The sequence below is a fragment of the Bradyrhizobium sp. HKCCYLS20291 genome (assembly GCF_051167715.1).
Lineage (GTDB): Bacteria > Pseudomonadota > Alphaproteobacteria > Rhizobiales > Xanthobacteraceae > Bradyrhizobium.
Map to the genome: position 1 here is coordinate 1 of NZ_JBNPTO010000026.1, position 57,125 is coordinate 57,125.

General features: G+C 65.5%; 51 protein-coding genes (1 of these 51 running past the window's edge). 24 read left to right on the forward strand and 27 right to left on the reverse strand.

The window, feature by feature from the left end:
* Window positions 1-158: 158 nt before the first annotated feature.
* Window positions 159-1,127, reverse strand: a complete 969-nt coding sequence (locus ACQR07_RS34670; protein ID WP_434906534.1) for an SMP-30/gluconolactonase/LRE family protein — start codon at window positions 1,125-1,127, stop codon at window positions 159-161.
* Between the two features lie 89 nt (window positions 1,128-1,216).
* Here ACQR07_RS34670 and ACQR07_RS34675 point away from each other — a divergent pair, with 89 nt between their 5' ends.
* The 5 genes from ACQR07_RS34675 (at window position 1,217) to ACQR07_RS34695 (ending at window position 7,001) form a co-directional block, all read left to right on the forward strand.
* Window positions 1,217-2,035 (forward strand): NAD-dependent epimerase/dehydratase family protein, encoded by an 819-nt coding sequence (locus tag ACQR07_RS34675; protein ID WP_434906535.1) that lies wholly within the window; start codon window positions 1,217-1,219, stop codon window positions 2,033-2,035.
* Between the two features lie 141 nt (window positions 2,036-2,176).
* Window positions 2,177-3,883 (forward strand): IlvD/Edd family dehydratase, encoded by a 1,707-nt coding sequence (locus tag ACQR07_RS34680; protein ID WP_434906536.1) that lies wholly within the window; start codon window positions 2,177-2,179, stop codon window positions 3,881-3,883.
* A gap of 123 nt (window positions 3,884-4,006) precedes the next feature.
* Window positions 4,007-5,002, forward strand: a complete 996-nt coding sequence (locus ACQR07_RS34685; protein WP_434906537.1) for a TRAP transporter substrate-binding protein — start codon at window positions 4,007-4,009, stop codon at window positions 5,000-5,002.
* Between the two features lie 77 nt (window positions 5,003-5,079).
* Window positions 5,080-5,664: a TRAP transporter small permease gene (locus ACQR07_RS34690; protein WP_434906538.1), complete on the forward strand. Its 585-nt coding sequence runs from the start codon at window positions 5,080-5,082 to the stop codon at window positions 5,662-5,664.
* Window positions 5,661-7,001, forward strand: coding sequence for a TRAP transporter large permease (locus tag ACQR07_RS34695; protein ID WP_434868211.1), 1,341 nt, complete (start codon window positions 5,661-5,663; stop codon window positions 6,999-7,001). Before ACQR07_RS34690 ends, ACQR07_RS34695 begins: the two co-directional genes overlap by 4 nt.
* Before the next feature lie 20 nt (window positions 7,002-7,021).
* Here the strand turns inward: ACQR07_RS34695 and ACQR07_RS34700 are convergent, their stop codons facing one another.
* Window positions 7,022-7,807 carry an enoyl-CoA hydratase/isomerase family protein gene (locus tag ACQR07_RS34700; protein WP_434906539.1) on the reverse strand — a complete coding sequence of 262 codons (786 nt, stop codon included), beginning with the start codon at window positions 7,805-7,807 and terminating at the stop codon, window positions 7,022-7,024.
* A 150-nt stretch (window positions 7,808-7,957) separates the two neighbouring features.
* Between ACQR07_RS34700 and ACQR07_RS34705 the strand changes: the two genes are divergently transcribed.
* Complete coding sequence (locus tag ACQR07_RS34705; protein ID WP_434906540.1) at window positions 7,958-9,193, forward strand: NAD(P)/FAD-dependent oxidoreductase; 1,236 nt, start codon at window positions 7,958-7,960, stop codon at window positions 9,191-9,193.
* Here ACQR07_RS34705 and ACQR07_RS34710 read toward each other — a convergent pair.
* Both ACQR07_RS34710 and ACQR07_RS34715 read right to left on the reverse strand, forming a co-directional pair.
* A complete protein-coding gene (locus tag ACQR07_RS34710; protein ID WP_434906541.1) occupies window positions 9,190-10,098 on the reverse strand; it encodes a ribokinase in 909 nt (302 codons plus the stop codon). The two genes, ACQR07_RS34705 and ACQR07_RS34710, sit on opposite strands and share 4 nt — an antisense overlap.
* 23 nt (window positions 10,099-10,121) lie before the next feature.
* The gene (locus ACQR07_RS34715; protein WP_434906598.1) at window positions 10,122-11,015 is read right to left on the reverse strand and encodes a sugar kinase; all 894 of its coding nucleotides are present in this window, start codon (window positions 11,013-11,015) and stop codon (window positions 10,122-10,124) included.
* Window positions 11,016-11,220: 205 nt separating this feature from the next.
* On the opposite strand from ACQR07_RS34715, the gene ACQR07_RS34720 reads away from it, so the two are divergent.
* The 3 genes from ACQR07_RS34720 (at window position 11,221) to ACQR07_RS34730 (ending at window position 14,579) form a co-directional block, all read left to right on the forward strand.
* Window positions 11,221-12,477 (forward strand): Glu/Leu/Phe/Val family dehydrogenase, encoded by a 1,257-nt coding sequence (locus ACQR07_RS34720; RefSeq protein WP_434906542.1) that lies wholly within the window; start codon window positions 11,221-11,223, stop codon window positions 12,475-12,477.
* On the forward strand, window positions 12,474-13,322 hold the full coding sequence (locus tag ACQR07_RS34725; protein ID WP_434906543.1) for a VOC family protein: 849 nt from the start codon (window positions 12,474-12,476) through the stop codon (window positions 13,320-13,322). Before ACQR07_RS34720 ends, ACQR07_RS34725 begins: the two co-directional genes overlap by 4 nt.
* Window positions 13,323-13,637: 315 nt before the next feature.
* Complete coding sequence (locus tag ACQR07_RS34730; RefSeq protein ID WP_434906599.1) at window positions 13,638-14,579, forward strand: NAD(P)H-binding protein; 942 nt, start codon at window positions 13,638-13,640, stop codon at window positions 14,577-14,579.
* Window positions 14,580-15,443: 864 nt separating this feature from the next.
* Here the strand turns inward: ACQR07_RS34730 and ACQR07_RS34735 are convergent.
* Entirely contained in the window at window positions 15,444-16,682 is a 1,239-nt protein-coding gene (locus ACQR07_RS34735) for a cytochrome P450 (RefSeq protein ID WP_434906544.1), read from the reverse strand.
* 270 nt (window positions 16,683-16,952) lie between these two features.
* Between ACQR07_RS34735 and ACQR07_RS34740 the strand changes: the two genes are divergently transcribed.
* From ACQR07_RS34740 to ACQR07_RS34750, 3 genes are all read left to right on the forward strand, one after another.
* Window positions 16,953-17,639: a TetR/AcrR family transcriptional regulator gene (locus tag ACQR07_RS34740; protein WP_434906545.1), complete on the forward strand. Its 687-nt coding sequence runs from the start codon at window positions 16,953-16,955 to the stop codon at window positions 17,637-17,639.
* Between the two features lies 1 nt (window position 17,640).
* Window positions 17,641-18,831, forward strand: a complete 1,191-nt coding sequence (locus ACQR07_RS34745; RefSeq protein ID WP_434906546.1) for an efflux RND transporter periplasmic adaptor subunit — start codon at window positions 17,641-17,643, stop codon at window positions 18,829-18,831.
* A gap of 80 nt (window positions 18,832-18,911) precedes the next feature.
* Window positions 18,912-22,010, forward strand: coding sequence for a MexW/MexI family multidrug efflux RND transporter permease subunit (locus ACQR07_RS34750; RefSeq protein WP_434906547.1), 3,099 nt, complete (start codon window positions 18,912-18,914; stop codon window positions 22,008-22,010).
* 248 nt (window positions 22,011-22,258) lie between these two features.
* Here ACQR07_RS34750 and ACQR07_RS34755 read toward each other — a convergent pair whose 3' ends face one another.
* From ACQR07_RS34755 to ACQR07_RS34805, 11 genes are all read right to left on the reverse strand, one after another.
* Entirely contained in the window at window positions 22,259-22,558 is a 300-nt protein-coding gene (locus ACQR07_RS34755) for a hypothetical protein (protein ID WP_434906548.1), read from the reverse strand.
* Between the two features lie 26 nt (window positions 22,559-22,584).
* On the reverse strand, window positions 22,585-23,478 hold the full coding sequence (locus tag ACQR07_RS34760; RefSeq protein WP_434906549.1) for an ABC transporter permease: 894 nt from the start codon (window positions 23,476-23,478) through the stop codon (window positions 22,585-22,587).
* 1 nt (window position 23,479) lies between these two features.
* A complete protein-coding gene (locus ACQR07_RS34765; RefSeq protein ID WP_434906550.1) occupies window positions 23,480-24,421 on the reverse strand; it encodes an ABC transporter permease in 942 nt (313 codons plus the stop codon).
* A 181-nt stretch (window positions 24,422-24,602) separates the two neighbouring features.
* Window positions 24,603-26,075, reverse strand: coding sequence for an ABC transporter substrate-binding protein (locus tag ACQR07_RS34770; protein WP_434906600.1), 1,473 nt, complete (start codon window positions 26,073-26,075; stop codon window positions 24,603-24,605).
* 124 nt (window positions 26,076-26,199) lie between these two features.
* Window positions 26,200-26,910, reverse strand: a complete 711-nt coding sequence (locus tag ACQR07_RS34775; RefSeq protein ID WP_434906551.1) for a DUF1028 domain-containing protein — start codon at window positions 26,908-26,910, stop codon at window positions 26,200-26,202.
* Window positions 26,911-26,922: 12 nt separating this feature from the next.
* Window positions 26,923-28,725: a gamma-glutamyltransferase family protein gene (locus tag ACQR07_RS34780; protein WP_434906552.1), complete on the reverse strand. Its 1,803-nt coding sequence runs from the start codon at window positions 28,723-28,725 to the stop codon at window positions 26,923-26,925.
* A gap of 45 nt (window positions 28,726-28,770) precedes the next feature.
* Entirely contained in the window at window positions 28,771-29,766 is a 996-nt protein-coding gene (locus ACQR07_RS34785; protein ID WP_434906553.1) for an ABC transporter ATP-binding protein, read from the reverse strand.
* On the reverse strand, window positions 29,763-30,746 hold the full coding sequence (locus ACQR07_RS34790) for an ABC transporter ATP-binding protein (RefSeq protein WP_434906554.1): 984 nt from the start codon (window positions 30,744-30,746) through the stop codon (window positions 29,763-29,765). The genes ACQR07_RS34785 and ACQR07_RS34790 overlap by 4 nt, the downstream gene beginning before the upstream one ends.
* 31 nt (window positions 30,747-30,777) lie before the next feature.
* A complete protein-coding gene (locus ACQR07_RS34795; protein ID WP_434906555.1) occupies window positions 30,778-31,746 on the reverse strand; it encodes an ABC transporter permease in 969 nt (322 codons plus the stop codon).
* Between the two features lie 2 nt (window positions 31,747-31,748).
* A complete protein-coding gene (locus ACQR07_RS34800; RefSeq protein WP_434868230.1) occupies window positions 31,749-32,729 on the reverse strand; it encodes an ABC transporter permease in 981 nt (326 codons plus the stop codon).
* A 104-nt stretch (window positions 32,730-32,833) separates the two neighbouring features.
* Window positions 32,834-34,432: an ABC transporter substrate-binding protein gene (locus tag ACQR07_RS34805; RefSeq protein ID WP_434906556.1), complete on the reverse strand. Its 1,599-nt coding sequence runs from the start codon at window positions 34,430-34,432 to the stop codon at window positions 32,834-32,836.
* Window positions 34,433-34,958: 526 nt separating this feature from the next.
* Here ACQR07_RS34805 and ACQR07_RS34810 point away from each other — a divergent pair.
* Window positions 34,959-35,219, forward strand: coding sequence for a DUF6489 family protein (locus ACQR07_RS34810; RefSeq protein WP_015668166.1), 261 nt, complete (start codon window positions 34,959-34,961; stop codon window positions 35,217-35,219).
* 200 nt (window positions 35,220-35,419) lie between these two features.
* Here the strand turns inward: ACQR07_RS34810 and ACQR07_RS34815 are convergent, their stop codons facing one another.
* The gene (locus tag ACQR07_RS34815; protein ID WP_434906557.1) at window positions 35,420-36,340 is read right to left on the reverse strand and encodes an alpha/beta fold hydrolase; all 921 of its coding nucleotides are present in this window, start codon (window positions 36,338-36,340) and stop codon (window positions 35,420-35,422) included.
* Between the two features lie 146 nt (window positions 36,341-36,486).
* Between ACQR07_RS34815 and ACQR07_RS34820 the strand changes: the two genes are divergently transcribed.
* From ACQR07_RS34820 to paaE, 8 genes are all read left to right on the forward strand, one after another.
* Window positions 36,487-37,224, forward strand: a complete 738-nt coding sequence (locus tag ACQR07_RS34820; RefSeq protein ID WP_434906558.1) for a hypothetical protein — start codon at window positions 36,487-36,489, stop codon at window positions 37,222-37,224.
* 146 nt (window positions 37,225-37,370) lie between these two features.
* Window positions 37,371-37,847 carry a phasin gene (locus ACQR07_RS34825; RefSeq protein WP_434906559.1) on the forward strand — a complete coding sequence of 159 codons (477 nt, stop codon included), beginning with the start codon at window positions 37,371-37,373 and terminating at the stop codon, window positions 37,845-37,847.
* 93 nt (window positions 37,848-37,940) lie between these two features.
* Window positions 37,941-38,810 (forward strand): phenylacetic acid degradation operon negative regulatory protein PaaX, encoded by an 870-nt coding sequence (gene paaX, locus ACQR07_RS34830; RefSeq protein ID WP_434906560.1) that lies wholly within the window; start codon window positions 37,941-37,943, stop codon window positions 38,808-38,810.
* An 88-nt stretch (window positions 38,811-38,898) separates the two neighbouring features.
* Window positions 38,899-39,888, forward strand: a complete 990-nt coding sequence (gene paaA / locus ACQR07_RS34835) for a 1,2-phenylacetyl-CoA epoxidase subunit PaaA (protein ID WP_434906561.1) — start codon at window positions 38,899-38,901, stop codon at window positions 39,886-39,888.
* Between the two features lie 15 nt (window positions 39,889-39,903).
* On the forward strand, window positions 39,904-40,191 hold the full coding sequence (paaB, locus tag ACQR07_RS34840; RefSeq protein ID WP_012043014.1) for a 1,2-phenylacetyl-CoA epoxidase subunit PaaB: 288 nt from the start codon (window positions 39,904-39,906) through the stop codon (window positions 40,189-40,191).
* A gap of 133 nt (window positions 40,192-40,324) precedes the next feature.
* Window positions 40,325-41,101 carry a 1,2-phenylacetyl-CoA epoxidase subunit PaaC gene (gene paaC, locus ACQR07_RS34845; RefSeq protein ID WP_434906562.1) on the forward strand — a complete coding sequence of 259 codons (777 nt, stop codon included), beginning with the start codon at window positions 40,325-40,327 and terminating at the stop codon, window positions 41,099-41,101.
* Between the two features lie 41 nt (window positions 41,102-41,142).
* Window positions 41,143-41,598, forward strand: a complete 456-nt coding sequence (gene paaD, locus ACQR07_RS34850; RefSeq protein ID WP_434906601.1) for a 1,2-phenylacetyl-CoA epoxidase subunit PaaD — start codon at window positions 41,143-41,145, stop codon at window positions 41,596-41,598.
* A 104-nt stretch (window positions 41,599-41,702) separates the two neighbouring features.
* Window positions 41,703-42,779 (forward strand): 1,2-phenylacetyl-CoA epoxidase subunit PaaE, encoded by a 1,077-nt coding sequence (gene paaE, locus ACQR07_RS34855; protein WP_434906563.1) that lies wholly within the window; start codon window positions 41,703-41,705, stop codon window positions 42,777-42,779.
* 544 nt (window positions 42,780-43,323) lie between these two features.
* On the opposite strand, the gene paaK is transcribed toward paaE, so the two are convergent.
* Together paaK and paaI are read right to left on the reverse strand one after the other, a co-directional pair.
* Window positions 43,324-44,652: a phenylacetate--CoA ligase PaaK gene (gene paaK, locus ACQR07_RS34860; protein WP_434906564.1), complete on the reverse strand. Its 1,329-nt coding sequence runs from the start codon at window positions 44,650-44,652 to the stop codon at window positions 43,324-43,326.
* A 36-nt stretch (window positions 44,653-44,688) separates the two neighbouring features.
* Window positions 44,689-45,141 carry a hydroxyphenylacetyl-CoA thioesterase PaaI gene (paaI, locus tag ACQR07_RS34865; protein WP_434906565.1) on the reverse strand — a complete coding sequence of 151 codons (453 nt, stop codon included), beginning with the start codon at window positions 45,139-45,141 and terminating at the stop codon, window positions 44,689-44,691.
* 244 nt (window positions 45,142-45,385) lie between these two features.
* On the opposite strand from paaI, the gene ACQR07_RS34870 reads away from it, so the two are divergent.
* Window positions 45,386-46,432 carry a YeeE/YedE family protein gene (locus tag ACQR07_RS34870; RefSeq protein WP_434906602.1) on the forward strand — a complete coding sequence of 349 codons (1,047 nt, stop codon included), beginning with the start codon at window positions 45,386-45,388 and terminating at the stop codon, window positions 46,430-46,432.
* Here the strand turns inward: ACQR07_RS34870 and ACQR07_RS34875 are convergent, their stop codons facing one another.
* The 5 genes from ACQR07_RS34875 to ACQR07_RS34895 form a co-directional block, all read right to left on the reverse strand.
* Window positions 46,433-47,650 (reverse strand): bifunctional alpha/beta hydrolase/OsmC family protein, encoded by a 1,218-nt coding sequence (locus ACQR07_RS34875; protein WP_434906566.1) that lies wholly within the window; start codon window positions 47,648-47,650, stop codon window positions 46,433-46,435.
* A gap of 18 nt (window positions 47,651-47,668) precedes the next feature.
* Window positions 47,669-48,034: a hypothetical protein gene (locus ACQR07_RS34880; protein ID WP_434906567.1), complete on the reverse strand. Its 366-nt coding sequence runs from the start codon at window positions 48,032-48,034 to the stop codon at window positions 47,669-47,671.
* Between the two features lie 171 nt (window positions 48,035-48,205).
* Window positions 48,206-48,868, reverse strand: coding sequence for a sulfite oxidase-like oxidoreductase (locus ACQR07_RS34885; RefSeq protein ID WP_434906568.1), 663 nt, complete (start codon window positions 48,866-48,868; stop codon window positions 48,206-48,208).
* Between the two features lie 214 nt (window positions 48,869-49,082).
* A complete protein-coding gene (locus ACQR07_RS34890; protein WP_434906569.1) occupies window positions 49,083-50,507 on the reverse strand; it encodes an amidase in 1,425 nt (474 codons plus the stop codon).
* Between the two features lie 79 nt (window positions 50,508-50,586).
* Window positions 50,587-51,363: an SDR family oxidoreductase gene (locus tag ACQR07_RS34895; protein ID WP_434906570.1), complete on the reverse strand. Its 777-nt coding sequence runs from the start codon at window positions 51,361-51,363 to the stop codon at window positions 50,587-50,589.
* A gap of 170 nt (window positions 51,364-51,533) precedes the next feature.
* On the opposite strand from ACQR07_RS34895, the gene ACQR07_RS34900 reads away from it, so the two are divergent.
* Window positions 51,534-52,607, forward strand: coding sequence for a tartrate dehydrogenase (locus ACQR07_RS34900; RefSeq protein ID WP_434906571.1), 1,074 nt, complete (start codon window positions 51,534-51,536; stop codon window positions 52,605-52,607).
* 421 nt (window positions 52,608-53,028) lie between these two features.
* Here the strand turns inward: ACQR07_RS34900 and ACQR07_RS34905 are convergent, their stop codons facing one another.
* From ACQR07_RS34905 to ACQR07_RS34915, 3 genes are all read right to left on the reverse strand, one after another.
* The gene (locus ACQR07_RS34905; protein ID WP_434906572.1) at window positions 53,029-53,940 is read right to left on the reverse strand and encodes an NAD(P)-dependent oxidoreductase; all 912 of its coding nucleotides are present in this window, start codon (window positions 53,938-53,940) and stop codon (window positions 53,029-53,031) included.
* Between the two features lie 376 nt (window positions 53,941-54,316).
* Window positions 54,317-55,567: a Zn-dependent hydrolase gene (locus ACQR07_RS34910; RefSeq protein WP_434906573.1), complete on the reverse strand. Its 1,251-nt coding sequence runs from the start codon at window positions 55,565-55,567 to the stop codon at window positions 54,317-54,319.
* Window positions 55,564-56,526 carry a LysR family transcriptional regulator gene (locus ACQR07_RS34915; protein ID WP_434906574.1) on the reverse strand — a complete coding sequence of 321 codons (963 nt, stop codon included), beginning with the start codon at window positions 56,524-56,526 and terminating at the stop codon, window positions 55,564-55,566. Before ACQR07_RS34915 ends, ACQR07_RS34910 begins: the two co-directional genes overlap by 4 nt.
* 114 nt (window positions 56,527-56,640) lie before the next feature.
* Here ACQR07_RS34915 and ACQR07_RS34920 point away from each other — a divergent pair, with 114 nt between their 5' ends.
* Window positions 56,641-57,125 carry the 5' portion of a putative hydro-lyase gene (locus ACQR07_RS34920; protein WP_434906575.1) on the forward strand. Its footprint extends 331 nt past the window's final position, so the window shows 485 of its 816 coding nt (coding positions 1-485); its start codon is at window positions 56,641-56,643; the stop codon falls past the right edge of the window.

The window sequence follows — 57,125 nt, forward strand, 5'->3', positions numbered from 1 at the left end:
ATCGCTCCGCTCAGAGAATCATATTCGCACCACGGCTGGCATCAAAAGATTCACAGCCTCGTAGGGTGGGCAAAGCGCAGCGTGCCCACCACTCACGCCAACAACGAAGCTGGTGGGCATGGCGCTCCGCGCCTTTGCCCACCCTACGCCATCGGGTGTCAGCCCCCCAGCGCGCCCTGCGTGTTCACGTAGAGCGCGTAGATCGACTGGCTGGCGGCCATGAACAGGCGGTTGCGCTTGAGGCCGCCAAAGCAGAGATTGGCGCAGCGCTCGGGCAGAGCGATGCGGCCAATCGGCGCGCCGTCCGGCGCAAACACCATCACGCCGTCGAGCTCGGGCTTGCCCATGCCCCAGCCGCACCAGAGATTGCCGTCGACGTCGCAGCGCATGCCGTCCGGCGTCCCCGGCCCGGCATCGATGTGGACGCGCTTGTTGGCCAGCTTGGTGCCGTCGGCGGACACGTCATAGGCGAGGATCTTGCGGTTCGGAACGCCGCGGGATTCGACGATATAGAGGATGGATTCATCGGGCGAGAAGCACAGCCCGTTCGGTCCCAGCACGCCCTCGGCGACGACCGTCGCCCGGCCGGTGGCACCGTCGATCCGGTACACGTTGGCATCGATCTCGGGCTCGGCCTTGTAGCCCTCGTAATTGCCGAGCAGGCCAAAGGTCGGATCCGTGAACCAGATCGAGCCGTCGGATTTGACGACGACGTCGTTCGGCGAGTTCAGCCGCTTGCCGTCGAAGGAGTCCATCAGCACGGTGATGGACCCGTCATATTCGGTGCGGGTGACGCGGCGGCCGCCATGCTCGCAGGTGACGAGCCGGCCCTGGCGGTCACGGGTGTTGCCGTTGGCGAAGTTGGAGGGCTTGCGAAACACCGAGACCGCGCCGGTTTCCTCCTCCCATTTGAGGATGCGCTGGTTGGGAATGTCGCTGCACAGCAGATAGCGCCCATCGCCGAACCACACCGGGCCCTCGGCCCAGCGCAATCCGGTGGCCAGCCGTTCGACGGCCGACAGCTTGAGCCAGTACTTTTCGAAGCGTGGATCCAGCGCCTGGATCGCCGGATCGGGATAGAAGCTGGCAGGGCGCCAGCCCTGGCTGTGAGCGTTTCCGTCGGACATTTGGCCGGTCCCGTTATTGCACCGTTGCGATCTCTGCTATCATTGGTCGCTAACGACCGCAAACCTGCGGGTCGAACTCGAGGGATGAAATGCCACGTATCTTGATGACCGGTGCGAGCGGTGGAATCGGCTCTTCCTTGCGGAAGCTGCTGCCGCCGATCTATCCGGACCTTTTGCTCAGCGACCTCCGACCTCCGGCCGACCTCTCCAGCCAGGAGACCTTCAAGGCGGCCGATCTTGCCGACCTGTCCCAGGTCGAGGCGCTGTGCGACGGCGTCGATGGCATCATCCACTTCGGCGGCTATTCGGTCGAAGGCCCGTGGAACGACATCCTGCAGGCCAACATCATCGGGGCGTACAACCTGTTCGAGGCGGCCCGTCGCAGGGGCGTCAAGCGCGTCGTATTCGCGTCGTCGAACCACGCAGTCGGTTTCTATCCGCGCCATCGCAAGATCGACAACGACGTGCAGCCGCGCCCCGATGGCCGCTATGGCGTCAGCAAGGTGTTCGGCGAGGCGCTCGGCTCGCTCTATGCCGACAAGCACGGTCTGAAGGTCACGTGTCTGCGCATCGGGAATTTCGGCGACAAGCCGCTCGACAAGCGTCGGCTGTCGATCTGGCTGAAGCCGGAGGATCTCGTTCAGCTCTGCCGCATCGGCCTCGAGCATCCGGACATCCACTTCGAGGTGCTGTACGGCGCCTCGCTCAACGAACGCGCCTGGTGGGACAATCAGCGCGCCTATGATCTCGGCTATCGTCCGACCGGCCGCGCCGAGGATTTCCGCGAGCACGCCATGGCCGAGCAGGCCAAATTGAAGGCCGATCCGATCGGGGACTATTTCCAGGGCGGTGCGTTCTGCACCACGGAGTTCGATGGCGACACCAGCCGGATCATCGATTGGGGTTGACCAGAGGTCGTCATTCCGGGGCGCGTCCTCAGGACGCGAACCCGGAATCTCGACATGAGAGTTGAAACCACTTCTGGATTCCGGGTTCGCGCTTCGCACGCCCCGGAATGACGAGAAAGACCAACGAAAGAAAAAAAGACCATGACCGAAGGCCTGCGCAAGGGACTGACCGCTTACGGCGATGCCGGCTTCTCGCTGTTCCTGCGCAAGGCCTTCATCAAGGCGGCCGGCTATTCCGACGACGCGCTCGATCGCCCGATCGTCGGCATCACCAACACATATAGCGACTACAATCCGTGCCACGGCAACGTGCCGCAGATCCTGGACGCGGTGAAGCGCGGTGTCATGCTGTCCGGCGCGATGCCGTTCGTGTTCCCGACCATCTCGATCGCGGAAAGCTTTGCGCATCCGACCTCGATGTATCTGCGCAACCTGATGGCGATGGAAACCGAGGAGATGATCCGGGCGCAGCCGATGGACGCGGTGGTGGTCATCGGTGGCTGTGACAAGACGCTGCCGGCGCAGATCATGGCGGCGGTGTCGGCCGATCTGCCGACGGTGGTGATTCCGGTCGGGCCGATGGTGGTCGGGCATCACAAGGGCGAGGTGCTCGGCGCCTGCACGGACTGCCGCAGGCTGTGGGCCAAGTATCGCGCCGGTGAGATGGACGACAGTGAGATCGAGGCGGTCAACGGCCGGCTCGCGCCGTCGGTTGGCACCTGTATGGTGATGGGCACGGCCTCGACCATGGCCTGCATCACCGAGGCGCTCGGACTGTCCCTGCCGATGAGCGCGACCATCCCCGCGCCGCATGCCGAGCGTTTCCGTTCGGCCGAGACTAGCGGCCGGGTCGCAGCGGACATGGCCAAGGCAAAGGGGCCGAAGCCAAGCGAACTGCTGACGCCGGCCGCATTTCGCAATGCGCAGGTGGTGCTGCAAGCGATCGGCGGCTCGACCAACGGGCTCGTCCATCTCACGGCCATTGCCGGCCGCACACCGCACGGCATCGACCTCGATGCATTCGACCGCATCGGCCGCGAGGTGCCGGTGCTGGTCGATCTCAAGCCGTCCGGCGATCACTACATGGAGCATTTCCACCATGCCGGTGGCGTGCCGAAGCTGATGAAGCAGCTCGGAGGTCTCATCGATCTCGACTGCCGCTCGATCACCGGCCAGTCGCTGCGCGACATCGTCGCTGCCGCTGAGGACGTGCCGGGGCAGGACGTGATCCGCTCGCGCGAGGACGCGATCAAGCCGGAGGGGGGGCTTGCCGTGCTGCGTGGCAATCTCGCGCCGCGCGGCGCGGTCATCAAGCATTCGGCCGCAAGCCCGAAGCTGCTTCAACATACGGGGCGCGCGGTCGTGTTCGAGTCGATCGAGGATATGACCTTGCGGGTCGATGATCCCGCTCTCGACGTCTCTGCCGATGACGTTCTGGTGCTGCGCAACGCCGGGCCCAAAGGCGCGCCCGGGATGCCGGAGGCCGGTTATCTGCCGATCCCGAAAAAGCTCGCGCGCGGCGGCACCAAGGACATGGTGCGCATCTCCGACGCGCGAATGAGCGGCACCGCGTTCGGCACCATCGTGTTGCACATCACCCCCGAGTCGGCCGTGGGCGGCCCGCTGGCGCTGGTGCGGACCGGTGACATGATCCGGCTCGACGTCGCCAAGCGCAGCATCGACCTGCTGGTCGACGACGCTGAGCTGGCGAAACGCCGCGCCGCGCTGCAACAAACAATGACGCCCGAATGGGCCGAGCGCGGCTACGCCCATCTGTTTCACGAGACCATTCTCCAGGCCGATGACGGCTGTGATTTCGATTTCATGCGCCGCAAAGGAAAGGGCTGAGCTACTTATTCCATCATTCGTGGCAGTTGCGGCGCCGAGAGTGGAGGGGCGGGGCGTGCTCAATTGACAATCCGACGCAGCCGGTGGGATGATCCCTGAAAATGATAACTCGGGGAGGGGCTCGTGAGAGGTTGGAGCATTGGTGCATGGGCGTTTGCAGCAGCAATCGCTTGTGCCGCAGCTGCGAATGCGCAGGACGTCAAGCACTACCGTTTCGCCTATGATCAGCCTCGGAACACCGGCTACTCCATCGCCGGGGACCTGTTTGCCGACAAGCTCAAGGAACTGAGCAAGGGCACGATGCTGATCGACCAGTATCCGGGCGCGCAGCTCGGACAGGAGCCGCAGATCCTGCAGCTGGTCAAGGCGGGCGATGTCGATTTCGCCATCGTCTCTTCGGCCAACACGGCGACGATTTCGCCCCAGGCGGGCGTGATGTCGCTGCACTTCCTGTTTCGCAATGAAGCCCATGTGATCAAGGGATTGGCCGACCCGCAGGTGTTCGAAGCGATCAAGACCATGATCGACGAGACCTCGCAGGGCCTGCACGTCATCGGGACGGGCTCGCAGGGCGTACGGCACATCTACAGCAAGAAGGAGATCCACAAGGTCGACGACATCAAGGGGATGAAGATCCGCGTCCAGGCGACCGCGACCGAAGATACCATGTTCCCGGCCTATGGCGCACAGACGGTGCATATGCCGTTCGGCAGCGTCTATACCTCGCTGCAGACCGGCGTGGTCGAGGCTGCGGAAAACAGCATCAACGTCTATCTCGTCAACAAGCACTACGAGGTCGCGCCGGTGCTGTCGATCACCGAGCATGAGGCCAACAACGCCCTGGTCTTCATCAGCGACAAGCTCTGGCAGAGCCTGTCGGCCGAGCAGCGCAAATGGGTGCTGGCGGCGGCAGCCGAAATCAGTTCGAAAGAGCCGGCGAAGGCGTTCGAACTGGAACGAACGGCGGCGGCCAAGCTCAAATCGTTCGGCGTCAAGATCGTCGACGATGTCGACAAGAAGAGCTTCACCACGATCGCCGATCCCTATCTCGACAAGCTGGCGAAGGAGCTTGGTCCGCACGCCGAAAAGATCAAGAACCTGATCCGTGCGATCAACTGAGCCGGCAGAACAGCCTGCGTTGTCGTAGTTCGGGCGCGCTTGCTGAGACGACGGGATCTGAAGCGACGAGGAAGCGGATGTCCATCGCCGACAAGCTCGTGCTGAAAAGGCAGCGTCATCTGAAGTGGCGCCAGCTCGATTCGATCGAGTTGGTGCTGATGATGCTGTGCGGCGCGCTGTGCTTTGGCTTCTCGCTGTCGGTCACCGCCGACATCATCACACGCACCATCGGTCATCCCTGGCTGTGGCTGCAGGAAGTCACATCCACCCTGTTCATCTACGCGATCTTCATCGGCGCTGCGGTGGCGACGCGCCGCAATGATCATCTGTATCTGACCGCGATCGCCGAATCGATGCATGGCGTGCCGCGTCTCATCGTCGAGATCGTGCTGCGCCTCGTCGTGATCGGGGTCGCGTTGTGCCTGGTCTGGTATGGTTACCTCAACTTTCTGCGTGGCTTCGGCAGTTTCCGGCTGCCTTCGGGCACGCCGATCGCCTCGCTCTATGTGATCATTCCGCTCTCAGGGGTGCTGATCGCGCTATTTGCGGTCGAGCAGCTGGTGAATGGTATCGCCAACGGCTTCGATCATCCGGAGCCACCGGATCCGGAGAACGCAACTCCACCGCTCCACAACGAACCTGTGTGGAGCGATCGGACGTGAGCCCTCCCGTCATCCTCGCGTTGATGTCCATCTGCTTCCTGTCGTTCGGCTATCTCGGCGTCCCCGTGCCGTTCTCGCTGCTGGCAGGCGTGTTCGTCGGCGCCTTCCTCGCCGACGTCTCGCTCGCCGCGATCGTGCAGAAGATCTTCGACGGGGTTGATTCCGAGGCGCTGCTTGCCATTCCGTTCTTTCTCCTGGTCGGCGAGCTGATGAGCTCGGCGAATGTCGTGGTCCGGATCGCCAACCTGTCGGTATCGCTGGTCGGGCATATCCGGGGCGGGCTGTCGCAAGTGGTGGTCGTCTTCAGCATGTTCTTCTCGGAGATGTCGGGATCGACCACCGCCGATGTCGCGGTGATGAGCCGCGCGCTCGGAGGACCGATGCGGCGGGAGGGGTATGAGCCCGCTTTCATCGCGGCGATCATCGCGGCGGCCTCGACCATCGCGGCGCTGGTGCCGCCGAGCATCACGGCGGTGGTTTATGGTGCGGTCGGCAACGTCTCGATCGCTGGCCTGTTCATGGCGGGCGTCGTGCCCGGATTCATGATCGGTTTCGGGCTGATGATCTATTGCTACTTCTTCGGTCCCTCCGGACTGCGCAAGCCGCGCGCGCCGCTCCGCCAGGTGATGTTCGCGGGCGTCGATGCGGCGCTGCCGCTGATGATCCCGGTCATTCTGCTCGGCGGCATCCTGACCGGCTGGTTCACGCCGACCGAGGCCGGCGTGGTCGCGGTGGCCTGGATCATCCTGGTCGTGATTCCCGCGCTCAATCGCGGACACTTCAAGAAGATCCCGTATGACTTCTGTCTGGCAGGGCTGATCTTCTCGTTGCCGCTGATCACGATTGGCGCCGCCAATGCGTTCGGCTGGATGCTGGCCTATCTGCGTGGCGCCATCTTCATCACCGACTGGATCACCTCGATCGCCGGAAACGATCCGCATTTGATCATGCTGCTGATGGTGCTGCTGTTCACCATCATCGGTGATTTCATCGAGCCGGTGCCGACCATCATCATCTTCATGCCGCTCGTCAACGCACTCACGCAGGCCGGCGACATCAACGCCGTACATATGGGCGTAGTGCTGATCGCCACGCTCGCCTTCGGCCTGATCACGCCACCCTATGGGCTTGTGCTGCTGATGGGATCGAAATTCGTCGGTGTCAGTTTCGGCAAGGCGTTGCGTGCGGCGCTGCCGATCTATGTCGTGTTCCTGTTCACCATCGCCTTCACGATCTATTTCCCGAGCGTCGTGCTGTGGCTGCCCAAGCACGTCATTCCGGAGTCGGTCGGCTGCTTCAAGTCGCCGGCCGGCACCGGCTACATCTGCCCGAACTGAGTGATGCGCCGACTGAAAAATCATTTGTCCTTGCTGGTGAACTTCCGCGTCGCGGCCCGGAACGCGTCGGTATGCATGCAGCCGATGATCGCATCGCGTTCGGCGGCGAGCTGATCCTCGACCGAGCTGGTCGGGGCGCGATGGATCAACGCCTTGGTGGCCGCCAGTCCTGCCGGCATGTTCTGCGCTAGCCGCTGCGCCAACGCCGCGGTCGCCGCAGCGAGTTCGGACGCAGGGACGACCTTGGCGACGAGGCCCCATTCATGGGCTTGCGCGGCCGTGAAACTGTCTTCGGCCAAAAAGATCTGCAGCGCGCGCCGGACGCCTGCGGCCGCGACGACGCCCACGGTGCCGCCGCCGTCGGGCGAGACGCCCAGCTTGGCGTAGGCCGGCGTGAAGCGCGCTTCCTCGGCGGCGATGCAGAGGTCGGCCGCGAAGGCGAGCGACATGCCGGCGCCGGCCGCAGAGCCGTGCACGCTGGCCAGCACGATCTTCGGCATGCGCCGGAGGCTGGCGATGAAGGCGTGATAGTGATGCAGCAACTCGCTCACCACGGGGGTGATGGTGTCGGCTTCGGCCGCGGCGCCGATCGTCTGCAGGTCGCCGCCGGCACAGAAGGCGCGGCCTTCGCCCTTCAGGACCAGCACCCGAACGCTCGGATCGGCCTCGACCTGCGCCGCGAGCTGCTCCAGCCGCTTGGCGATCGCCAAGTTGATGGCGTTGAACGCCGCGGGGCGGTCGAGCGTGAGGGTCGCGATCGCACCGTCGATGCTGAGGCGGGCAGGTTCCGCGGCTGCGTCCGACATTCATTCCTCCCTGGTTTGGTTGTTGCCGCATTTTGAGTGCAGAGGCGGCCGGTGACAATGGCGGGGAAGTCTGCGACAACCCGGTTCCGCTGGCATGACGGGAGGTAAACCCGCAGCAGGCAAGGCTTGCAAACACGGGAAGTGGACAGAATGGGGCAGGGTGCTGTGACCAAGGGACCGGTGGTGATCGTGGGCGCGGGGCATGCGGGCTTTCAGCTCGCGACCTCGCTGCGTCAGGCAGGCTTTGCCGATCCCATTCACCTGATCAACGACGAGGGCCATCTGCCGTACCAGCGTCCGCCGCTGTCCAAGGCCTATCTGAAAGGCACCGGTGGCCCCGAGACGCTGATGTTCCGGCCGCAGAAGTTCTACGCCGACCAGACCATCGACCTCGTCTACGACCGTGTCGTCGCGGTTCAGCGTGACCAGCGCAAGGTGCTGCTCGCCTCCGGCAAGGCGCACGACTACGGCCACCTGGTGTTTGCGACCGGTGCGCGCAACCGGCTGCTCGACATTCCCAACGCGAATCTCCCGGCCGTGCGCTACCTGCGCATCCTTGACGACAGCGAAGCGCTGCGCAGTCTGCTCGGCGATGCCAAGCGAGCCGTCGTCATCGGCGCCGGCTTCATCGGCCTCGAATTCGCAGCGACTGCGCGCATCAAAGGCCTCGAAGTCGACGTGCTCGAACTTGGGGCGCGGGTCATGGCGCGGGCGGTGACGGCCGAAATCTCCGACTACTTCCAGAAGCAGCATGCTGATGCCGGCGTGCGCATTCATCTCGGGGTGCAGTCCACCAGCATCGAAGCCGATGGCAACAAGGTCACCGGCGTCAGCCTCAGCGACGGCCGGCACATCCCCGCGGATCTCGTCGTGGTCGGCGTCGGCGTGCTGCCGAACGTCGAGCTCGCGGCGGAAGCGGGTCTGCAGGTTGCCTCGGGCATCGCGGTCGACGAATATCTCCTGACCAGCGATCCGCACATCTCGGCGATCGGCGATTGCGCGCTGTTTGCCAGCCCGCGCTTCGGCGGCACGTTGCGGCTGGAGTCGGTGCAGAACGCCACCGATCATGCCCGCTGCGTCGCCGCGCGGCTGACGGGTGACGCCAAGCCATATGACGGGCAGCCGTGGTTCTGGAGCGATCAGGCCAATGACAAGCTGCAGATCGCGGGGCTCACCACGGGCTATGATCAGGTCGTGCTGCGCGGGGATCCGGCGCAAAAGGCATTCTCCGCATTCTGCTACAAGGAGGGCCGGCTGGTCGGCATCGAATCCGTCAACCGCGCCGGTGATCACATGTTCGGCCGCAAGCTGCTGGCCGCGGGCGGCACGCTCGACGCCGCCAAGGCTGCTGATTTGAGCTTCGACCTGAAGAGCGCTCTCGCCTAGAGCAGCGCACGCACCTCCTCGGCCGTCGGCATCGACGGTCCGGCCCCCATCCGTTGCACGGAGATCGAGGCCGCCACGTTTGCGTAGCCGATCGCATCTGCGATCGCAGCGCCTTGCGAGAGCCGCGCGGCCAGCGCGCCGACGAAGCAGTCGCCGGCGCCGGTGGTGTCGACCGCCTTCACCGCGCGCCCGGCGACCAGGCTTGCTTCCCCAGCAGTCACCGCGACTGCGCCGCGCTTGCCGAGCGTGACGCAGACCGTCTGATCCGGACGCGGCTCGAGCGTTCGAACAGCATCGACCACCTGCTGCGGCGTGGGGGCGTCACCGAGCTCGACACCGGCCAGGAAGCCCAGCTCCGTCTCATTGAGCACGAGGATGTCGATGAGCGGGTAGAGCCCGCTCGCGAACGCGCTGGCCGGAGCGGGGTTGAGGATCGTGGTGGCGCCAGCGGCTTTGGCCCGCTGGAAGAACGCAACGATGGTCGCTTGCGGGATTTCGAACTGGCTCACCGCGACGTCATCAGCGGTCAACGCGATCTGCCCCACATCATCGCTGCTCACCTCGGCATTGCTGCCGGGGATGACGACGATCGTGTTGTCGGCGTTCGCCAGCGTGATGATCGCCGTGCCCGTTGATGCGCTCGCGCTGTCCTTGACCGCGGCGAGATCGATGCCCTGGCTGGCGAGAAATGCCCGCAGCTGCTCGCCGAAGGCGTCGCGGCCGAGCCGCCCGATCAGCGCTGTGGGCGTACCGAGCTTGGCAGAAGACACCGCCTGGTTGGCGCCCTTGCCGCCGGGGAAATACATCACCGACTGTCCCGCGACGGTCTCGCCGACGCGGGGATGACGTACGGCCGTCGCCACCACATCCATGTTGATGCTGCCGGCAACGATGACGCGCCCCATTGGCCTTCTCCCCCTGCGCGCCGCTAGACGCGGGCCTCGAATTCCTGCCGCACCAGGCCGATGTCGGCGAGCGTGGGCAGGCCGGCCTCGTTGCCGAGCTTCTGAATCTTGAACGTCGAGGCAGCGCGGGCGAACTCGAAATGCTGCTTCCAGCTTTTCGCCGGATCGGCCAGATACGAGTACACATAGGCGCCGTGGAACACGTCACCTGCGCCGTTGGTGTCGATCACCCGCTCACGCGGAATCGGGTAGGCCGGCAGGGTATGCACGGCGCCGACCTCATCGTACCACAGCAGGCCCTTCTCGCCCTGGGTCACGCCGCCGATGCGACAGCCGCGGCTCTTGAGGTAGTCGAGCATCTTCTCCGGCGTGAGATCCATCTGCTCGCAGAGGCGCTCGGCGACGATCGCCACGTCGATGTATTCGAGCAGCTCATGGGTGTTGGTGCGCAGGCCGCCGCCGTCGAGCGAGGTCAGGATGCCGGCCTCGCGGCACAGCTTGGCATAATGCAGGGCGGCGTCGGGCTGGTGGCCGTCGACGTGGAGCGCCCGGCAATTGCCGAGATTGAGCAGTGGGAACGGATGGATGTGCGCATCGTCGCGGCAGCGGACGATGGCGCGCTTGCCGTCCTTCGGCATGATGAAGGACAGCGAGGACGCGTTGACCTTCCGGGGATGGACGGAGATGCCGTATTTCGCGGTCATGTCCTGAAACATCCGTCCGAGCCAGTCATTCGCGATGGTGGCGATCAGGTCCGGCACGATGCCCAGCTTGGCGCAGCAAAATGCCGCAGTCACGGCATTGCCGCCGAACGAAACGGCATAGTCGGATGCAACGTGCTTCTCGTCTCCCGTCGGCATGTGGTCGGTGATGAAGGTGACGTCGATGTAGGTCTGTCCGATGAAGAGGGCCTGCATTGCCATTTCTGTCTCACTATGGGGTGATCGCGGCCCCGGCGCCGCAGATTAGCAAGCGGTTAAGGCGGATCAACGCTGAAATTATTCGTCAAATCGTCACCATCGCGGTTGAGATCGGCCCCTTGCACCCGCCGGCCCCCTGCCGCCGGCGCGTGGACCGCGCTAAGGTCGCCGGCCGGCAGGCGCGCAGATTCGGGAGCGGCAGATGACTGTCTATGCAGGTCCAGTCTTCGAAATGGCGACCAATCAGTTCAACGTGATCGCCGACCACCTTGGCATCCCAGGCGACGAGCGCGACCGGCTGCTGCTGCCGAAACGGGCGATCACCGTCTCGTGTCCGATCCACAAGGACGACGGCACCATTGCCGTCTACGAGGGATACCGCGTCCAGCATCTGCTGACCATGGGGCCGACCAAGGGCGGCACGCGCTTTGCGCCCACGGTGGATATCGGCGAGGTGGCGGCGCTGGCGATCTGGATGAGCTGGAAATGCGCCCTGGTTGGTCTGCCCTATGGCGGCGCCAAGGGCGGCGTCAACGTTGACCTCTCCAAGCTGTCCCGGCGCGAGCTCGAATCGCTGTCGCGCCGCTACATGCAGGAGATGATCCCCTTCGTTGGGCCGCATACCGACGTCATGGCGCCGGACATGGGCACCAACGAGCAGGTGATGGCGTGGTTCATGGACACCTATTCGATGTATCAGGGCCAGACAGTGACCGAGATCGTCACCGGCAAGCCGGTGTTCTCCGGCGGCACGCTGGGACGCCGCGAGGCGACCGGACGCGGCGTGGCGCACGTCTCGCGCCGGGTGATGGATGAGCTCGGCATCGATCCCACCAAGTCCACAGCCGTCGTGCAGGGTTTTGGCAATGTCGGCTCCTATGCCGCGCTCGGCTTCCATCAGATGGGCATGAAGGTGATTGCCGTGAGCGATCATACCGGCGCGCTCCATGATCCCAGAGGGCTCGATATCCCCGCTTTGATGGCGCACGCCGGCAAGCACGGCAGCATTGCCGGCTTCTCCACCGAGCTTGCCTTCGATCCGGCCGACATTCTCACGCTCGCCTGCGACATCCTCGTTCCGGCGGCGATCGAGCGCGTGATCGACGCCAAGGTGGCGGCAAACCTCAAATGCCGGGTCATTGCCGAGGCCGCCAACGGCCCGACCACCCCTGATGCCGACCTCGTGCTCGACCAGCGCAAGGAGATCTTTCTCATTCCCGACATTCTGTGCAATTCCGGCGGCGTCATCGTCAGCTATTTCGAATGGGTGCAGGACCTGCAGCAGCTGTTCTGGGAGGAGGAGGAGGTGATGCGCCGGGAGTACCAGATCCTCGACCGCGCCTTCGAGCGGATGCTGGCGCGCGCCAAGGCCGACAACGTCGCGCATCGGACCGCAGCGATGGCGATCGGCGTCGAGAAGGTGCGCAACGCCAAGAACACACGAGGACTGTTTCCGTGATCAACGGCCTCGACCACGTCGTCGTCCTGCTCGAGGACATCAAGGCGGGCTGCGCCGCGTTCGAGACGCTGCTGGCGCGCAAGCCGTCGTGGCAGAACTCGGGCGACGGCGCCGACCGCGTGCTGTTCACGCTCGACAATATGAGCCTGGAGCTGATGGCGCCGGCGGGACAGACCCCCGCCGCCGACCGCATCCGCAACGTGATCAAGATCTGGGGCGAGGGGCTCGCCAGCATCTGCTTCGCCACCAACGACATCGGCAAGATGCAGCGCCGGCTGGAGCGCGTGGCGCTGAAGCCCGACCCGATCGCCGAGGTCGAGAGCACCGACCGCGTATCCGGCCAGACGCTGCACTGGAAGCGCACCCGCGCGATGACCGATCTCACCCGCGGGGTGCGGATGTTCTTCCTCGAGCTCGCCGGGCAGCGACCGGCGTCGGAGAAGACTGCCGATTCCGCGGTGCTCGGCCTCGACCACATCGTGGTCTCGACCGAGGACCCCGAACGCGCCGCCGCGCTCTACGGCGCGCGGCTTGGCCTCGACATGGCGCTCGACCGCAGCCACCAGGAATGGGGTCAGCTGATGTTCTTCCGCTGCGGCGACCTGATCGTCGAGGTGGTGAAGCGCCCGGTCGCGGGCAACGACAAGGCCAACGACAAGCTGTGGGGCCTGAGCTGGCGCGTCGCCGACATCGAAGCCACGCGCGCCCGCCTGCTCGCGGCCGGCCTGCAGGTCTCCGAGCCTCGCGCCGGGCGGAAACCCGGCACGCGGGTGATGAGCCTCTACAGCGGCACCTGCGGCATCCACACGCTGATCCTGGAGAAGACACCGCGGGCGGCGGAGTGAGCCCTCGCGGATCGCGAAGCGACGTTCTGGCCACGGCACGGCAAGTTGAGAGCGACACCGGCACCTGGGTTTCGGCTTGTGCCCAGCTCTTTCAACCCCGTCATGCCCGGGCTTGTCCCGGGCATCCACGTCGTCCGGCGCGCGCGGTGCGACGTGGATGGCCGGGACGAGCCCGGCCATGACGAGAACTCCATTGGCAATCTCAACGCCGCGCAAGTACGAGCCGTGATATAGATCGAGGCGGTCTTCAAAGTCCCGCTCAAGTCGATGATGTCTCCAGTCGTATCTCCCACGTCCAGTCCTCGCCGCATCTTCATGCTCGGCGCGACCGGGACGATCGGCCGTGCCACCGTACGCGCGCTGGTCGCGCGTGGTCACGAGGTGGTCTGCTTCGTGCGTCCCCGCAACGACGCCATGACGATCCCGGGCGCTACCATCAGAACGGGCGACGTCGGCGATCCCGCGTCGCTGGCGCGCGACGGCTTTCGCGGCGAGCGCTTCGATGCCGTGGTGTCCTGCATGGCGTCGCGGATCGGCGTGCCCCGGGATGCCCAGGCGATCGACTATCAGGCGCATGTGAACGTGCTGGACGCCGCGCGAAACGCCGGCATCACGCATTTCGTGCTCTTGTCCGCCATCTGCGTGCAGAAGCCGCTGCTGGCGTTCCAGAGCGCGAAGCTGGCATTCGAAGCGCATCTGATGGCGCAAGGGTTGACCTATTCGATCGTCCGTCCCACCGCGTTCTTCAAATCGCTGTCGGGGCAGGTGGAGCGGGTGAGGCAGGGCCGGCCCTATCTCGTGTTCGGCGATGGCCGTCTGACCGCGTGCAAGCCGATCAGCGACGCCGATCTTGGCGACTATCTCGCGGGCTGTCTCGACGATGAGACCCGCTGGAACCGGGTGCTGCCGATCGGCGGCCCCGGACCTGCCATCACGCCACTGGAGCAGGCCGAGCACCTGTTCGCGCTGCTCGGCCGCAAGCCGAACATCCGCCGCGTCCCGGTGGCGCTGCTCGATGTCATCATCGGCGGGCTCGATCTCGCCAAGCGGATCGTGCCGTCGCTCGCCGACAAGGCGGAGCTGGCCCGCATCGGCCGCTACTACGCGACCGAGTCGATGCTGGTGCTCGACCCCGCCACCGGCTGCTACGACGCGGACGCGACGCCCTCCACGGGCACCGAGACGCTGTTCGACTACTACGCCAAGCTGGTCCGCGGCGAGGCCACGGCCGAGCGCGGCGATCACGCGGTGTTCTGAAATTCCCGGAGCGGCGTTCAGCATCCACTCTAACCGTCGTCATGGCCGGGCTTGACCCGGCCATCCATCACGTTTCGCGACAAGGAGATGGATGCCCGGGTCAAGCCCGGCATGACGAGTAATTGCGGCGTTGTTATCCCCGCCGTCATTGCGAGAAGCGAAGCGACGACGTGTCCGCCGAAGCCGTCGGGCGAAGGCGGAAGCAATCCAGAGTCGCGGGCGCGACCCTGGATTGCTTCGCTTCGCTCGCAATGACGATGGTGAGACCTTGGCGGTGTGACATGAGCGTCCTATCTCGCGGCGCGTTTTGCGTCCGAGCTTTGCGCTTCGTCCTGCCCTCTCCAAGAAGAGGGCACGGGGAATGCCGGGCGCTGGCCGCACCCATGGCCCGCCTGCGAAAAAAATGCAGGCGGCAGGAACCACAGGTTCAGCCGAGAACACCCGGCATTCCCCGCGCGATGGTTGAACGGCTGCTTCGCGCTCTCCCCGGTGCGCCGGGCTTTCTGGCCACCGTTGCCAGCGCGGCGCGTGAGCGCCGGCGCAGGCGTGACACCAGCGTCGGGGTGTCAGGACCACGCGACTTGACCGTGCGCATCGCTGCCGTTCGTCCGCGCGAGATCACTCACGCGCAGCAGCAACACGCCCACCGCATCCCACCTCGACGTTCGTGACGACCGCGACGCGCCCCTCTTGTGAGGCGGGACGGGGGAGAGTAAATCATGATTTCGGTAAAAAAGAAAGAACTTTTTTGCCGGCACCTCGACGGACTTCTCAGCGCCCCCAACCCTCTCCCCGTGAAGAACGGGGAGAGGGAGCGCACCGACATCGCCGCGCCGACGTTCGTCTCTCTGTCGGGTTCGGGGTTCAATTATTATGGCCGGGTCTGTCGTCGACCACACACGGCACGCTCGCAAATCCGCGAAACCTTACCCGCCCGCCGCGCACCGGCGCGCCGTCCAGCTGATAGTTCGGAAACCGGGCCAAAAACCGCGAGATCGCCACCGCGCCCTCCAGCCGGGCCAGCGCCATGCCGGCGCATTGATGGGCGCCGGTGCCGAAGGCGAGGTGGCGGTTGGCGAGGCGGGTGATGTCGAAGCGTTCGGGGTCGTCGAACTGGGCGGGGTCGCGGTTGGCGGCGCCGATGCACAGGGTGACGGAGGTGCCGGCGTCGAGCATCACGCCGCCGAGTTCGAACGGCTCTGTTGTCATGCGGTTGCCGAGCTGGTTGGAGCTCTCGTAGCGCAGGATCTCCTCGACCGCGGTGCGGATCAGTCCCGGCGCTTCGATCAGCCGGCGGCGTTCGCCCGGATGCCGGCACAGCAGCACGAGGCCGTTGCCGATCAGGTTGGTGGTGGTCTCGTGTCCGGCATTGAGCAGGAAGATGCAGTTGTGCAGCAGCTCCTTCTCGCTGAGCCGCTCGCCGTCGGCTTCGCCCTGGATCAGCCGCGTCAGCACGTCGCGCTCGGGATTGCCGGGGGCGGCGCGGCGACGCGCGACGAGTGTTTCGAGATAGGTCAGCATGTCGCCGACGGCCTGGTTGCCGCGGGAAAACTGCTCCGGCGTCAGCACCGGCTCCAGCGCGCCGAGGATGGCGAGCGACCAGTCGCGCAGCGGCCCGCGCTCGTCATGCGGTACGCCGAGCAGATTGCCGATCACCTCGATGGGAATGGCGGAAGCGAAATCCTCGATCAGCTCGAACCTCTCCTTGGCTGCGATGCGGTCCAGGAGGCCGTCGACCAGCGCGATCAGCGCGGGCTCCATCTCGGCGATCGCGCGCGGCGACAGCGCGCCCATGATCAGGCGCCTGACGCGGGTATGCGCCGGAGGATCGTTGAAGACCAGGCTGGTGGTGTGATGCTCGTAGAGCAGCGACGCGCCGTATTTGGGCGCGAACTCGCGCTTCTTGTCGGACGAGAACGTCCTGGTCGCCTTGTAGGCGGTGACGAGATCGTCGTAGCGGGTGAGGAAATAGGAGCCGTTGCGCATCCGCTTGACCGGGGCCTGCTGCCGCAGCGCGCGATAGGTCGGGTAGGGGTCGGCGTAGAATTCCGGCGTCAGGCTCTCGAGGTCGAACTGGTCGGCGAGCGCGGCGTCGTCGGTCATGGCTGGTCCTCCCGGCGGATTCTCGTTCGTTGCGCCGACCGTCGCACGGCCAGCGACGGAATAAAATCGGCGGGCGATGTCCCCTTGGCCTCTTCACCACCAGGGCGTGCCGCAGATCCGCCGCGTTTTGAAGGTATGGAATTGCCGCCGGCGCATCTGGCTTCTTACCTGTGATTCCAGGGACTTGGCTCCCAAGCCCTGCTGCGCCGCGGCATATTTCTTGACATCAAGCAAGTGAGTATTTACTCACGAGCGATGTCCACTCTGCGAATGACAAGCGATCTCCGGCGGCAGCTGATCCTCGGCGCAGCGAAGCGTTGCTTCGCGCGTCACGGCTATGCCGGCACGACGACCAAGAGCGTCGCGGCCGCCGCCGCCATCTCGGAGGCGCTGCTGTTCAAGCACTTCCCGTCGAAGGCGGCGCTCTATGCGGAGATCCTGACCGAGGAATGCGAGGCCGATCCTGAATTCGAGCTCTTGCTCGGGCAGGAACCTTCGACCGCCACGCTGGTCAAGCTGATGACCGGAATGGTGCAGCACTTTCTCAGCATCGCCGACGTGCCCAATAACGAGGAAGAGCAGCGGCTGCGGCTGATGGCGTCGAGCCATCTCGACGATGGCGAGTTTGCCCGGCTGCTCTACACCAAGATCGATGATCTGATCGGCGCCAAGTTCGTTTCTTCCCTGGAGAGCGCTGTTGCTGCCGGCGAGGCGGTGCGGTCGGCTGCAGCAGCTCGGGACCTGTTCTGGTTTGCGCATCACACCGTGTTGATGGCGGCCTTGACGAGGCTTCCATCCACGCCCTGCGTGTCCTACGGAACCACGGCGAGCCTGGAGCGCCAGCTGAGTGAATTCATCCTGCGCGGCATCGGACTGACCGAGGCTGCGATTGCGTGCTATCTCGACCACGAATTGTCGCAACCTCCGGCCCGGCCGGCGACGGCAGAAAGTGCATGACATGAACATTGCGACCGAACCCAAGCTTTCCGGAAAGCCGATCGACGACAAGCCGCGCAAGCGCACCCGCCCGGTGCTGTGGTTCATCGTCGTGGGCCTGCTGCTCGCGGGACTGGTCGGCGGCCTCGTGTGGTTCAACATGTTCCGCGACAAGATGATCGCGGGGTTCTTCGCCAACATGAAGCCGCCGCCGCTGAACGTCAGCGTCGCGACGGCGACCACGGAGACCGTGCCGAACCTCCTGACCGCCGTCGGCGACCTCGCCGCCGTGCACCAGGTCAACGTCACCTCCGACGCCTCGGGCCGTATCACCGAGATCATGTTCATGCCGGGCACGACGGTGAAGCAGGGCACGCCGTTGGTGCAGCTCTATGATGCGCCGGAGCAGGGCGATCTCGCCAACTTCAAGGCCCAGGTGACCGTGGCGCAGCTGTCGCTCGACCGTGCCAAGCAGCTCGCATCGCGCCAGTTCGGCCCGCAGGCGACCGTCGACCAGGCGCAGGCCGCGTTCGACCAGGCCCAGGCCGGCGTCGCCAAGACCGAGGCGCTGATTGCGCAGAAGCTGGTGCGCGCGCCGTTCGACGGCGACCTCGGCGTCCGCAAGGTCGAGGTCGGCCAGTATCTGTCCGCCGGCACGCAGATCGTGTCGCTGACGGATCTGTCGGAGCTGTGGGTCAACTTCACCGTGACCGAGAAGGACAGTGGCCAGCTCAAGGTCGGCCAGGTCGTGCGCGTCGGCGTCGACGCGTATCCGGGCAAGACGTTCGAGGGCAAGATCACCACCATCGAGCCGCAGATCGCCACCGACACCCGAAACATCCGGGTGCAGGCGACGATCGCCAATCCGGAGCACATCCTCAAGCCCGGCATGTTCGCGACCACGACCGTGGTGCTGCCGGACAAGCCGCCGGTGCTGACGGTGCCGGAGACGGCGGTCGACTACACGCTGTACGGCGACTCGGTGTTCGTCATCAACGAGAAGAAGGCCGATGACGGCAAGACCTCGCTGGTGGCCGACCGGACCTATGTGCAGACCGGCGATCGCATCAACGGCCGTGCCGTGATCATCAAGGGCGTCAAGGAAGGCGACCGTGTCGTCGCCGTCGGCCAGCTCAAGATCCAGTCCGGCGCAGCGGTTGCGATCTCGACCGATCCGCCGCCGCCGGTGCCGGCCAAGCCGCCGCGCTACTGAGCGCCTCCTGAGCTAACACGGGCCGCCGCCGAGGCGGCCCGTTAGGACCTCATCTGCCTCCTGCTGACGGGATTGCCGCGATGCGTTTCACCGATATCTTCATCAAGCGTCCGGTGCTGTCGGTCGTGGTCAGCCTGCTCATCCTGCTGCTCGGCCTGCGCGCAGCGTTCGTGCTGCCGATCCGGCAATATCCAAAGCTGTCGAACACGGTCGTCAACGTCACGACGGTCTATCCCGGCGCCTCCGCCGACCTGATCCAGGGCTTCATCACCACGCCGCTGGAGCAGGCGGTCGCCTCGGCCGAGGGCGTCGACTACATCACCTCGTCCTCGGTGCAGGGCACCAGCACGATCCAGGTGTTCATCAAGCTCAATTTCGATCCGAGCCAGGCGCTCACCGAGGTGCTCGCCAAGGTCAACTCGGTCCGCTACCTGATCCCGAAGGAATCCAACGATCCGATCGTCACCAAGACCACGGGACAGACGACGTCGGTGATGTATCTCGGCTTCTCCAGCGAGGAGCTGTCGGGCTCGGCGATCTCGGACTATCTCACGCGCGTCGTGCAACCGGTGCTGTCGACGGTCGACGGCGTCGCCGCCGCCAACATCCTCGGCGGCCAGACCTTTGCGATGCGGATCTGGCTCAATCCGGAGAAGATGGCCGGCCGCAACGTCTCGCCGACCGACGTCGCCACGGCCATTGCCGCCAACAACTTCCAGTCCGCCGCCGGCCAGGCCAAGGGCTATTTCATCGTCTCCAACGTCACGACCAATACCGGCCTGACCGACGTCAACCAGTTCAAGCGGATGATCGTCAAGGCCAAGGACGGCGGCTTCGTGCGGATGGAGGACATCGCCACCGTCGAGCTGGCCGCGCAGAGCACCGATGCCAGCGTCGCCTTCAACGGCGAACGCGCCATCTTCATCGGCGTCGACGCGACGCCGCAGGGCAACCCGCTCAACATCGTCAGGGGCGTGCGCGCGCTGTTCCCGGACCTCGAGCGCAACCTGCCGCCGTCGATGAAGATGAAGGTGGCCTACGATTCAACCAAGTTCATCCAGTCGTCGATCGACGAGGTCGAGCACACGCTTGGCGAGGCCGTGCTGATCGTCATCGTCGTGATCTTCCTGTTCCTGGCGTCGCTGCGCTCGGTCATCATCCCCGTGGTGACGATCCCGCTGTCGCTGATCGGCGTCTGCACCATGATGCTGGCGTTCGGCTTTTCGATTAATCTGCTGACCCTGCTCGCGATGGTGCTGGCGATCGGCCTCGTCGTCGACGACGCCATCGTGGTGGTGGAGAACATCCATCGCCATCTGGAGGAGGGCAAGGCGCCGGTCCAGGCCGCGCTGCAGGGCGCGCGCGAGATCGTGGGTCCGGTCGTCTCGATGACGATCACGCTGGCTGCGGTGTACGCGCCGATCGGCTTCCTCGGCGGCCTCACCGGCTCGCTGTTCCGGGAGTTTGCTTTCACGCTCGCAGGGTCCGTCATCGTCTCCGGCGTCATCGCGCTGACGCTGTCGCCAATGATGTGCTCGGTGCTGTTGCGCAGCGCCGAGGAGGGGCGGTTCGCGCGGGTGGTCAACCGCGTGTTCGGCGCGATGACGCGCTGGTACGGCCGCAAGCTCGACCGCTCGCTCGACTACCGGCCGGTCACGGCGCTGTTCGCGGTGACGATCCTCGGCCTGGTCGGCTTCCTCTACATGCACACCTCGAAAGAGCTGGCGCCGGAGGAGGATCAGGGCATCGTGTTCTCGGTCACCAAGGCGCCGAAATACGCCAACATCGACTACATCAATTTCTACACCGACAAGCTCGACAAGGCGTTCCAGAAGTTCCCCGAGACCGACCTGCGCTTCGTGCTGAACGGCATCGCCGGCCCGCAGGGCGGCTTCGCCGGCATGCTGCTGAAGCCGTGGGATGAGCGCACGCGCTCCTCGATCAAGCTGAAGCCGTTGGTGCAGGCGGAGCTGTCCAAGATCGAGGGCATCAACGCCTTCGCCTTCAACCTGCCGGCGCTGCCGGGCGGGCCCGGCGGCCTGCCGGTGCAGATGGTGATCAGCTCGACCAACGGCTTCCAGGCGGTCTATGACCAGATGACCAAGCTGAAGGACGCCGCGCGCAAGAGCGGCATGTTCATCGTCTCCGACAGCGACCTCGAGTTCAACCAGCCGGTAGTCAAGGTCTGGATCAACCGCAGCAAGGCGTCCGATCTCGGCATCAACATGCAGTCGATCGGCAACACGCTGGCCGTGCTGCTCGGCGGCAACTACATCAACCGCTTCAACCTCGAGGGCCGCTCCTACCAGGTCATCCCGCAGGTGCCGCGTGACAAGCGGTTGTCGCCGGATTCGCTGTCGGGCTACTACGTCGCGACGGCCGCCGGCCAACAGGTGCCGCTGTCGACCGTGGTGAGCATCGAGACTGCGACCGATCCGAACTCGCTGACGCATTACAACCAGCTCAATTCGGCGACGTTCTCAGCCGTGCCGATGCCGGGCGTCACGGTCGGGCAGGCGGTCGACTTCCTGGAGAAGCAGGCCAAGAACCTGCCGTCGGGCTTCAGCCACGATTATCTCGCCGACGCCCGCCAATACGTCCAGGAAGGCAATCAGCTCGCCATCACCTTCGGCTTCGCGCTGATCATCATCTTCCTGGTGCTGGCGGCGCAGTTCGAGAGCTTGCGGGATCCGCTGGTGATCATGATCAGCGTTCCCATGGCGATCGTCGGTGCGCTGATCCCGCTGTTCTTCGGGCTGGCCACGATGAACATCTACACCCAGGTGGGTCTCCTCACCCTGGTCGGGCTGATCACCAAGCACGGCATCCTGATGGTGGAGTTCGCCAACGAGCTGCAGCTGAAGGAAGGCGTCGACCGCCGTACGGCAATCGAGACCTCGGCCCGCATCCGTCTGCGGCCGATCCTGATGACCACGGCTGCGATGGTCACCGGCCTGATCCCACTGCTGACGGCCTCCGGCGCCGGCGCCGCCAGCCGCTTCTCGATCGGCCTCGTCGTCGTCGCCGGCATGTCGATCGGCACGCTGTTCACGCTGTTCGTGCTGCCGGCCGTCTACACCGTCATCGCTACCGACCACCAGGCCGCCGCCAAGTCGAAGCGCGCTCGCGAGATCGCGCAGTTCGACGCCGAGACAGGGCACGCGGTCAAGGCGGCGTGACGAGCGCGCTCCTGGTTTGATGACATCAACGGCGGCTGCCCCGGCAGCCGCCGTTTTTGTTTTCGATAGTCCCTCAGCGTCCCTCGCTGTCGTCCCGGCGAACGCCGGGACCCATAACCACAGGGAGCGGTTTGAGGCAGGCTCGGAGTGACCTTCTCGCGCAACAACGACCGGCGGTGGTTATGGGTCCCGGCGTTCGCCGGGACGACAGCCGAGTATGTTGCGCCTGCGGCGGTCTGCGGCGCCGCTCAGCACGACGGTTTCGTGAAGAACAGATGGTCAAGCAGGATCAGGACGACCGCGATGCCGACGATGATCGTGAAGGCCGCCGCATATTGCAGTGATCGATAGAAGTGCGTGCGATAGGACGCCGAGTACTCGCTTGCGATCGGGCGTCGGAGCGAGAACAGGCCCCGCCATTCCGGTGCGTGGCCCGCCATCAGGATGCGCTCGCGGAACGCCATTGCCAAGACGATCGCCGCTGCTCCCATGTCGATGATCGTCAAGACTCGCAACAGATCCTCGGCGATCCGAGCCAGCAGCATCACGGCGATAGCTCCTCTGTAAGACGGCCTCACTCCTCCTGCTGCGGATCGAGCGCGTCGCGCAGGCCGTCGCCGAACAGGTTGAGGGACAGTACGACGAGGAAGATCGCAAGGCCCGGCCAGATCGCCATCCATGGCGCATTGGTGAGGAAGCGCTGGGCGGCGTTGAGCATGCTGCCCCAGGACGGCGCCGGCGGCTGCTGGCCTAATCCCAGGAACGACAGCGCGGCCTCGGCGATGATGGCGGCGGCGACGGACAGCGTCGCCTGCACCAACAGCGCCGGCATGATGTTCGGCAGGATGTGCCTGACAGCGATCTGCAGGTCGGTATCGCCGAGGCTGCGCGCGGCGTCGACATAGTCCTCGACCTTGACGCTCAGCACCTCGCCGCGGGTCAGCCGGACAAAAATGGGCGTCGCCGTGATGCCGATCGCGATCATCGCGTTGCCGAGGCTCGGGCCCAGGAACGCCGCCAGCGCGATGGCCAGGATCAGGAACGGGCAGGCCAGCATCGCATCGGTGATGCGGCTGATCAGGGCATCGATGAAGCCGCCGCGATAGCCCGCGAGCATGCCGATGGGCACGCCGACCGACAGCGCGATGAGAACGGAAATGGCGCCGGCGAGCAGCGAGGCGCGCGCGCCATAGATCACGCGGGACAGCACGTCGCGGCCGAGATCGTCGGTGCCGAACCAGTGCGCCGCCGATGGCGCCTTGCGCACCAGCGACCAGCTCGTCTTGATCGGATCGTAGGGGGCGACCAGCGGCGCAAAGAGGGCGAGCAGGATGAAGGCCGCGATCAGCCCGAGCCCGACCATCGCCCCCCGGCGCTTGACGAGGCGGCGCAAGGTGCGCTGGATCGGTCGCTCGAGCGGAGCGAGGGCGCGTGCATCCGACGCAGCTGACAGCACCGTATCGGCCATCTCAGCTCCTCAAGCGCGGATTGACGAGGACATAGGCGAGGTCGGCGATCAGGTTGAGCATGATGTAGACGGTGGCGGTGACCAGCACGACGCCCTGCACGACGGCGTAGTCGCGATTGAACACGGCATCGACGATCAGCTTGCCGAAGCCGGGGATCGAGAAGATCTGCTCGGTGAGCACGGCGCCGGACAGCAGCGTGCCGAGTTCGAGTGCGCCGAGCGTGATGACCGGGGTCAAGGCGTTGCGCAGCGCGTGGCCGAGGATGACCTGGCGCTCGGAGATGCCCTTGGCGCGCGCGGTGCGGATGTAGTCGCTGCTCAGCACCTGCAGCATGGCGCTGCGCGTGTGGCGCATCAGGATCGCGGCGATGGCGTTTCCGAGCACGAAGGCCGGCATGATGGTGGCGGCGAGGCTGGCGCGCCAGTCCTCGGCCAGCGAGACATAGCCCGAGGCCGGCAGCCAGCCGAGCTTAATCGAGAACACGAATATCAGCATGATGCCGAGCCAGAAGTTCGGCGTCGAGATGCCCCACAGCGCGAACAGATTGGCGGCGTAGTCCCAGGCCGTGCCGCGCTTCACGGCGGAAATGATGCCCGCGGGAATGCCGATCAGGAACGCGATCACGATCGCCATCGACGCCAGCTGCAACGTCACCGGCAGCTTCTGCAGGATGAGGTCGCGTACCGGCATCTTGATGCGCAAGGACTCGCCGAAATCGCCCGACAGCACGCCCTTGATCCAGTAGCCGTATTGCACGGGCAGCGGCTGATCGAGGCGATACTGTTTGCGGATCTGCTCGATCACGGCGGGATCGCGCTCCTCGCCAGCCATCACCAGCGCCGGATCGCCGGGCAGCAGCTGCTGCAGCGAGAAGATCAGGATCGAGACGAACACCAGCGTCGGGATGATCTGGGCGAGGCGGCGCGCGAGGAAGGTCAGCATGGTCGGTGCCTCGCCCCACGCCTCGATGTCAAATAAGCCTGCGAGTTCGTTACTCCGTCATGGCCGGGCCTGACCCGGCCATCCACGTCTTTGCAGCCTGCGGAAAGGAAGGCGTGGATGCCCGGGTCAAGCCCGGGCATGACGGAAGACTGTGCAGCAGCTTGTTTCGCCAACCCGGCGCTCACTTCAGCTTCAGGCCGACCACGCGCACCAGGCCGTCCGGCATCTGCTTGTAGCCCTCCAGCTTCTTGGTGTGCGCGATCAGGATACGGCGGTGGTAGATGTAGAGGATCGGCTCTTCCTCGATTTCGAGTTTGGTGAGCTTCTCGTACAGCGCTTTGCGCTGCCCCATGTCGGTGACAAGGCGCGCGTCGTCGAGCGCCTTATCGGCTTCCGGATTCTCCCAGACGCTGTAGTTTTGCGGCGCGTTCTTTTTCATGAAGACGAAGCTGTTGCCGTCGGGGTCGATGCGCCCGCTCCAGGCCAGCATGTAGGCCTGGTAGTCGCCGGCTTCGGCCTGCTTCAGCGATGTCGCGAACTCGGTCACCCGGATCTTCAGGTCGAAGCCGGCCTCGGCGGCCATCGACTGCACCACCTGGGCGACCGCTTCGGTCTCGGCGCCCTTCGGCACCATGAAGTCGACCGCGACCGGCGGCGTCACGCCGGCTTCCTTCAGCAGCGCCTTGGCCTTCTCGACATCGCGGGCGCGGATCGGGAATGCTTTCTGATAGTACGGATGCGAGGGATTGACCCACTGGTTGCCCGGCATGAACTCGCCGTTGAAGACCACCTGGTTGAGCGCCTCGCGATCGATCGACAGATCGAGCGCCTGGCGCACCTTGGCCGACTGGCTGAGCGGACCCTTGGCCTTGTCCTTGCCGATGTTCAGCGTGATGCCTTGATAGCCGAGCTCGATGGCGGTCGACAGCGCGAGTTTGGAATCGGAGCGCACGTCCTTGATGTCGGTGGCGAGCACGCGCTCGATCAGGTCGAGCCCGCCGGACTTCAGGTTGGCGAGCCGCACCGTGGCATCGACGATCGGCTGGTAGACGATCTTGTCGATGAAGACGTTGTCCTTGTTCCAGTAGTCGGCGAATTTGTCGAACACGATGCGGTCCTGCTGGACGCGCTCGACGAACTTGTACGGGCCGGCGCAGACCGGCCGCAGGCCGAACTTGTCGCCGGCTTCCTTGGCGGCCTTCGGCGACAACATCATGCCGGCCCGATCGGTGAGCTGGGCGATCAGCGGCGAGAATGGTGCTTTCAGCACCAGCTTGATGGTGAGGGGATCGACGACGTCGACGTGATCGACCGAGGCAAGCTCGGGCTTGCGGAACGAGCCGGGGAAGGTGAGGTGGCGGTCGAGCGAGAACTTCGCGGCTTCGGCGTCGAACGGCTCGCCGTCGTGAAACTTCACGCCGGGCCGCAGCTTGATCGTGACCTCCTTGCCGTCAGCGGAGGTCTCGTGCGACAGCGCTAGTTGCGGCACGATGTTGAGCTTCTCGTCGATGTCGAACAGCTTGTCGCAGGTTGCGGCAAAGACGATGCGGCCGACATAGGTGCGGGCCATCGTCGGATCGAGGACGTCGGGATCCTCGGCAAGGCCGATGCGCAACGTGGTCTGCGCCTGGGCGGCCATCCCGCAGGAGGCCATGACGACGGCCGCGACCGCGGCCAAGCACCAGTTCTTCCTCAGCATCCGAAGTCCCCTACGTAAATGCAGCCTGCGTTATTGCACTATTGGTACCAACCCCGCTGAACGGCGGTCCTTCCGGGGCTCATGTCTGGTTCGCAAGCGCCGCGGCCATGCCGGCATCGATGGTGGCGCGGTCGGTCACTCCGGCGGGATTGTCGCGCGTCGGCATGAACTGCCGGAACACGGCCCAATGCCTGCGGCTCACGCCCTCCAGGCGTTCGAGTTCGACGAGCGGATCGGGGTGATCGTCGACGCGGAGATCGAGCTCGGACCACTCCTCCTTGCCGTGAATGAGCATGGCGGCGGACTGCCTGCCGCGCTTGTCGCCACCGGCGGCCTCGCCGGCCTTCATCGCCGCGATCAGGCGCTGGGCGAGGGGCAGGGACTGATGCGCGAGATACGCGTTCGCCGTTTCGTTCAGCACATCAGGGCCGGCCAGCATATTACCGGCGATCGAAAAACCCTGGCCTTCGAGATGGCCGCACCAGTCGATGCAGTCGCGGCCGGTATGCGCGGCGATCTGGCCGTTGCGGTCGAGGATATGGACCTGCCGGCTCTCGCGGCCGGGATCGGCTGCTATCAGGAGCTGCACGATCTCGTGCGGGGGCCGGCCGTCGCGCAGCAGCGTCGCGCCGTCGATGCCGTAATAGGGATTGACCAGCGCCTGGGTCGCGATGCCGCCTTGCCCGGCCACGATGTGCGGCACGCGGGCGCCGACGGCGAAGAAGCGCGTGGCGACGGCGATGCCGATCTGGCCGGTGAGATCGTCCTTCGCAATGATCGACCAGGTCATCGCCTAACTCTCCTATCGTCCCGCCGCGTAGCCCTGCATGCCCCGCGGATTGGCGGCGGCGCGGCGGCGGCGGCCGATGCGCGAGGCCGCGGTGAGGCGGCCCTCCGACCAGTCCGGGCCGACCTCGACGACATGGCCGCGGCGGCGCAGCTCCTCTATCGTGGCCTTGGGCACGCGGCCCTCCACCACGAGCACGCCGGGGCGCGCGGTGCGCGGCCAGAACGAGATCGGGAAGTGCTCGGAGTGCCAGGCCGGCGCGTCGATCGATTCCTGCAGATTCATGCCGGCATGGACGTGGCGCAGGAAGAACTGCGTATTCCACTGGTCCTGCTGGTCGCCGCCGGGCGAGCCCCAGGCGACGTAGGGCTCGCCGTCGCGCAGCGCCATGGTCGGCGACAGCGTGGTGCGCGGCCGCTTGCCGGGCACCAGCGCCGCCGGATGATCCTCCTCCAGCCAGAACATCTGCGCGCGCGTGCCGAGGCAGAAACCGAGCTCGGGGATCACGGGCGAGGATTGCAGCCAGCCGCCCGAGGGCGTGGCCGAGATCATGTTGCCGTCGCGGTCGATGATGTCGAAATGCACGGTGTCGCCGCGCACCTCGCCGAACCGTCCCACGGTGGGCTCGCCCGAGCCCATGGCGCCGACCGCCTCGCGGTGGCCCGTCGCCTCGCGCAACTTCACCTTGGCGCCGTAGCCGTCGAGCTGGCCGGGACGCAGCTCGAGCGAGGCCTTGTCCGTGATCAGCTTGCGGCGCGCGTCGTTGTAGGCGTCGGACAGCAGCGTCTCGATCGGGATGTCGGCAAACTTCGGATCGCCGTAGAACGCCTCGCGATCGGCAAACGCCAGCTTGGCGGCCTCGATCTGCCAATGGATGAAATCCGGCCCCGTGGGATCGAGGCCGTCGAGCGCAAAGCCCTTCAGCAGAGCGAGCTGCTGCAGCAGCACCGGGCCCTGGCTCCAGACGCCGGCCTTGCAGACGGTGTAGCGGCCGTACTGATAGGTCAGCGGCGCCTCGATGGTCGGCTGCCAGCGCGCCATGTCGTCGGCTGAGAGCACGCCCTTGTGGCGCGAACCCGAGACGTCCATCACCTCCTGCGTCCGGCAGAACCGGTCGATCGCCTCGGCGACGAAACCCTGCGACCACGCCTTGCGGGCGCGCTCGATCTGCGCGTCACGATCACCGCCGGCACTCTCGGCTTCGCCGAGGATGCGCGCGTAGGTCTCGGCGAGCTTGGGATTGGTGAACAGCGTGCCGGGGCGCGGCACCTCGCCATTCGGCAGATACAGCGCGGCCGAGGTCGGCCAATGCGTCTCGAACAGCTGCTCGACGGTCTGGATCGTCGCCGAGACGCGCTCCACCAGCGGATAGCCGTCGCGGGCGTAGGCGATCGCCGGCTCCAGCACGTCGCGCAGCCGCATCGTGCCGTAGTCGCGCAGCAGCAGCATCCAGGATTCGAAGGTCCCGGGAACACAGGCGGCGAGCAGTCCGGTGCCGGGCACCATCTCCAGGCCTTCGCGCTTGTAGTGCGCAATGGTTGCGCCCGCCGGCGCGGGGCCCTGGCCGCAGATCACCTCGGTGCGTCCGCGCTTGACGTCGTGCACGATGATCGGCACGTCCCCGCCGGGGCCGTTCAGGTGCGGCTCGACCACCTGCAAGGTGAAGGCGGCCGCGACGCCAGCGTCGAAGGCGTTGCCGCCGCGCTCCAGCATTGCCATGCCGACGGCGGTGGCGATCCAGTGCGTCGAGGTGACAACGCCAAACGTGCCTTCGATCTCGGGGCGGGTCGTGAAGGGATCGGGATTGACGAAGCTCATGCTGCTTTCACTTTGCTGATCAGTCCGTCCGCATCATTTCTTTTTTCACGCAGGAACGGCCAGCGCGGCCGGCTGGTTCACTGCGTGACACGCAACCCCGCCGATCAGCTCCGGCGCCTTCTGCCGGCACAGATCGAAGGCGAGGGGACAACGCGGATTGAAGGTGCAGCCCGCGGGCGGATTGATCGGGTTCGGGATCTCGCCCTTCACCGGAATGCGCTGGCGGCCGGACATCGACAGATCCGGCACCGCGCCGAGCAGCATCTTGGTGTAGGGCATGCGCGGATCGCTGAAGAGCGTGCGTCCATCAGCAATCTCGACGATGCGGCCGAGATACATCACGCCGATCCGGCTCGCCATGTGGCGGACGACTGCGAGATTGTGGCTGATGAACAGATAGGTCAGGCCGAACTTGTCCTGCAGGTCGCGCATCAGGTTGAGGATCTGCGCCTGCACGGAGACGTCGAGCGCCGAGGTCGGCTCGTCGCAGACGATGAACTCGGCCTCGGAAGCGAGCGCGCGCGCGATCGCGATGCGCTGGCGCTGGCCGCCGGAGAATTCGTGCGGAAACTTCTGACCGTCGTCCGGATGCAGGCCGACCAGCGTCAGCAACTCGCCGACTCGGTCCCTGATCTGGCGCTCGCCCTCGATGATGTTGAAGGCGCGGATCGGCTCGGCGATGATGGAGTCGACGCGGAAGCGCGGGTTGAGGCTGGCATAGGGATCCTGGAACACCATCTGGATGCGCCGGCGCAGCTTGCGCCGCACCTGTGCCTGGCGCGCTTCGCTCATCGACACGCCATCGATGATGACCTCGCCGGAGGTCGGCGCCAGCAGCCCGACCACCATGCGCGCGACCGTCGTCTTGCCGGAGCCGGACTCGCCGACCAGGGCAAAGGTCTCGCCCTTCCTGATGCCGAAGCTGACGCCGTCGACGGCTTTCAAAAACTCCTGCGGCTGACGTTCGATCACGCGATTGAGCCAGGGTTTCGAGACGTCGAACACCCGGCGCAGATTCCTGACCTCGACGAAATCGCTCATGCCGCGGTCTCCGTCGCGCGATCATACAGATGACAGGCGACCGCCTGCGTGCCCTGCCGCAGCGGCTCCGGCCGGTCGATGCGGCAGCGCTCGAAGGCGGCGCCGCAGCGCGGATTGAACGAGCAGCCGGCGGGGATCGCGGATAGCCGCGGCATCGCGCCGGGGATCTGCACCAGGCGGCTTTCTTCGCTGGCCAAGGTCGGGATCGCGCCCATCAGGCCCTTGGCGTAGGGATGCAGCGGGTTCTTGATGACCTCCTGCACCGGGCCGATCTCGGCCACGCGGCCGGCATACATCACGGCGACGCGGTCGCAGGTCTCGGCGATCACGCCCATGTCGTGGGTCACCAGCATCACGGCAGTGCCATGATCGCGGCCGAGCCGCTTGATCAGCGAGATGATCTGCGCCTGCACGGAGACGTCGAGCGCCGTGGTCGGCTCGTCGGCGATGATCAGCTCCGGCTCGGCGCACAAAGCGAGCGCGATCACCACGCGCTGGCGCATGCCGCCGGAGAATTCGTGCGGATAGCCGTCGATGCGCTTCTCGGGGGCGGGAATGCCGACCTCGGCCAGCAGGTCGATGGCGCGCTTGCGCGCCTGCTGGTCGGTGAGATTGGTGTGGGTCTTGATGGTCTCGATGATCTGGTCGCCGACGCGATACAGCGGATTGAGCGAGGTCAGCGGATCCTGGAAGATCATGCCGATGCGCTTGCCGCGCACCTTGCGCATCTCCTCCGGCGGCAGATTGTCGATGCGCCGGCCGGACAGCAGGATCTCGCCGCCGGAGATGCGGCCGGGCGGATCGATCAGGCCGATCACGGCCAGGCCGGTGACGGACTTGCCGGCGCCGGATTCGCCGACGACGCCGAGCACCTCGCCCTTGGCGATGTCCCAGGACACGCCGTCGATCGCGCGCAGGGTGCCGCGCCTGGTCTCGAACTCGACATGCAGATTGCGCACGGACAGAACGGGGGCGGTCATGAGGTCAGGCCTTCGCAACTCTGAACGAGGATCATCGCAGTTTCGGGTTGAGCGCGTCGCGCAGCCAGTCGCCAAGCAGGTTGATGGCCAGGATCAGTCCGGCCAGCGCGATGCCGGGGAAGGCCACGATCCACCATTCGCCGGCGAACAGATAGTTGTTGCCGATCCGGATCAGAGTGCCGAGCGAGGGCATCGTCTCCGGCATGCCGGAACCGAGGAACGACAAGGTCGCCTCCGTAAGCACCGCGAGCGCCAGATTGATGGTGGCGATCACCAGCACCGGTCCGGTGGTGTTGGGCAGCACGTGGCGTAGCATGATGACCGGCGCGGGCAGGCCGATCAGCTGCGCGGCGGCGACATAGTCCTTGTTCTTCTCGACCATGACCGAGCTGCGCACGGTCCGCGCATATTGCACCCAGAAGGACAGGCCGATGGCGAGCACCAGGACGCCGAGCATGCTCAGCCATTCCAGATGATTGCCGGACACCGACTTGGCGATGCCGTTCACGAGCAGGGCGATCAGGATCGGCGGGAACGTCAGCTGCACGTCGGCGATGCGCATGATCACGGTATCGACGCGGCCGCCGAAATAGCCGGCGATCAGGCCCAGCGCGATGCCGAGCGCGCCGGAGAAGACGACGCCGAGTATGCCGACCAGCAGCGAGATCCGCAGGCCATAGAGGATGGCGGAGAGCACGTCGCGGCCCTGCTCGTCGGTGCCGAGCAGGAACGGGCTCTGCCCGTCCGCCGTCCACAGCGGCGCAATGCGGGAATTGAGGAGCTGCAGCTGCGCGGGATCGAACGGGTTCTGTGGCGACAGCAGCGGCGCGAAGATCGCGAGCAGGAAGAACAGCAGCGTGACGACGGCTGCCACGACCGTCAGCCTGGAGCGGCGGAACGAGTAGAACAGGTCGCTCGCGAGCGCGCGCTTGAGCCAGCCGTGGGCGGCCGCGCGCGGCGCTGGGGCGGGAGTGGGATGGGGAAGGGCTGCGTCACTCATGCTCAGGCCGGACGGCTGATGGTCGTGCGCAGGCGCGGATCGACCACGGTGTAGAGGATATCAACCACGAGATTGATGGTGACGAAGATCAGCGACACCATCATCAGGTAGGCCGCCATGATCGGGATGTCGACGTTCTGCACCGCCTGCACGAACAACAGGCCCATGCCCGGCCATTGGAACACCTGCTCCGTGATGATCGAGAACGCGATGACGGAGCCGAACTGCAGGCCGACGACGGTAATGACCGGAACCAGCGTGTTGCGGAGCGCGTGGCCGAAATGAATGGCGCGGGTGGTCAAGCCCCGCGCGCGGGCGAAGCGGATGTAGTCGGTGCGCAGCACCTCGAGCATCTCGGCACGGACCAGGCGCATGATCAAGGTCATCTGGAATAGGCCGAGCGTGATCGAGGGCATGATCAGCGCCTTCCAACCGGAGACGGTGAATAGTCCTGATGTCCACCAGCCCAGCCTCACGGTGTCGCCGCGTCCGAACGAGGGCAACCAACCCAGGGTGACCGAGAACAGGTAGATAAGCAGAATGCCGATCAGGAAGGTCGGCAGCGAAATGCCGATCAGCGACACCATCTGGAACAGCTTGGCGAGGAACGAGTCGCGGCGGAGCGCAGAAAATACGCCCATCAGGATGCCGAAGACCAGCGCCAGGATGGTGGCGCAGATTGCGAGCTCCAGGGTCGCAGGCATGCGCTCCTTGAGCAGATCGGAGACCGGCTGCCGGAACTGATAGGACACGCCGAACTTGAATTGTGCAGCGTCGAGCAGATAGTGGCCGAACTGCACGATGAACGGATCGTCCAGGCCCAGCGATTGACGGACTTGGGCGCGCTCCGCAGCCGTGGCATCGATGGGCACGATCTGGCTGACCGGATCGCCGGCAAAGCGGAACATGGCGAAGGCGATGATTCCGACGGCGATCATCACGCCGATGGCCTGGATTGCTCGGCGAAGCGCGAAGGCGAGCATCTGATCCTTTCAGCTCTTCAAGCTGCGGCGCGTAGCACCTGCCGCGGGAAATGAAAAGTCCCGAAAAGCAGTTCTGCTTTCCGGGACTCGACGTCGTGTGTGGACTACTCGGTCTTCGTCGCCAGATACAGCATCACCTGGTTGTCGGCGCGCAGCGGGATCTTCACCTTCTTGGAGACGCCCCAGGCGACGGCCTGCTGGTGCAGCGGGATGTAGCCATAGTCCTTGATGCCGATCTCGAACGCCTGCTTGATCAGCTGATCGCGCTTGGCGGTATCGGTCTCGACCAGCACCTTGTCGGTGAGCGCGTCGAGCTCCTTGTTGCAGTAGTTGCCGAGATTGGCCTCGCCCCGGGTCGCGTCCTTGGGGTCGTCACGGCAGCCCATGATGTCATGCAGCACGTTGTGCGCGTCCCCCGACGACGGCGTCCAGCCGAGCAGGAAGAACGACGTGTTGTAGCCGCCCGGCTTCAGCACCTTGGCGAAATACTGCGCCTTGGGCTGGGCATTCAGGTTCACCTTGACGCCGACGCGGGCTAGCATGCCGACCACGGCCTGACAGATCGCGGCATCGTTGACGTAGCGGTCGTTCGGGCAATCCATCCCGACCTCGAAGCCGTCGGGATAGCCGGCCTCGGTCAGCAGCTTCTTGGCCGCATCCGGATCGTATTTCGGCCGCGTGAAGTCCTTCGACAGCGGGAACAGCTCCGGTGCGATCATCAGCGCCGACGGCGTCGACAGGCCGCGCATGACGCGCGTCTTGATCAGCTCGACGTCGATCGCCTTGTAGAAGGCCTCGCGGACGCGGACGTCCTTGAACGGGTTCTTGCCCTTGACGCTGGAGGAGACCAGTTCGTCGCGCGACTGGTCCATGCCGAGGAAGATCGTGCGCAGCTCGGGTCCCTTGAGGACCTGGGCATTCGGGCTGGAATCGACACGGCCGATGTCCTGCACCGGAACCGGCTCGATCAGGTCGACCTCGCCGGAGAGCAGCGCCGCAACGCGCGTCGCGTCGGAGCCGATCGTGGTGAACACGATTTCCTTGAGGTTGTGCTGGGGCTTGCCCCACCAGTTCGGATTCACCTTGAAGACGGTCTTCACACCGGGCTGATGGCTCTCGATGATGAAGGGGCCGGTGCCGTTCTCATGCAGCGCCGCGTAGCTCGGTGTAGTTGCCGAGACCGGCGTCGGCGCGACCGAGTTGTTCTCCTCGGCCCACTTCTTGTCCATGATGTACCACGAATCCCACTGCGAGATCAGGATGGGATTGGGTGCATCGAGCTTCACGTCGACCGTGTAGTCGTCGATCTTGGTGAACTTCGCGTCGGGCGGAACGTTCGACAGGAAGTTGGAGCCGGTGGCGCGGACGCGGTCGGCGGAGAAGATCACGTCGTCGGCGGTGAAGGGATCGCCATTGTGGAATTTGACGCCCTTGCGCAGATGGAAGCGCCAGCGCGTCGGCTCCGGCGTCTCCCAACTCTCGGCCAGCGCAGGGATGATCTTCAGATCCTTGTCGCGTGCCGTCAGGCCCTCATACACGTGGGCATGATGCGCGATCGTGGTCGATTCCTTGAACGTATAGGGATCGAGGGATTTGAGGGTTCCTTGGTTGGCGTAGCGCAGGGTCTGGGCCGAAGCCGGCAGACTGGCAAGGCCGACGAGGATCGCGGCCGCCGCAACGAGCAGGGATTTGCGTCCCGACATATGTTCAAAATCTCCGCGTTTGACGCTTGTTTTCTCGGCAGGCGCGGATCGCGATCCGGCCCGCATGCTTCGAAGTTCGTGATGTCTGCAGCGCCTCTTGCACGAACTTCAAGAAGCAACAAGACGCCGGGCGATGTACTTGCAAGTCTGGTGCCGCTCGGTGAGAACTGCTTCCCAGGGCTGCGCCTGGCGGCGCCGTTGGACCTGCGGCACGTCGAGTGTCAGCATGTTGCCAGAGTTCGGCAGCGGCGCACAAGTCCGGTTTGTTTAAGCCTAAACGATAAGGTTAGCCGCGAACCGACGCGTGCAGCGCACGCGAAGCTGCGCCTGGAGCCATCGGGCAGGGGGCGCGGCGGATTGACCATGTCCCAGGAATTGCGCGGTTGCAGCAAAGCGCCGCTTGCTAGAGAGGGCCCGGCGCGGTGATACTGCTCCGGCTCGCCGCCATGGCCGGGGCCGTCTCCCGTGACACGGGAAACGGATCAAGGCGCCGGAGGTCGAGAGATACGAACAGTGCGGAGCGGCCATGAAAGTCAATATCGAGATCGATTGCACACCGCTCGAGGCGCGGCAGTTTTTCGGACTTCCGGATGTCGGTCCGATGCAGTCCGCCGTGATGGACAGGCTGCAGCACCAGATGACCAGCAACATCGACAAGCTGACGCCCGAGGCGATCATGCAGAGCTGGTTCACGTTCGATCCGCGGCTGGCCGAGCGGTTCCAGGATATGATGCTGACGATGACGGGGCTCGGCGGCAGCCGCTCCAGCGACAAGAAGTCGGCCTGAGCTGCGACCACAGGATTTTCAGCGATCCTCGCGACGGCAGCCGCCGTCGCGTTCGTCGCCCCCGGGCCGGCGGCCCTGATGGCTGAAGTCACCGCGGCCGCAGCGCATCGCAATCACGAGAGCTGGTGGTGATCGATCCCGGCCGTCGGCAGAGATGACAGCTCGATCCAGAGCGGCAGCGGTGGCTATCGGTTGCCGTCCTACGCCGCCTGCGCGTTCGCGCCATGGGCGTGGTCGGCAATGGCGCCAATGATCTGCGGCCAGGTCGGAATCGGGATGGCGTGGCCCATGCCCTCGATCATCAACAGCTTGGCGTTCGGAATCGATTCCGCGGTATCCTTGCCGGCAGCGGGAAGCACCAGCGGATCGACGGTGCCGTGGATCACCAGCGTCGGCGCTGTCACCAGATGCAGCCGTGGCTTGCGGCTGCCCGAGGCCAGGATGGCGCGGAGCTGGCGGCCGACGCCGGCGGGGTTGAGCCCGCGTGCGAAACAGCGCTCGGCGAGCGCGACGTCGCGCGCCTCGTCCTGCGGGAAGGAGCCGACGCGCAGGGTTTTCCAGGTCGTCTGGAAGCGGCGGATGTATTCGTCCTTGGTGTTCGGCGGCGGCGCCATCAGGAGCATCGCGACCTCGCGCTTCGGCGGCGGCAGGCGCGGGTTGCCGGTCGTCGACATGATCGAGGTCAGTGACCTCACCCGGTGCGGGTAGGTGATCGCGATCTCCTGCGCGATCATGCCGCCCATCGAGGCCCCCACCAGATGCGCCGACTTGATGTCGAGCGCGTCCATCAGGCCGATCGTGTCCTTGGCCATGTCCGAGAGCTTGTAGGGCGCCGCGACCGGGATGTTGAACAAGCGCAGCTTGATCAGCTCGAACGGCGTCAGGCGCTTGCCACCGTGCAGCTTGCCGGACTGGCCGATGTCGCGGTTGTCGAAACGGATGACGCGGAAGCCGCGCGCCGCCAGCATTTGGCAGAACTCGTCGTCCCAGATGATCATCTGCGCGCCCAGCCCCATGATCAGCAGCAGCGGCGGCGCGGCGGGGTCGCCGAACGTCTCGTAGCAGATGTCGATACCGTTGGCGCGGACGAGGTGCGCGGGTTGATGAGCGGCTGTGGTCACGGGATCCCCTTCGAAGGCCAACGACCCCCTCTATGGCATGGTTCCGCTGGAAGTGAGAAGTCGGCGATGATTTTGCTGCATTGCAGCGAGACTGTGCTATGATAGGTTGTATTGAGTCTTTCGTGATGGTCTTAAGGAGCTTGCCGATGGTCAATAAATCCGGCGATCCGATCGCATTCTGGCAGCAGATGGTCGGTGAGATGCAGAAGAGCTTCACGGCCTTCACGCGGCTGCGCCCGATCGGTGCGGCCCGATCTTCCGATGATTCCGCAACGTCTGGAAATGGACAGAAGCCCATGGCCGATCTCATGGAAAACTACTACGCCGGCATGAACGTGCCGAGCCGCGGTCAGCTCACCGCCTTGAACGAGCGGCTTGCCGTGATCGAAGGCGAGCTCACCGAGACGCGGACGCTGCTGAAGGAGCTGCTCACCGCGACAAAGGTGCCGGCACCGGCGCCGAAGCCGTCCGTCGATCTCGCGCCGCAGTTGAACGAGATCAAAGGCTTGCTCGACAAGCTTGTCGCGGCGTCCAAGAGCATGCCGGCCCCGGCCGACCTCAGGCCCGAGCTGAACGAGATCAAGGGTTTGCTCGATCGGCTTGTGGTTGCGTCCAAGGCTCCGCAGCCGGAGGTCAAGCCGGCCGTCGACGTCACACCGCAGTTGAGCGAGATCAAGGCCCTGCTCGGCGAGGTGCTGAATGCTGCCAAGGAACCGCCGCTGGCGCCTGTCGCTTTGGAAGCAGAGCCGGAGCAGTCAGCCGATTCGCTTCCCAAGGAAGCTCCCAAAGCAGCCGAGCTGCCGCGCCAGGGCAAGGCCCGGAACAAGAAGCCTGGCGCAACCGGGCACGGGCCGCACGGTGCTGAGACCCGGTCGAACGGTTAACGACGAATACCCATCACAAATCTGCAATGATGCATTGCAACATTATTGTTGCAATGCATCATTTGGGCTGCTATAGAGTTAATCACTCCGGTTCATAGCGACGGAGCGAGCCCATAGCTCAGACAACATTGAGGATGGAGACGACCATGAGCAACGACACCAACAACGTGTTCGACACCGTCAAGGACGCCTTTGCGCCGGTGACCGACGCTTTCAAGAATCTGCAGACGATGGAAGTTCCGGAGTCCGCGCGGGAGTTCGTCAAGAAGACCGCGTCCACCGCCAAGGAGCGCGCTGCGGAGGCCCTGGCCGGCTCCGAGAAGGTGACCTCGGCGATCGAGACCGCCGTGTTCGATGGCGTCACCGAGGCCGGCAAGATCAGCCGCAATATTCAGCAGGCGCTGTATCAGGACACCGAGGCGTTCTTCGATGGCCTGGACAAGCTGGCGTCCGCCAAGTCGATCAGCGAAGCCGTCCAGATCCAGGGCGAGCTCGCTCGTGCCCGCGGCGAGACCCTCGTGGCCCGCGCGAAGTCGACCAGCGAGTACGTTGGCAAGCTCGTCACCGAGGGTGCCAAGGTTGCCCAGCAGAACATGGCCAAGGCCTACAACAAGACCGCCTGATCGCATCATCAGCGTCAGTCGATTGATCTCCAAGGCCCGCGTCATGCGGGCCTTTTCTTTTGCGGCCAGGCAAAACCGGCTAAAGCGGGCGTCATGCCGCAGCCGCTGTCCCGCATCGTCAGTCAGCTCAAGAGCGAGCCGTCGCGCACGGGATCGCTGATCATCACCGTGTTCGGCGACGCCATCGTGCCGCGCGGCGGCCGCGTCTGGCTCGGCACCTTGCTGACCTTCTTCGACGGACTCGCGATTGACGGCAGCGTGGTCCGCACGGCGATGTCGCGGCTGACCGCAGAGGGCTGGTTCGAACGCACCAAGAGCGGCCGCAACAGCTTCTATCGCCTGACCCGGCGCGGCGAGCAGACCTTTGCCGGCGCCACCCGCCACATCTACGATTCGCCGCCTGGGGAATGGAACGGCAGCTTCGAGCTGGTTCTGATCGGCAGCGCCGACGATCGTGAGCAGGCGCGCACCGCGCTGCGCGATGCCGGCTTCGGCAGTCCGCTGCCGGGCGTGTTCGTCGCGCCCTCCAGCATCGCCGTTCCCGACGCGGTGGATGGGGCTATTCGCCTGCAGGCCTCCGCCGGCCCCGACATGGCGCGGCGGCTGGTCGCCGAGAGCTGGGCGCTGGAACGCACGGCGGATGCCTACCGCAAGTTCAGTGCCTCCTTTGCGCCGCTCAAGGCCAGCATCGAACGCGGCGAGATGCTGACCGACGGTCAGGCCTTCACCGCGCGAATCCTGCTGATCCATCATTATCGGCGCATCGTGCTGCGCGATCCCTTGCTGCCGGCCGAACTGCTGCCGGGGAACTGGCCGGGACGGCAGGCGAGGGCGCTGTGCGGCGAGATCTACTGGCTGCTGCTGCCCGGCTCGGAGCGCTGGCTCGATGCCCATGCGACGAATGAGGAGGGGCCGCTGCCGGCCGCAGGTGCGGCGCTGCTGCGTCGTTTTGCGGACGAATGAGGCGTGCTAATATATTACAAAATTCGATTGCATCGATGAAATTCTGTTATATATTGCCGCCAACCAAGTCCTGGGAGGACGCCGCCGCATGTACACGCAGGCGCTTAATTCGCCCGAGGAGGGCAGCCACGCCGAGGACGCCGTGCGCGCCTCGCGTTTTCAGGCCCGTATCGATGCCGAGGAGCGCATCGAACCCAACGACTGGATGCCCGCGGCCTATCGCAAGACGCTGGTCCGCCAGATCTCCCAGCACGCCCATTCCGAAATCGTCGGCATGCTGCCCGAGGGCAACTGGATCACGCGTGCGCCGAGCCTGCGCCGCAAGGCGGCGCTGCTCGCCAAGGTCCAGGACGAATGCGGCCATGGCCTCTATCTCTACGCCGCCGCCGAGACGCTCGGCGCCTCGCGCGAGGAGCTGGTCGACGCGATGCTGGCCGGCAAGGCCAAGTACTCCTCGATCTTCAACTACCCGACCCTGACCTGGGCGGATATCGGCGTGATCGGCTGGCTGGTCGACGGCGCCGCGATCATGAACCAGATCCCGCTGTGCCGCTGCTCCTACGGCCCCTATGCGCGCGCGATGATCCGCGTCTGCAAGGAGGAATCGTTCCACCAGCGCCAGGGATACGAGATCATGCTCACGCTGTGCCGCGGCACGGCGGAGCAGAAGGCGATGGCGCAGGACGCGCTGAACCGCTGGTGGTGGCCGGTGCTGATGATGTTCGGTCCGCCCGACCAGGCGAGCCAGCACAGCGACACCTCGACGAAGTGGAAGATCAAGCGCTTCTCGAATGACGAGCTGCGCCAGAAGTTCATCGATGCCACCGTGCCGCAGGCGCAGTATCTCGGCCTGACCATGCCTGATCCCGAGATGACGCAGGACGAGCAGGGCCACTGGCGGCACGGCCCGATCGACTGGAACGAGTTCAAGCAGGTGCTGGCCGGCAATGGCCCCTGCAACCGCGATCGCATGGCGGCGCGCCGCAAGGCGCATGCCGATGGCGCCTGGGTGCGCGAGGCGGCGGCCGCCTATGCCGAGAAGCGCGCGCAGCGCCAGATGGCGCAAGCCGCCGAGTAACAGGGGAGATCAGTGATGGCGACGCCGAACACGCCGTTGTGGGAGGTCTTCATCCGCAGCCGCAACGGGCTCGCGCACAAGCATTGCGGCTCGCTGCATGCGCCGGACGCGACCATGGCGCTGCAGGCCGCGCGCGACCTCTACACCCGCCGCGGCGAGGGCCTGTCGATCTGGGTGGTGCCGTCGAGTGCGATCACCGCGTCCGATCCCGCCGACAAGGCCATGATGTTCGAGCCGGCGGAATCGAAGATCTATCGCCATCCGACGTTCTACGAGGTGCCCGAGGAAGTCGGGCACATGTGAGTACGTGCGGCTGTCAGCCGTCGTCATTGCGAGCGCAGCGAAGCAATCCAGACTGCCTGCTCGGATGAATTTCTGGATTGCTTCGCTGCGCTCGCAATGACGAAGTTCGTGGCGGGCTGATCGGATCGCAACTATGACCGCACCCTCGATCACCGTCTCCGAAACGCCGCTGGTGCTGTACACGCTGCGCCGCGCCGATGATGCGCTGATCCTCGGCCATCGGCTGTCCGAATGGTGCGGCCACGCGCCCATGCTGGAAGAGGACATGGCGCTGTCCAACATGGCGCTCGACCTGATCGGCCAGGCGCGCGAGCTCTATGGCTACGCGGCCAAGGTCGAGGGGCGCGACAATGACGAGGACAAGCTCGCCTATCTGCGCGACGTCAGGCAGTACCGCAACCTGCTGCTGGTCGAGCGGCCCAACGGCGATTTTGCGTACACGATGGTGCGGCAGCTGTTCTATGCGGCGTTTGCCGATCTCTATTGGCGCGGCATGATGGGCTCGACCGATGCGACCTTGGCGGCGATCGCCGCCAAGTCGGAGAAGGAATGCGCCTATCACCTGCGCCATGCCAGCGAATGGGTGATCCGGCTCGGTGACGGCACCGATGAGAGCCACCGCCGCGCACAAGAGGCGTTGGATGATCTCTGGGCCTATACGGGCGAGATGTTCAGCGTCGACGCCTCCGAGCGCGGCCTGATCGACGCCGGCATCGCCATCGATCCGACGATGCTGCTGCCGGAATGGCTGTCGATCGTGTCCCATGTCGCGCGCGAGGCGACGCTCGTGCTGCCGGAGAACGAGTGGATGCAGCAGGGCGGTCGCGACGGGCGGCACAGCGAGCACCTCGGCCATCTCCTCAGCGAGCTGCAGCACATGCAGCGCAGCTTCCCCGGTGCGGCGTGGTAGTCGCGGACACCAGTCCTGCGGAGCTGCGCCAGCGCGCCTGGATGGCGGCCGCGTCGGTGGCTGATCCGGAAATTCCGGTGCTGACGATCGACGATCTCGGCGTGCTGCGCGAGGTCGAAGTGGTCGGTGACCGCGTCGAGGTCGCGATCACGCCGACCTATTCGGGCTGCCCGGCCATGAACATGATCGCGCTGGAGATCGAGCTCGCGCTGGAGCGCGCTGGCTTCCGCGAGGCCCATGTGCGCACCGTACTGTCGCCGGCCTGGACCACGGACTGGATGAGCGAGGAGGGCCGCCGCAAGCTCAGGGACTACGGCATCGCCCCGCCGCAGCCGTCGAGCGGACGGCGCGCGCTGTTCGGCGTGGCAGAGGTCGCGTGTCCGCAATGCGGATCTGATGACACCGAGCAACTCGCGGAATTCGGCTCGACCTCGTGCAAGGCGCTGTGGCGCTGCAAGGCATGCCGCGAGCCGTTCGACTACTTCAAGTGCCACTGATGCTACAGTCGTCATCGCGAGCGCAGCGACGCGATCCAGGGCCACGCCCGGAGCCCTGGATTGCTTCGTCGCTTCGCTCCTCGCAATGACGTGGGGATAGACCGATGTCCACAACGCCACGCTTTCATCGTCTCGCCGTCCGTGACCTGCGCCGCGAGGCGCCGGACGCAGTGTCGCTGACCTTTGCTATTCCAAGCGAGCTGGCGGCGGACTACCGGTTCGCGCCCGGGCAATATCTGACGCTCAAGACCACGCTCGGCGGCGAAGAGGTGCGGCGCTCCTATTCGATCTGCTCGGGACCTGACGACGAGATCCGCATCGCCGTGAAGCGCGTCGATGGCGGCGCGTTTTCCAGCTTCGTCACCGACGAATTGAAGCGCGGCGCCGAGATCGACGTGATGACGCCGACCGGACGGTTCGGCGTCGCGCTCGACCCCGCAGCGGCGCGGACTCATGTCGGCTTCGCGGCCGGCTCGGGCATCACGCCGATCCTGTCGATCGTGAAAGCCGTGCTGGCGCGTGAGCCTGACAGCCGGTTCTTCCTGTTCTACGGCAACCGCACCACCGCGGGCATGCTGTTCCGCGAAGAGCTCGAGGAGCTGAAGGATCGTTTCCTCGACCGCTTCTCGGTGTTCCACGTCATCTCCGGCGAGGAGCAGGATCTGCCGATCCTGCATGGCCGCCTCGATGGCGAGAAGGTGCGCCTGCTGCTGCGCTCGCTGGTGCCGGCCGAGGCCGTCGATCACGTCTTCATCTGCGGCCCGACCGGCATGAGCGAGGAGATCGAGACCGCTTGCCGCGCGCTCGGCATCCCCGACGACCGCGTTCATATCGAGCGCTTCGTCTCCGGCGCCGGCGGCAAGCCGCGGCCGAAAATGATCGTGCCGGACACGGCGCCACCGAAGGCGATCGCCGCCCTGATCATCGACGGCAAGCGCCGCGAGGTCCCGGTCGCCGAGGGCGAAGCCATCCTCGACGCCGCGCTGCGCGCTGGCGTCGATCTGCCGTTCGCCTGCAAAGGCGGCATGTGCTCCACCTGCCGCGCCAAGCTGGTCGAAGGCAAGGCCGAGATGGAGCTGAACTACTCGCTCGAGCCGTGGGAGCTGCGGGCCGGCTTCGTGCTGACCTGCCAGGCCAAGCCGGTGACGGAGCGGGTGGTGGTGGACTACGATCACGTGTGAGGTCGGCGGCTACTTGAAACGGGCCTCGTCCTTCGAGACGCGCCGCGCACGACGATCTCACCCGGTATCGGCTCGATTGGCGCGGCGCTCCTCACTATGAGCCTTCAGCGCAGGAGCGGTTGCTGCACACATGGACAATGAACACGCTATCCGCGCGTTCATGCAGAGCAACCTCATGGAGAAGTGGGAAACCGATCGACCTCGCCGCGGGCGCGATGGCCGTGACTGCGCCCTCGCCCCTTGTGGGAGAGGGCATGGACAATAGCGCAACGATCTCGGTTGGGTGAGGGGTTTGTTTCAACGAGTTGCGCTCGCGGAGAGAACCCCTCACCCGACCGAGCCTGCGGATCAGCCGGCGATGCCCTCTCCCACAAGGGGCGAGGGCACTGCATCGCGCAGCGGTGCGGAGGTTGCAGGCTGGTTCGAACGAGATCATCCAAAGGCCAGAGATCGAGAAGCGGGAAGAGAGGCCAGCTCCGAAGGCGGAGCTGCACCATGACCAGCGTGTTCGTGAAGAGGGTTGAGAGCGCGGCACGCCGCGCGACTATTCCACCGGCCGCTTGTCCTTGATCCGCTTCGCCTTGCCGGCCGAGCGCTCCAGCGTGTCGGGCGGGACTGCCTTCACCTTCGCCGTGACGCCGATCGTATTCTTGATGTGGATCGAGATGCGTTCGGCGTGCCCTTCGAGGCTGGTCTCGTCCCAATGTTCCGGGCGGGATTCGGCGTAGACCGTCAGCTCGTCCATGCGGCCTTCGCGGGTCAGCTCGAGCATGAAATGGCCGCCGCACCATTCGGTGGTGAGCAGGATCTCCTCGATCTGCGACGGGAACAGGTTGACGCCGCGCAGGATGATCATGTCGTCGGAACGTCCGGTGACCTTCTCCATCCGCCGCATGCCCGGCCGCGCGGTGCCAGGCAGCAGCCGGGTCAGATCGCGGGTGCGATAGCGGATGACGGGGAAGGCCTCCTTGGTCAGCGAGGTGAACACCAGCTCGCCCATCTCGCCGTCGGGCAGCACACGGCCGGTGTCTGGATCGACGATCTCCGGATAGAAATGATCCTCCCAGATGTGCAGCCCGTCCTTGGTCTCCAGGCATTCCTGCGCCACGCCGGGGCCCATCACCTCGGACAAGCCATAGATGTCGGTCGCGTCCATCGCGAACGCATCCTCGATCTCGGCGCGCATCGCATTGGTCCAGGGTTCGGCGCCGAAGATGCCGATCTTGAGCGAGCTCTGCCGCGGATCGAGGCCCTGGCGCTTGAACTCGTCGAGGATGGCCAGCATGTAGCTCGGCGTCACCGTGATGATGTCGGGGCGGAAATCGTTGATCAGCTGCACCTGCCGTTCGGTCATGCCGCCGGAGATCGGCACCACGGTGCAGCCGAGCTGCTCGGCACCGTAGTGAACGCCGAGACCGCCGGTGAACAGGCCGTAGCCATAGGCATTGTGGATGATCATGCCGCTGCGGCCGCCGGCGGCGCGGATCGAACGCGCCATCACGGTGGACCACGTCGCGATGTCGTTACGGGTATAGCCGACCACGATCGGCTTGCCGGTAGTGCCGGAGGAGGCGTGAACGCGGACGAGTTGCTCGCGCGGCACGGCGAACATGTTGAACGGGTAGTTGTCGCGCAGGTCGGTCTTCACTGTGAACGGGAATTTCGCGAGGTCTGCCAGCTCGCGAAAATCCGACGGCTGCACGCCGGCCTTGTCGAAGGCGCGGCGGTAATGGGCGACATTGTCGTAGGCGTGCTTGAGCGACCAGGCGAGGCGCTTGGTCTGCAGCGCCACGATCTCGTCGCGCGAGGCGCGCTCGGCGTCGTCCAAGTCGGGCACGTAGCTGCCGGTCGCGTGAGGCTTGTTCGAAGTCATGGCGTCAGGTCCTCCGGCAGGGACGTGGGCGAAAGGTCAGATCGCATCGGGCGCGTCGGCCGACACCAGCGTGCCGCCGATGCTGCGGGAATGGCCGCGGAATTCGGCGATGACGGTATCGCCTGAGGTCACGCGGACGTCGTAGATGCCCGAGCGGCCGCTGCGCGACACCTCGACGGCGCGCGCCGTCATGATGTCGCCGAGCTTGCCCGAGCGGATGAAGCTGATGCTGCCCTGGGCCGCCACGGTGCGGTCGTTGTGCGAGTTGCAGGCAAAGGCGAAGGCGGAATCGGCCAGCGTGAAGATGAAGCCGCCATGGGCGATGCCGTGGCCGTTGACCATGTGCGGCTGGATGGTCATCTGCAGGGTGGCACGTCCCGGGCCGATCTCGGTGATCCGCATGCCCAGCCCCTGGCTGGCGCGATCATCCTGCCACATTGCGTCGGCACAGGCGCGGGCCAGCGCGTCCGGGGAAAGTGCGCCGCTCACGGGCGGGCCTCCAACGGCGCGCAGGCGAGGGGCGGCGCATGAGGATGCGCTTGTGAAACCACGGCGTTCTCTCCCGCTGATGCTTGTTGGAACAAGCATTCTGAACTAGTTAAGCTCGATATCGTGGCGAATATTCCGCGCGCGTCAAGCGAAAGCGATGCTGGCGCAAGCCCGCGTGACACGGCCTTTTTTCCGCAACCAGAAGGACTCCTCGCGCGTGCCGGAAGCTGCTGATGTGGCCGTGATGGCCGGTCTCGGGATTGGCCTGATCTATGGTGCGGTCGGGCTGCTGAGCGGCTTCTGCATGATGAGCAGCCTGCGCGGCTGGTGGGCCGATGGCGACGGCCGTCTGGTCCGGACCTATGCGCTGGCGATGGGGATCGCGGTCATCGCGACGCAACTGCTGGCGTCCAACGGGATCGTCGATCTCGGCAAGTCGATCTATCTTCAGCCGACCTTCTCGGCGCCTTTGATGTTCGCGGGCGGTGTCCTGTTCGGCTACGGCATGGTGCTGGCCAATGGCTGCGGCTCGCGCGCGCTGGTGCTGCTCGGCCGCGGCAATCTGCGCTCCTTCGTGGTCGTGACGGTGCTGGCGATCGCAGCGGAGATGACCCTGAAAGGCCTGATCGCACCGCTGCGGATCGCGCTGCTGCAGGGCTCGCAGACCACGGCGACCGCGACGTCGTTTCCCGCGCTGCTGTCGACCGGCGGGCTGCATGGCGCGCCCGCGCGACTGGTGCCGGCGCTGGCACTGGGCGGTGCGCTGATCGCTTTTGCCTTCACGCATTCCGGCTTCCGGCGCGCGCCGGGCCAGATGCTCGCGGGCTTCATCGTCGGCCTGCTGATCGCCGCCGGCTGGTTCGCGACTGGCTTTCTCGGCGCCGATGATTTCAACCCGGTGCCGGTGGCCTCGTTGACCTTCGTCGCGCCGATCGCCGACGGTCTGCAATATGTGATGCTGTCGACCGGCTCGACCGTGAATTTCGGCATCGCCACCGTCGCCGGCGTGCTGGGCGGCAGCCTCTTAACCGCCATCGTCACGCGCCGATTCAAGCTCGAAGGTTTTCATTCGCCGCAGCACATGCTGCGCTCGACCGGCGGCGCGGCGCTGATGGGGATCGGCGGTGTCATGGCGCTGGGCTGCTCGGTCGGGCAGGGGCTGACGGGACTGTCGACCCTGGCGCTGCCGTCATTCGTGGCCATTGCCGGCATCTTCATCGGAACGGCGCTGGGCCTGCGCGGCGCGCTGCGCGTGCGGCCGTTGCGCATCGAGGCGCAGCCGGCGCGCTGATCACTCCGCCGCACGCGTCACGATGCGGATCTCCGATGTCAGGGTCCGGTGCACCGGGCACTTGTCGGCGATCTCCATGAGCTTCTTCCGCTGTTCGTCATCGAGCGCGCCGTCCATGTGGATCTCGCGCTCGAGCTGATCGATCAGGCCGGCCTTGGTCTCGCACTCCGCGCAGTCTTCCGCATGGATCTTGCTGTGGCGCAGGGTGACCGTGATCCGGTCGAGCGGCAGGAGCTTGCGGTCGGCGTAGAGCCGCATCGTCATCGAGGTGCAGGCGCCGAGTGCCGCCAGCAGCAGGTCGTAGGGGCCGGGGCCGGTGTCCTGGCCACCGACGGACAGCGGCTCGTCGGCGGTAAGGCGATGCGGGCCGAGCGCGATGCTCTGCTGCAGCTTGCTCGATCGGGTCTCGCGCACGACGACGTCGCGCGGGCCATCCGCGGGCGCCGGCTCGGCGTCCGCCGTTGCGACATAGCGGCTGGCCCAGCTCGCGATCACCTCGGCGATGTAGGCGGCGTCCGTCTTGCTGCTGACGAGATGATCGGCATGGTCGAGCGAGATGAAGCTCTTCGGATGCTTGGCGGCGACGAAGAGATGGGTCGCGTTGTCGATGCCGACGGTGTCGTCGACCGGCGAGTGCATCACCAGCAGCGCCTTGTGCAGGTGCTTGACCTTGTCGAGCAGGCGCTGCTCAGCGATGTCGTCGAGGAAGGCGCTGCTGATGCGGAACGGGCGGCCGGCGAGCGAGACCTCGGCCGAGCCGTCGCGACGGATGGCCTCGAGTTTGTCCTTGAACAGGGCGGTCACATGCCCTGGATCCGACGGCGCCGCGATCGTCACCACGGCTTTCGCCTCGGGAATATCAGCCGCCGCAGCCAGCACCGCGGCGCCACCGAGGCTGTGGCCGATCAGGATCGATGGTGCCTGGCTGGTCTCACGCAGATGATCGGCGGCGCAGACGAGATCGGCGACGTTGGAGGAGAACGTGCTGTTGGCGAAGTCGCCCTCGCTGGAGCCGAGGCCGGTGAAGTCGAACCGCAGCACGGCGATGCCATGCGCGGTCAGCGCCATCGCGATGCGACGGGCCGCGTGAGTGTCCTTGCCGCAGGAGAAGCAATGCGCGAACAACGCAGTGGCGCGCGGTGCGCCGTCGGGCAGGTCGAGCGCCGCGGCAAGCTGCTCGCCACCGGCGCCTGCAAACTGGAATCGTTCGGTCGGCATGATGCGGTTCCCCTATGATCAGTCTCGCTCGGGCAGCAGCTCGATCTCCTGTTCGCCGCGCCTGATCGCCGTCGGCAGGTCCTGCGCGACGAGATCGGAAATCCATTGCACCAGCGCGGGAAGGGCTTCGTCCTTCGCTTGCCGGCGCAGTGGCGGCAAGTCGCGCTCGTGCGCGGTGCCGACCTTGATGTTGAGACGCTCATAAGGAATGTCGCCGTCCGGCGGCCGATACCGCGCATCGAACAGCCGCCTGCCGTGGCTGCGAACGAGGTGAATGCGAATGCCGCCGAGATCCCTTGCGGTCAGTGCGGCGAGGATGACGGAAGGCTTCAGAAGATACCCATAGCCCTTGGGGATCTTGCCGGTTTCTGAGGTGAACTCCATGCTGCATCTCTCGCACGTTCGGATATCGCGATCACCGCGCTTTGGTGCGGAAGCGATAACATGCAGTCCGTAGGGTGGGCAAAGCGAAGCGTGCCCACCATCCTTTCTTTTCGGCGGGACGACGGTGGGCACGCCGCTTCGCGTCTTTGCCCACCCTACGGCGTTATGCTGTCAATCCGAATAGCGCTGCTCGGCCCAGGGATCGCCGCGGTTGTGATAGCCGCGCACCTCCCAATAGCCGGGCTTGTCGGCGTCGAGAAGCTCGATCGCCTTCAGCCATTTCGCGCTCTTCCAGAAATACAGATGCGGCACGACGACGCGGACCGGGCCGCCATGCTCCCCGGTGATCGGAGTGCCGGACCAGCTGTGCGCGAGCAGCGCGTCTTCGGCGGCGAAATCCTCCAGCGTCAGGTTCGTGGTGTAGCCATCATAGGAATGCAGCACGACGAAATTGGCGGTGTCGCGCGGCCGGCAGGCGGCGAGCAGGTCGCGCGTGGCCAGCCCCTCCCATTGATTGTCGTAACGTGACCAGGTCGTGACGCAGTGGATGTCCGAGACGAACTGCCGCTGTTCCTGGGCGAGGAAGGCGGGCATATCCCAGAACAGCGGATTTTCGACCGCGCCGTAGACATCGAGCCGCCAGCGCTCCGATGTGACCGATGGCGTCAGCCCGAGATCGAGCACCGGCCAGTCGTGGGTCAGATGCTGGCCGGGTGGCAGGCGCTGGTCTTCGGGCCGTACGATCCGGCCGGTCAGGAACTTGCCCTCGCGTGCCCAGCGCTCCTTGCTGCGGGTCAGCTTGCTCTCGGGCGGCAGCCCGGATTCGTCAGCCATCTCGGCACCTCGTCAGTTCGTGCTGCGCTTGTCGGAAGGCGAACAAACACGGTGCGTGTCACTTGCTGCGAAAGAGACATGCATCGTCTGGTCGATCATAATAGAACGACATCTCGCGCCCAATGCCTTTGAAGCATGGGGATGATGGTCGTAGGCGATGTCCGGCGCGTGGAACTGTGCGTCTGGTCGATCATCCGCAGCGTCGGTGGCGTGGTCAGCCCTTCGGCGCGCGCGGATCGATCGGGGTCGAGCCGGCCACGCCGAGAGCGTCTTCCAGCACCTTGGCGCCGGCGAGCAGCTTGGCGTCGGCGCGCGGCGCCGTGACCATTTGCAGGCCGACCGGCAGACCCGAGGTGGTGAAGCCGCAGGGCAGCGACAGCGCCGGGCAGCAGGCCAAGGTGATCGCGTAGACTATGCCGAGCCACTGCACGTAGTTGTCGAACTTATGCCCGGCGCATTCGGCGACGTAGCGGTTCTCGACCGGGAAGGGCGGCACGATGGTGGCCGGCGCCAGCAAGAGATCATAGTTCTCGAAGAACTTTACTGCACGCGCGGTGATCGCCACGCGCTGCGCCTCGGCGCGCGCGATCTGTGCGACCGTGAGCTTCAATCCTTCCTCGATGTTCCAGATCACCTCGGGCTTCAGGAGATCGCGCTTGGTGCGCAGCAGCTCCTGCTTGCTCATCGCGAAGTCGAGCGCGCGCAGCACGTGGAAGCATTCATGCGCCTCGCTGAAATCGGGGTGCGCTTCCTCGACGATCACACCCAGCTCGGCGAAGCGCTGCGCCGCCTTGCGGGTGACGGCGATCACTTCGGGATCGACCGGCGTGATGCCGAGATCGGGCGAGTAGGCAATGCGGACCGGTTTCTTGCCGGAACGGGCGGCGGCGAGGAACGATGTCGCGGGCGAGGGCAGCGAGATCGGGTCGGCGGCGTGCTCGCCGCTCATCGCGTCCAGCAGCAACGCGAGATCCTCGACGTTGCGGGCCATCGGGCCCTGGACGCCGAGATTGCGGTCGATGGCGACTGCCGGGGTATGCGCGACGCGGCCGAAGCTCGGGCGCAGGCCGACGATGCCGCAGAAGCTTGCGGGATTGCGCAGCGAGCCGCCCATGTCCGAGCCGTGCGCCAGCCAGGCCATGCCGGTCGCGAGCGCGACCGCGGCGCCGCCGGAGGAGCCCGCGGCCGAGCGGGACGTGTCCCAGGGATTGCGCGTCGCGCCGAACACCTCGTTGAAGGTGTTGGCGCCAGCGCCGAATTCCGGCGTGTTCGACTTGGCGTAGATCACGCCGCCATTGCTCTCGAGATGCTCGACCACCAGGTCGGAGCGTTCCGGAATCCGGTCCTTGAAGATCGGCGAGCCCTGCGTGGTGAGCACGCCCTGGACGTCGGTGAGGTCCTTGATCGGCACGGGGAGGCCTGCGAGCAGCCCGCGCGCACTGGCCGGCTTGCTCATCAGCGCCTTGGCGTGATCGCGCGCGCGGTCGAAGCACAGCGTCGGCAGGGCATTGACCTTGTCGTCGACGGCCGTGATGCGTGCTTCCAGCGCATCCAGGCAATCGAGCGGCGTGATGTCGCCGGCCCTCAACTTGTCGACGACGGCGCAGGCGGTCTCGCGGATCAATCCCTGGTCGGCCAAAGCTTCGTTCTCCTGAATACAAGCGTCCCGGCGCGAAATTGTAGATCACGTTTGCGGCGAGGTGGAAAGGTCGCGGCGATCAACCCCACCCTGCGCTGATGCCGCCATCGACGGTATAGATCACGCCGGAGGTGTAGCCGGCACGGTCCGAGGCCAGGAACGCCATCAGGTCGGCGATCTCACGCGGATGCGCGGGGCGGCCGAGCGGCAGGCCCTTCTGAAATTCCGTGTAGCGGCTCTCGTCGCCGAACTGCTGCTTGGCGCGGGTCTTGAGCAGGGTGACGTGGCGGTCGGTACCGACCGGGCCCGGATTGATGCCGACCACGCGGATGTTGTCGGCGAGGCTCCTGGAGCCGAGGGCGCGGGTGAACGCCATCAGCGCCGCATTGCCGGCGCTGCCGCAGATGTAGTTGGCGTCGAACTTCTCGCCGGCGGCGCCGATGTCGTTGATGATCACGCCCGCGCCGCGCGCCTTCATCTGGGCGTAGACCAGCCGCGCCAGGTTGATGAAACCGAACACCTTCAGGTCCCAGGCGTGCCGCCACGTCGCCTCGTCGATCCTGTCGATCGGGCCGCCCGGAATGTCGCCGGCATTATTGACGAGAATGTCGATGTCGGCGGCCTCCTGCGCGAGCCGTGTGACGTCCTCGGACTTGCGCAGGTCGACCACATGCGCCGCCGCATCGATCTGGTGCTTCGAGCGGAGCTGCTCGACCAGCGCCGACAGCCGGTCCGCGCTGCGCGCGGCGAGCCGGACATGGCAGCCTTCCTCGGCAAAGGCCTCGGCTGCCGCGGCGCCGATGCCCTTCGAGGCGCCGGTGATCAGAACGCGCTTGCCGCGCAGATGAAGGTCCATGGCAATTCTCGTTTGAGGGGAGGAGACCGGATTGTCTTGTGCGATTGTCTTGCGCGTCAGCCATGCGGTCAATCTTGCACCGCAGCGTTGCGCTTGCCCCTGGTTTGGTCCATTCAGGCGATCGACAATTTCGGCCGGGACAACCGGCGCGACACGCAAGGATCCGCACGATGAGCAAGAAACCCTATCGCATCGCAGTCATTCCCGGCGACGGCATCGGCAAGGAAGTCATGCCCGAGGGCATTCGCGTCATCGAGCAGGCCGCCAAGAAGCACGGCGTTGCGGTGCAGTTCGATCATTTCGACTTCTCGAGCTACGACTATTACGAGAAGCACGGCCAGATGATGCCTGATGATTGGAAGACGCAGATCGGCAGCCATGACGCGATCTATTTCGGCGCCGTCGGCTGGCCGGCCAAGATCGCCGATCACGTCTCGCTGTGGGGCTCGCTGATCAAGTTCCGCCGCGAGTTCGATCAGTACGTCAACCTGCGGCCCGTGCGCCTGATGCCCGGCGTGCCGTGCCCGCTGGCGAACCGCAAGCCGGGCGACATCGATTTCTGGGTGGTGCGCGAGAACACGGAAGGCGAGTATTCCTCGGTCGGCGGCCGCATGTTCCCGGACACCGATCGCGAGTTCGTCACCCAGCAGACGGTGATGACCCGCACCGGCGTCGACCGCATCCTGAAGTTCGCGTTCGAGCTCGCGCAGTCGCGGCCGAAAAAGCACCTGACCTCGGCGACCAAGTCGAACGGCATCTCGATCACGATGCCGTATTGGGATGAGCGCGTCGAGGCGATGGCGAAGAACTATCCCGGCGTGAAGTGGGACAAGTACCATATCGACATCCTCACCGCGAACTTCGTGCTGCATCCGGACTGGTTCGACGTCGTCGTCGGCTCCAACCTGTTCGGCGACATCCTGTCGGATCTCGGACCTGCCTGCACCGGCACCATCGGCATCGCGCCGTCGGGCAACATCAACCCGGAGCGCAATTTCCCGTCGGTGTTCGAGCCGGTGCACGGCTCGGCGCCCGACATCGCGGGGCAGGGCATCGCCAACCCGATCGGCATGATCTGGTCGGGCGCGATGATGCTCGAGCATCTCGGCGAGAAGACCGCGGCGCAGTCGATCGTCGGCGCGATCGAGCGCACGCTCGCCGAGCGAACGCTGCGCACGCGCGATCTCGGCGGCAATGCGGATACGGTGGCGTGCGGCAAGGCGGTCGCGGAGATGGTGGATTAGTTTCGGCTGTTTGTTGTCGCCCCGGCGAACGCCGGGGCCCATAACCACCGGCCGTCGTTGTGGCCGCCGGTCTCTGCCACCGCCCGCTACTGATAGATCGCGCGGTATGGGTTCCGGCGCGCGTGCGCAATTGCGCACTAGGCCGGGACGACGGTGGTGGGTGAGGCCGCAACTCGGGCAACACCGTCATTGCGAGGAGCGCAGCGACGAAGCAATCCAGGATCGTCGCGGGACTCTGGATTGCTACCACTTCCGCCCACGCGGCGAATTCGTAGGGTGGGCAAAGGCGCAGCGTTGCTGTCTCTCAGCACGAGATTGTCGTAGCGCCGTGCCCACCGTCTCGCCACGTACGCGCGGATCGATGGTGGGCACGCTGCCGTCGCTGCGCGCCGGCCGCTTTGCCCACCCTACGCGTCGACCATTATCCTTTCGCCTCCCTCCGGCAATGCTCCCACGCCGCATGGATCAGGTTCTCGCTCGCTTCGGGCGTGCGGAACGCGGAGTGCGCTGACAGCGTCACGTTCGGAATCGTCGTCAGCACGTGACCGGGCGGCAGCGGCTCGGTGTTGAAGACGTCGAGGCCGGCGTGGCGGATGTGGCCGGAGCGGAGCGCGTCGATCATCGCGGTCTCGTCGACGATGGCGGCGCGGGCGGTGTTGACGAAGATCACACCCTTGCGCATCTGCGCGATGCGCTCGCGCGACAGGAAGCCGCGGGTCTCGTCGTTGAGCAGGAGATGCAGCGACACGACGTGGCTCTCTTTGAGCAGCGTATCGAGATCGACGAACGCCACGCCCGGATGGCTCTTCGGCGAGCGGTTCCAGGCGATCACCTTCATGCCGCTGCCAGAGGCGATGCGCGCGACTTCCGCCGCGATGCCGCCGAAGCCGATCAGGCCGAGGGTCTTGCCGGTCAGCTGCATGCCGTCGTCGCGCAGCCAGTTGCCGGCGCGCATCTCGCGGTCCATCTGCGCGATGCCGCGGGCGGAGGCCCACATCAGCGCGATCGCGGCTTCGGCCACCGCTGTGTCGCCATAGCCCTTGATCAGGTGCACGGTGATGCCGAGCTCGGCCAGCTCCTCCGGGTTCATGTAGCTGCGCGCGCCGGTGCCGAGGAACACGACGTGCTTGAGGTTCTTGCACTGCTTCGCGACCTCGGTCGGCAGCGCGGTATGATCGACGATTCCGATCTCGGCGCCAGCGAGGATGGCCGGCCAATCCTCGGCCTTGATGTCGGGATCGAGATGCACGCGCACCTCGGGATCGCCCGATTGGCGCTGGCGCTCGAAGATCTCGGCAAGCGAGTCGTTGGCGTCGATGAAAACTCCGCGCACGTGGTGGTCTCCTTTATGCGGTTCGAAACCGGCGCGCAGGCGGAGGTGTGCTCCCTCCCCCCCTTGCGGGCAGGGCAATCGCATGTGGAATTTTTCGATTCTTTTCGTGCTTCCAAAGAGCAGTCTGGATTCGAAAATTTCCTCCCGTCGGCCTTCGCGATTCCAATATTTCGTTTGGGCCGCGTTGGAGAGCCATATGCGATTGCCCTGCCCTTGCGGGGGAGGGTCGGGGTGGGGGGAGCCGCGGGCGAGACCGCCCGTGTGGACCCCCACCCCCGACCCCTCCCCGCAAGGGGGAGGGGAGTGCAGCGTGCCCGCGCGATCCAGATCAGGGACAGATAACTTCAACTAGGGCAGAACGAGAACTAATAACCCGTCACGACGCCACGCCGGCCAGCGACAGCACCGTGTGCAGCAGCACATTGGCGCCGGCGGCGCAGTCGGATTGCGTGGCGTCTTCCAGTTCGTTGTGGCTGATGCCGTCCTTGCAGGGCACGAACACCATCGCGGCGGGCATGATGGTGTTGAGGTTGCAGGCGTCGTGGCCGGCGCCGGAGGTGATGCGGCGGTGCGAATAGCCGAGCGTACCGGCGGCGCGTTCGACGGCGTCGACCAGCCTGGGATCGAAATGCGTCGGCGGCTTGCGCCAGACCTGGTCGATCGCGATCTCGACGCGCCGCTTCCTGGCAATCTCGCTGGCCGCAGCACGCAGGCTGGCATCGAGCGCCTCCAGCGTGTCGGCATTGGCGCTGCGGCAATCGATGGTGAAGGCAATCTCACCGGGGATGACGTTGCGCGAGGGATTGGCGATCACGGCCTCGCCGATCGTGGCGACCGCGTTCGGCCCGAGCTTGAGCGCGATCTGCTCCAGGGTCAGCGCGAACTCCGACAGCGCCAGCAGCGCGTCGCGGCGCAACGGCATCGGCGTCGAGCCGGCATGGCTCTCAAAGCCCGTGACCTTGCCGTCGTACCAGAACACGCCCTGGCCGTGATCGACCACGCCGATGGTCTTGCTCTCGGCTTCCAGGATCGGACCCTGCTCGATGTGCAGCTCGACGAAGCCGGAGAATTTCTGCGTGCCGACCTTGGTCGCGCCGCGATAGCCGATCTCGTCCAGCGCCTCGCCGACCGTGGTGCCCGCAGCATCCTTGCGAGACAAAATGTCCTCGACGGTGAAGTCGCCGACATAGGCCGCCGAGGCCATCATGGCGGGCGCGAAGCGCGAGCCTTCCTCGTTGGTCCAGTTGACGATGCACAGCGGCGCGTCGGTTTCGATGCCGGCGTCGTTGAGCGTGCGGATCACCTCCAGCGCACCGAGCGTCCCGAGGATGCCGTCGAACTTGCCGCCCGTCGGCTGCGTGTCCAGATGCGAGCCGAGTCCGACCGGCGCTTTCGACATGTCACGCCCCTTGCGGAGCGCGAACATCGAGCCGAGCGTATCGACATGGACCTCCAGCCCGGCGTCCTCGCACGCTTTCCGGAACCAGTCGCGGACCTGCTTGTCCTCCTGGCCCAAGGTCAGCCGGCGCACGCCGCCCTTCGGCGTGGCGCCGAATTTCGCCGTCTCGTGGATGCTGTCCCAGAGGCGGGCGGAATCGATCTGCAGATTGGTGACGGCGCGGCTCATGCTTTAAATCCCTGTACTCCGGCATCCTGTCCATCGCGCGATGCGGCGATCGCGTCAACCGATGCCGAGGGATGGCTGGCCGTCTGCGCCGTCCGGGCTGCAAGTTCGGCGACGCGCTCGATCGCGACCATCTCGGGCGACGACAGCCAGCTCGCGGTGAAGGTCAGCGGCGGAATCCGCAGGTTGGTCTTGAGCTCCTGGAGACGGCCGGTCGCGAGCTCATTGGCGACGATCGCCGCGGGAATGACGGCGACGCCGAGGCCCTCGATCGCCATATGGATCACGGTCGCCAGCGAGGCGCTGGCATGCAGCCGCATCGGCGGCAAATGCGGCCGGTGGAACAGCGAGCGCACATTGTCATAGGGCTGCGTCTTGCGCGGAAAGGTGATGATCGGAAACCGCGCCATCTGCTCAGCGGTGACGAGGCCATCGCCGAAACCGAGGGCAGGGCTGGCGAGAAAGCTGATCGGATAGTCGCACAGCACGCGGCTGCGGATCCCCGAGGCGGAGGGCGATCCGAGCGCGAAGGCAAGCTCGATCTCCTGCGCCAGCAGCCGCGCGTGCAGATTCGGTGTGACGTCGACCTCGATCTCCAGCGACAGGTTGGGATGGCTCTCGTTGACGCTCTTGATCAGCCGCGGCAGCCAGTCGTGCACGATGGTCTCGGCGACGCCGAGCCGGAGCACGCCGCGCATCGCCGAGCGGTCGCCGACCTCCGCCAGCATCTCCGCGCGCAGGCCGATCAGCTTCTCGGCATAGACCAGCATCTGGCGGCCGCTGGCGGTCGGCGACGCCACGCGATGGTCGCGGTTGAGCAGCTTGACGCCCAGCTCGCGCTCGAGCTGCGCAATGCGCTGGGAGATGGCCGGTTGGGTGGTGTTAAGGCGCTGGGCGGCGCCACGAAAGCTGCCGAGCTTGACCACCCAGAGGAACGTTTCGATGGAACGGAAATCCAGCATTGGCCCCCGCCTCGGATCAATTTGTCTTATCGATCCTGATTAAAAATGAAGATTAGACTTTATAGCATGGCTGATATTCAGTGAGTTTGTCGAGATATTAGGCAAATGGCTCACATGACTGTTTCTGTGGCACTGCAGCAACCGGCCAATGCTGGCCTTCTTCCCAGCCATCAGGCCCGACTGGATTACCGGAGCGGCAAGGGCTGGAGCACGGCGGGCGTCGCCAACGGCTTCGTCCAGGGCAACCTGGCGATCATCCCTGAAAAGTACGCCGGCGCCTTCCATCGCTTCTGCCAGCTCAATCCAAAACCGTGCCCGATCATCGGCATGTCCGATCCGGGCAATCCCTTCATCCCGGCGCTCGGCACCGATCTCGACATCCGCACCGACGTGCCGCGCTATCGCGTCTGGCGCGACGGCGAGATGGTCGAGGAGCCGACCGATCTCAAATCGCACTGGCGCGACGACCTCGTCACCTTCGTGCTCGGCTGCTCGTTCTCGTTCGAAGAGGCGCTGATGGCCGACGGCCTGCCGATCCGCCACATCGAGCAGGGCTGTCGGGTGCCGATGTATCGCACCAACATCGCCTGCACGCCGTC

Bases quoted from the DNA above. Each gene is read 5' to 3' on its own strand.
- ACQR07_RS34710 (WP_434906541.1), bottom strand. From the start codon at position 10,098: ATGGGGCGCGTCATCGTTGCCGGCAGCATCAACATGGATGTGGTGGCG.
- ACQR07_RS34775 (WP_434906551.1), bottom strand. From the start codon at position 26,910: ATGACCTGGTCGATCATTGCGAAGGACGATCTCACCGGCCAGATCGGC.
- ACQR07_RS34745 (WP_434906546.1), top strand. From the start codon at position 17,641: ATGAACATTGCGACCGAACCCAAGCTTTCCGGAAAGCCGATCGACGAC.
- paaC (WP_434906562.1), top strand. From the start codon at position 40,325: ATGACCGCACCCTCGATCACCGTCTCCGAAACGCCGCTGGTGCTGTAC.
- ACQR07_RS34825 (WP_434906559.1), top strand. From the start codon at position 37,371: ATGAGCAACGACACCAACAACGTGTTCGACACCGTCAAGGACGCCTTT.
- ACQR07_RS34760 (WP_434906549.1), bottom strand. From the start codon at position 23,478: ATGGCCGATACGGTGCTGTCAGCTGCGTCGGATGCACGCGCCCTCGCT.
- ACQR07_RS34790 (WP_434906554.1), bottom strand. From the start codon at position 30,746: ATGACCGCCCCCGTTCTGTCCGTGCGCAATCTGCATGTCGAGTTCGAG.
- ACQR07_RS34915 (WP_434906574.1), bottom strand. From the start codon at position 56,526: ATGCTGGATTTCCGTTCCATCGAAACGTTCCTCTGGGTGGTCAAGCTC.
- ACQR07_RS34700 (WP_434906539.1), bottom strand. From the start codon at position 7,807: ATGTCGGACGCAGCCGCGGAACCTGCCCGCCTCAGCATCGACGGTGCG.
- ACQR07_RS34770 (WP_434906600.1), bottom strand. From the start codon at position 26,075: ATGGCCTCCTGCGGGATGGCCGCCCAGGCGCAGACCACGTTGCGCATC.
- ACQR07_RS34750 (WP_434906547.1), top strand. From the start codon at position 18,912: ATGCGTTTCACCGATATCTTCATCAAGCGTCCGGTGCTGTCGGTCGTG.
- ACQR07_RS34740 (WP_434906545.1), top strand. From the start codon at position 16,953: ATGACAAGCGATCTCCGGCGGCAGCTGATCCTCGGCGCAGCGAAGCGT.
- ACQR07_RS34690 (WP_434906538.1), top strand. From the start codon at position 5,080: ATGTCCATCGCCGACAAGCTCGTGCTGAAAAGGCAGCGTCATCTGAAG.
- ACQR07_RS34680 (WP_434906536.1), top strand. From the start codon at position 2,177: ATGACCGAAGGCCTGCGCAAGGGACTGACCGCTTACGGCGATGCCGGC.
- ACQR07_RS34820 (WP_434906558.1), top strand. From the start codon at position 36,487: ATGGTCAATAAATCCGGCGATCCGATCGCATTCTGGCAGCAGATGGTC.
- ACQR07_RS34720 (WP_434906542.1), top strand. From the start codon at position 11,221: ATGACTGTCTATGCAGGTCCAGTCTTCGAAATGGCGACCAATCAGTTC.
- ACQR07_RS34810 (WP_015668166.1), top strand. From the start codon at position 34,959: ATGAAAGTCAATATCGAGATCGATTGCACACCGCTCGAGGCGCGGCAG.
- ACQR07_RS34900 (WP_434906571.1), top strand. From the start codon at position 51,534: ATGAGCAAGAAACCCTATCGCATCGCAGTCATTCCCGGCGACGGCATC.
- ACQR07_RS34780 (WP_434906552.1), bottom strand. From the start codon at position 28,725: ATGAGCTTCGTCAATCCCGATCCCTTCACGACCCGCCCCGAGATCGAA.
- paaX (WP_434906560.1), top strand. From the start codon at position 37,941: ATGCCGCAGCCGCTGTCCCGCATCGTCAGTCAGCTCAAGAGCGAGCCG.
- ACQR07_RS34805 (WP_434906556.1), bottom strand. From the start codon at position 34,432: ATGTCGGGACGCAAATCCCTGCTCGTTGCGGCGGCCGCGATCCTCGTC.
- ACQR07_RS34670 (WP_434906534.1), bottom strand. From the start codon at position 1,127: ATGTCCGACGGAAACGCTCACAGCCAGGGCTGGCGCCCTGCCAGCTTC.
- ACQR07_RS34895 (WP_434906570.1), bottom strand. From the start codon at position 51,363: ATGGACCTTCATCTGCGCGGCAAGCGCGTTCTGATCACCGGCGCCTCG.
- ACQR07_RS34730 (WP_434906599.1), top strand. From the start codon at position 13,638: ATGCTCGGCGCGACCGGGACGATCGGCCGTGCCACCGTACGCGCGCTG.
- paaA (WP_434906561.1), top strand. From the start codon at position 38,899: ATGTACACGCAGGCGCTTAATTCGCCCGAGGAGGGCAGCCACGCCGAG.
- ACQR07_RS34795 (WP_434906555.1), bottom strand. From the start codon at position 31,746: ATGAGTGACGCAGCCCTTCCCCATCCCACTCCCGCCCCAGCGCCGCGC.
- ACQR07_RS34875 (WP_434906566.1), bottom strand. From the start codon at position 47,650: ATGCCGACCGAACGATTCCAGTTTGCAGGCGCCGGTGGCGAGCAGCTT.
- ACQR07_RS34800 (WP_434868230.1), bottom strand. From the start codon at position 32,729: ATGCTCGCCTTCGCGCTTCGCCGAGCAATCCAGGCCATCGGCGTGATG.
- ACQR07_RS34885 (WP_434906568.1), bottom strand. From the start codon at position 48,868: ATGGCTGACGAATCCGGGCTGCCGCCCGAGAGCAAGCTGACCCGCAGC.
- ACQR07_RS34715 (WP_434906598.1), bottom strand. From the start codon at position 11,015: ATGCAGGCCCTCTTCATCGGACAGACCTACATCGACGTCACCTTCATC.
- ACQR07_RS34675 (WP_434906535.1), top strand. From the start codon at position 1,217: ATGCCACGTATCTTGATGACCGGTGCGAGCGGTGGAATCGGCTCTTCC.
- ACQR07_RS34910 (WP_434906573.1), bottom strand. From the start codon at position 55,567: ATGAGCCGCGCCGTCACCAATCTGCAGATCGATTCCGCCCGCCTCTGG.
- ACQR07_RS34705 (WP_434906540.1), top strand. From the start codon at position 7,958: ATGGGGCAGGGTGCTGTGACCAAGGGACCGGTGGTGATCGTGGGCGCG.
- paaE (WP_434906563.1), top strand. From the start codon at position 41,703: ATGTCCACAACGCCACGCTTTCATCGTCTCGCCGTCCGTGACCTGCGC.
- ACQR07_RS34765 (WP_434906550.1), bottom strand. From the start codon at position 24,421: ATGCTGACCTTCCTCGCGCGCCGCCTCGCCCAGATCATCCCGACGCTG.
- ACQR07_RS34735 (WP_434906544.1), bottom strand. From the start codon at position 16,682: ATGACCGACGACGCCGCGCTCGCCGACCAGTTCGACCTCGAGAGCCTG.
- paaB (WP_012043014.1), top strand. From the start codon at position 39,904: ATGGCGACGCCGAACACGCCGTTGTGGGAGGTCTTCATCCGCAGCCGC.
- paaD (WP_434906601.1), top strand. From the start codon at position 41,143: ATGGCGGCCGCGTCGGTGGCTGATCCGGAAATTCCGGTGCTGACGATC.
- ACQR07_RS34870 (WP_434906602.1), top strand. From the start codon at position 45,386: ATGGCCGGTCTCGGGATTGGCCTGATCTATGGTGCGGTCGGGCTGCTG.
- ACQR07_RS34785 (WP_434906553.1), bottom strand. From the start codon at position 29,766: ATGAGCGATTTCGTCGAGGTCAGGAATCTGCGCCGGGTGTTCGACGTC.
- paaK (WP_434906564.1), bottom strand. From the start codon at position 44,652: ATGACTTCGAACAAGCCTCACGCGACCGGCAGCTACGTGCCCGACTTG.
- ACQR07_RS34880 (WP_434906567.1), bottom strand. From the start codon at position 48,034: ATGGAGTTCACCTCAGAAACCGGCAAGATCCCCAAGGGCTATGGGTAT.